General features: G+C 67.3%; 41 protein-coding genes (1 of these 41 cut by a window edge). 23 read left to right on the top strand and 18 right to left on the bottom strand.

All coding sequences use genetic code 11. The features are described 5' to 3' along the window. Positions 1-145 precede the first annotated feature (145 nt). The 7 genes from ACFC0O_RS08450 (at position 146) to ACFC0O_RS08420 (ending at position 7,296) form a co-directional block, all read left to right on the top strand. A complete protein-coding gene (locus ACFC0O_RS08450) occupies positions 146-1,117 on the top strand; it encodes an oxidoreductase (protein WP_375954937.1) in 972 nt (323 codons plus the stop codon). A 167-nt stretch (positions 1,118-1,284) separates the two neighbouring features. Next, entirely contained in the window at positions 1,285-1,851 is a 567-nt protein-coding gene (locus tag ACFC0O_RS08445) for a hypothetical protein (RefSeq protein WP_375954935.1), read from the top strand. A 4-nt stretch (positions 1,852-1,855) separates the two neighbouring features. Further along, a complete protein-coding gene (locus ACFC0O_RS08440) occupies positions 1,856-2,662 on the top strand; it encodes a hypothetical protein (RefSeq protein WP_375954934.1) in 807 nt (268 codons plus the stop codon). A gap of 103 nt (positions 2,663-2,765) precedes the next feature. Next, positions 2,766-3,986, top strand: coding sequence for a cysteine desulfurase family protein (locus tag ACFC0O_RS08435; protein ID WP_375954932.1), 1,221 nt, complete (start codon positions 2,766-2,768; stop codon positions 3,984-3,986). A gap of 2 nt (positions 3,987-3,988) precedes the next feature. Continuing rightward, positions 3,989-5,110, top strand: coding sequence for a tRNA 2-thiouridine(34) synthase MnmA (mnmA, locus tag ACFC0O_RS08430; RefSeq protein ID WP_375954930.1), 1,122 nt, complete (start codon positions 3,989-3,991; stop codon positions 5,108-5,110). Between the two features lie 196 nt (positions 5,111-5,306). Continuing rightward, positions 5,307-6,353 carry a methionine synthase gene (locus ACFC0O_RS08425; RefSeq protein ID WP_375954929.1) on the top strand — a complete coding sequence of 349 codons (1,047 nt, stop codon included), beginning with the start codon at positions 5,307-5,309 and terminating at the stop codon, positions 6,351-6,353. A 103-nt stretch (positions 6,354-6,456) separates the two neighbouring features. Next, a complete protein-coding gene (locus ACFC0O_RS08420; protein ID WP_375954927.1) occupies positions 6,457-7,296 on the top strand; it encodes an SAM-dependent methyltransferase in 840 nt (279 codons plus the stop codon). A 4-nt stretch (positions 7,297-7,300) separates the two neighbouring features. Here ACFC0O_RS08420 and ACFC0O_RS08415 read toward each other — a convergent pair whose 3' ends face one another. Both ACFC0O_RS08415 and ACFC0O_RS08410 read right to left on the bottom strand, forming a co-directional pair. Further along, complete coding sequence (locus tag ACFC0O_RS08415) at positions 7,301-7,672, bottom strand: hypothetical protein (RefSeq protein ID WP_375954925.1); 372 nt, start codon at positions 7,670-7,672, stop codon at positions 7,301-7,303. 79 nt (positions 7,673-7,751) lie between these two features. Further along, entirely contained in the window at positions 7,752-9,005 is a 1,254-nt protein-coding gene (locus ACFC0O_RS08410) for an ATP/GTP-binding protein (protein WP_375954924.1), read from the bottom strand. A 149-nt stretch (positions 9,006-9,154) separates the two neighbouring features. Between ACFC0O_RS08410 and ACFC0O_RS08405 the strand changes: the two genes are divergently transcribed. Next, entirely contained in the window at positions 9,155-9,949 is a 795-nt protein-coding gene (locus ACFC0O_RS08405; RefSeq protein WP_375954922.1) for an ArsR/SmtB family transcription factor, read from the top strand. Between the two features lie 13 nt (positions 9,950-9,962). On the opposite strand, the gene ACFC0O_RS08400 is transcribed toward ACFC0O_RS08405, so the two are convergent. After that, on the bottom strand, positions 9,963-10,811 hold the full coding sequence (locus ACFC0O_RS08400) for a LysR family transcriptional regulator (RefSeq protein ID WP_375954921.1): 849 nt from the start codon (positions 10,809-10,811) through the stop codon (positions 9,963-9,965). Positions 10,812-10,911: 100 nt separating this feature from the next. Between ACFC0O_RS08400 and ACFC0O_RS08395 the strand changes: the two genes are divergently transcribed. Then, on the top strand, positions 10,912-11,628 hold the full coding sequence (locus ACFC0O_RS08395) for an SDR family oxidoreductase (protein ID WP_375954919.1): 717 nt from the start codon (positions 10,912-10,914) through the stop codon (positions 11,626-11,628). 56 nt (positions 11,629-11,684) lie between these two features. Here the strand turns inward: ACFC0O_RS08395 and ACFC0O_RS08390 are convergent, their stop codons facing one another. Next, the gene (locus tag ACFC0O_RS08390) at positions 11,685-12,104 is read right to left on the bottom strand and encodes a PPOX class F420-dependent oxidoreductase (protein ID WP_375954917.1); all 420 of its coding nucleotides are present in this window, start codon (positions 12,102-12,104) and stop codon (positions 11,685-11,687) included. 121 nt (positions 12,105-12,225) lie between these two features. Here ACFC0O_RS08390 and ligA point away from each other — a divergent pair, with 121 nt between their 5' ends. Then, positions 12,226-14,304, top strand: coding sequence for an NAD-dependent DNA ligase LigA (gene ligA / locus ACFC0O_RS08385; RefSeq protein WP_375954915.1), 2,079 nt, complete (start codon positions 12,226-12,228; stop codon positions 14,302-14,304). A 48-nt stretch (positions 14,305-14,352) separates the two neighbouring features. Continuing rightward, positions 14,353-14,853, top strand: coding sequence for a GNAT family N-acetyltransferase (locus ACFC0O_RS08380; RefSeq protein ID WP_375954913.1), 501 nt, complete (start codon positions 14,353-14,355; stop codon positions 14,851-14,853). A 172-nt stretch (positions 14,854-15,025) separates the two neighbouring features. Here ACFC0O_RS08380 and ACFC0O_RS08375 read toward each other — a convergent pair whose 3' ends face one another. The 3 genes from ACFC0O_RS08375 to ACFC0O_RS08365 all read right to left on the bottom strand — a co-directional run bounded on the left by ACFC0O_RS08375 (position 15,026) and on the right by ACFC0O_RS08365 (position 16,779). Then, positions 15,026-15,547 (bottom strand): hypothetical protein, encoded by a 522-nt coding sequence (locus ACFC0O_RS08375; RefSeq protein ID WP_375954911.1) that lies wholly within the window; start codon positions 15,545-15,547, stop codon positions 15,026-15,028. Position 15,548: 1 nt separating this feature from the next. Further along, positions 15,549-15,962 (bottom strand): hypothetical protein, encoded by a 414-nt coding sequence (locus tag ACFC0O_RS08370; protein ID WP_364630200.1) that lies wholly within the window; start codon positions 15,960-15,962, stop codon positions 15,549-15,551. A gap of 166 nt (positions 15,963-16,128) precedes the next feature. Further along, complete coding sequence (locus ACFC0O_RS08365) at positions 16,129-16,779, bottom strand: amino acid-binding protein (RefSeq protein WP_364630203.1); 651 nt, start codon at positions 16,777-16,779, stop codon at positions 16,129-16,131. Positions 16,780-17,055: 276 nt separating this feature from the next. Here ACFC0O_RS08365 and gatC point away from each other — a divergent pair, with 276 nt between their 5' ends. Together gatC and gatA are read left to right on the top strand one after the other, a co-directional pair. Next, positions 17,056-17,355, top strand: a complete 300-nt coding sequence (gatC, locus tag ACFC0O_RS08360) for an Asp-tRNA(Asn)/Glu-tRNA(Gln) amidotransferase subunit GatC (RefSeq protein ID WP_364632740.1) — start codon at positions 17,056-17,058, stop codon at positions 17,353-17,355. Then, on the top strand, positions 17,352-18,821 hold the full coding sequence (gene gatA / locus ACFC0O_RS08355; RefSeq protein WP_375954909.1) for an Asp-tRNA(Asn)/Glu-tRNA(Gln) amidotransferase subunit GatA: 1,470 nt from the start codon (positions 17,352-17,354) through the stop codon (positions 18,819-18,821). Before gatC ends, gatA begins: the two co-directional genes overlap by 4 nt. A 106-nt stretch (positions 18,822-18,927) precedes the next feature. Here the strand turns inward: gatA and ACFC0O_RS08350 are convergent, their stop codons facing one another. The 3 genes from ACFC0O_RS08350 to ACFC0O_RS08340 all read right to left on the bottom strand — a co-directional run bounded on the left by ACFC0O_RS08350 (position 18,928) and on the right by ACFC0O_RS08340 (position 22,554). Then, a complete protein-coding gene (locus ACFC0O_RS08350) occupies positions 18,928-19,791 on the bottom strand; it encodes an SDR family NAD(P)-dependent oxidoreductase (RefSeq protein WP_375954907.1) in 864 nt (287 codons plus the stop codon). An 85-nt stretch (positions 19,792-19,876) separates the two neighbouring features. Then, positions 19,877-21,331, bottom strand: a complete 1,455-nt coding sequence (locus tag ACFC0O_RS08345; RefSeq protein ID WP_375954905.1) for an alpha/beta-hydrolase family protein — start codon at positions 21,329-21,331, stop codon at positions 19,877-19,879. Between the two features lie 260 nt (positions 21,332-21,591). Then, positions 21,592-22,554, bottom strand: coding sequence for a hypothetical protein (locus tag ACFC0O_RS08340; protein ID WP_375954903.1), 963 nt, complete (start codon positions 22,552-22,554; stop codon positions 21,592-21,594). Positions 22,555-22,720: 166 nt separating this feature from the next. On the opposite strand from ACFC0O_RS08340, the gene ACFC0O_RS08335 reads away from it, so the two are divergent. The 5 genes from ACFC0O_RS08335 to ACFC0O_RS08315 all read left to right on the top strand — a co-directional run bounded on the left by ACFC0O_RS08335 (position 22,721) and on the right by ACFC0O_RS08315 (position 28,415). After that, positions 22,721-23,938, top strand: a complete 1,218-nt coding sequence (locus ACFC0O_RS08335; RefSeq protein ID WP_375954901.1) for a sensor histidine kinase — start codon at positions 22,721-22,723, stop codon at positions 23,936-23,938. Positions 23,939-24,123: 185 nt separating this feature from the next. Beyond that, positions 24,124-24,783, top strand: a complete 660-nt coding sequence (locus tag ACFC0O_RS08330) for a response regulator transcription factor (RefSeq protein WP_364630215.1) — start codon at positions 24,124-24,126, stop codon at positions 24,781-24,783. 73 nt (positions 24,784-24,856) lie between these two features. After that, positions 24,857-27,061, top strand: coding sequence for a protein kinase (locus tag ACFC0O_RS08325; protein WP_375954899.1), 2,205 nt, complete (start codon positions 24,857-24,859; stop codon positions 27,059-27,061). Between the two features lie 275 nt (positions 27,062-27,336). Continuing rightward, positions 27,337-28,218 carry a helix-turn-helix domain-containing protein gene (locus tag ACFC0O_RS08320; RefSeq protein ID WP_375954897.1) on the top strand — a complete coding sequence of 294 codons (882 nt, stop codon included), beginning with the start codon at positions 27,337-27,339 and terminating at the stop codon, positions 28,216-28,218. Beyond that, positions 28,215-28,415: a DUF397 domain-containing protein gene (locus tag ACFC0O_RS08315; RefSeq protein WP_364630224.1), complete on the top strand. Its 201-nt coding sequence runs from the start codon at positions 28,215-28,217 to the stop codon at positions 28,413-28,415. Before ACFC0O_RS08320 ends, ACFC0O_RS08315 begins: the two co-directional genes overlap by 4 nt. Positions 28,416-28,420: 5 nt before the next feature. On the opposite strand, the gene ACFC0O_RS08310 is transcribed toward ACFC0O_RS08315, so the two are convergent. From ACFC0O_RS08310 to ACFC0O_RS08285, 6 genes are all read right to left on the bottom strand, one after another. Beyond that, positions 28,421-29,452, bottom strand: a complete 1,032-nt coding sequence (locus ACFC0O_RS08310; protein ID WP_364630227.1) for an ATP-dependent 6-phosphofructokinase — start codon at positions 29,450-29,452, stop codon at positions 28,421-28,423. Positions 29,453-29,539: 87 nt separating this feature from the next. Further along, a complete protein-coding gene (locus ACFC0O_RS08305; RefSeq protein ID WP_375954895.1) occupies positions 29,540-30,439 on the bottom strand; it encodes a hypothetical protein in 900 nt (299 codons plus the stop codon). 100 nt (positions 30,440-30,539) lie between these two features. Continuing rightward, the gene (locus ACFC0O_RS08300) at positions 30,540-31,349 is read right to left on the bottom strand and encodes a hypothetical protein (RefSeq protein WP_375954893.1); all 810 of its coding nucleotides are present in this window, start codon (positions 31,347-31,349) and stop codon (positions 30,540-30,542) included. Positions 31,350-31,482: 133 nt separating this feature from the next. Beyond that, positions 31,483-33,372 carry a protein kinase gene (locus tag ACFC0O_RS08295; RefSeq protein WP_375954891.1) on the bottom strand — a complete coding sequence of 630 codons (1,890 nt, stop codon included), beginning with the start codon at positions 33,370-33,372 and terminating at the stop codon, positions 31,483-31,485. 51 nt (positions 33,373-33,423) lie between these two features. Beyond that, positions 33,424-34,083 (bottom strand): response regulator, encoded by a 660-nt coding sequence (locus tag ACFC0O_RS08290; protein ID WP_375956044.1) that lies wholly within the window; start codon positions 34,081-34,083, stop codon positions 33,424-33,426. A 13-nt stretch (positions 34,084-34,096) separates the two neighbouring features. Beyond that, the gene (locus ACFC0O_RS08285) at positions 34,097-35,482 is read right to left on the bottom strand and encodes a sensor histidine kinase (RefSeq protein WP_375954889.1); all 1,386 of its coding nucleotides are present in this window, start codon (positions 35,480-35,482) and stop codon (positions 34,097-34,099) included. A 199-nt stretch (positions 35,483-35,681) separates the two neighbouring features. On the opposite strand from ACFC0O_RS08285, the gene ACFC0O_RS08280 reads away from it, so the two are divergent. Genes ACFC0O_RS08280 through gatB form a run of 4 tightly spaced genes read left to right on the top strand, consistent with a single transcriptional unit; the run spans position 35,682 to position 40,847 of the window. After that, complete coding sequence (locus ACFC0O_RS08280; protein ID WP_375954887.1) at positions 35,682-36,011, top strand: hypothetical protein; 330 nt, start codon at positions 35,682-35,684, stop codon at positions 36,009-36,011. A 53-nt stretch (positions 36,012-36,064) separates the two neighbouring features. After that, entirely contained in the window at positions 36,065-36,826 is a 762-nt protein-coding gene (locus ACFC0O_RS08275; RefSeq protein ID WP_364630245.1) for an ABC transporter ATP-binding protein, read from the top strand. Next, positions 36,823-39,318 carry an ABC transporter permease gene (locus tag ACFC0O_RS08270; RefSeq protein WP_375954885.1) on the top strand — a complete coding sequence of 832 codons (2,496 nt, stop codon included), beginning with the start codon at positions 36,823-36,825 and terminating at the stop codon, positions 39,316-39,318. The genes ACFC0O_RS08275 and ACFC0O_RS08270 overlap by 4 nt, the downstream gene beginning before the upstream one ends. Positions 39,319-39,332: 14 nt before the next feature. Beyond that, the gene (gene gatB, locus ACFC0O_RS08265) at positions 39,333-40,847 is read left to right on the top strand and encodes an Asp-tRNA(Asn)/Glu-tRNA(Gln) amidotransferase subunit GatB (protein WP_364630251.1); all 1,515 of its coding nucleotides are present in this window, start codon (positions 39,333-39,335) and stop codon (positions 40,845-40,847) included. Positions 40,848-40,968: 121 nt separating this feature from the next. Here the strand turns inward: gatB and ACFC0O_RS08260 are convergent, their stop codons facing one another. Further along, positions 40,969-42,117, bottom strand: coding sequence for a PQQ-dependent sugar dehydrogenase (locus tag ACFC0O_RS08260; protein ID WP_364630253.1), 1,149 nt, complete (start codon positions 42,115-42,117; stop codon positions 40,969-40,971). Between the two features lie 135 nt (positions 42,118-42,252). Between ACFC0O_RS08260 and ACFC0O_RS08255 the strand changes: the two genes are divergently transcribed. After that, positions 42,253-43,194 carry a DoxX family protein gene (locus tag ACFC0O_RS08255; RefSeq protein ID WP_375954883.1) on the top strand — a complete coding sequence of 314 codons (942 nt, stop codon included), beginning with the start codon at positions 42,253-42,255 and terminating at the stop codon, positions 43,192-43,194. A 75-nt stretch (positions 43,195-43,269) separates the two neighbouring features. Here ACFC0O_RS08255 and ACFC0O_RS08250 read toward each other — a convergent pair whose 3' ends face one another. Then, positions 43,270-43,319, bottom strand: the 3' end of a protein-coding gene (locus tag ACFC0O_RS08250) for a hypothetical protein (RefSeq protein WP_375954881.1). 250 nt of this gene lie beyond the right edge of the window; 50 of the gene's 300 nt are visible here — the last part of the coding sequence; its start codon lies off the right edge, out of view; it ends in the stop codon at positions 43,270-43,272.

Genomic DNA, 43,319 nt, shown 5'->3' with positions numbered 1-43,319 from the left:
CGTCATCGCCCTCCCCGCCACCCACGCGGGGCCAAATATAGGCGGCCGCGCCCCCGCCACGGTGAAACCCGCCTATCTGGGGGCGTGCGGGTAAGCGCGCCGCACGCCCGACGCCGGGCGTGCGGCGCGACTAACCTCGACAGGTGTGTCGAACCGAAGTCCACGCGAGCCCGGTGCGGCAGGGCCGTGGACGGCGGTCGATATCCCCGATCTGACCGGTAGGACGGCGGTGGTCACCGGAGCGAGCGCTGGGCTCGGAGCCGAAACCGCGCGCCAACTCGCCGCTCGTGGCGCGCGGGTGGTGCTGGCCTGCCGCAGCGTGGATAAAGGGGAGTACGTCGCGGCATCGATCCGGCAGCGGAGTCCGGACGCCGAATTATCGGTGGTACAGGTGGATTTGGCGTCGCTGGCATCCGTGCGCGGCGCGGCGGCTCGGCTGCGCGAGCGATTCGATCGGGTCGATCTGCTGGTGAACAACGCGGGCACGCTGTTCCGCGATGGGCCGCACAAGACCGTGGACGGTTTCGAGCCGACGTTCGCGACCAATCATCTGGGCCATTTCGCTTTCACCGGACTGCTTTTGGATCTGCTGACCGCCGCACCGGCGGGCAGAGTGGTGGCGGTCAGCAGTCGCGCGGCCGGTTATCGGCGTACCGTCCTGGATCTCGGTGACCTCACCTATGAGCGGCGCGCGTACAAACCGATGTTCGTCTACGGGCAGTCCAAACTCGCGAATCTGCTGTTCGCCTTCGAATTACAGCGCCGGCTCACGGATGCGGGCGCATCGCTCATCGCGCTCGCCGCCTACCCCGGGGTCGCGGATTCCGATTTCAACAAGAACCTCGGCGGAACGGCACGGTTTCTCGCCAGACCCGAAATGCGCTGGTTCTCCCAACTTCTCACCCAGACCACCGCGATGGGCGCATTGCCGACATTGCGAGCGTGCACGGATCCGTCGATGAATGGCGGCGACTACATCGGGCCCAACGGCCGGTCCAAGGGCCATCCGGTCCGGCGCGAGCCCGCTCCGCGGGCGCTGGATCGGCAGCTGGCAACCGATCTCTGGGCGGAATCCGAACGGCTGACCGGTGTGGTCTATCCCTTCCCACTCCCTTGAAGGCATATCCGCGCACAGTCTGTTAACGTCCCGTCTCAGTTCTAATGGCGTGAATTCGATTGGGGCAAGGCATGATTAACGGTGGTCCGACTGTCAGGTCGACTGGCGCGCGAGATAGCGGAGAGCCGAGCGCCGCACCGGCACCTGCCCCGCGCAACCCCAGGACGATGTGGCTGGTCGGCGGGGCGGTCGCCGCCGTACTGCTGATCGGTGGCGTTATCGCCGTCGTCGTCACCAATTCCGATTCCTCCTCCGATAAGCCCGCGGCCAAGACGATCACCGAACTGCCCGATCAATGCAGCCTCATCTCCCCGGAAACCCTCTCCGCCATCGCCCCCGGTGCGGGCTGCCGCACACAGGCGTTCACCGGTAGATCGATTTCGGTATCCCCGACCTGGACGGTGGAATCGGGCCGGAACGATCCCACCGCGATCAACGTGACGCTCACTCGCACAACCGAACCCAAGCGCATGTACGACGACGCCAAGGGCGCGGTCGACCTGTTCAATTCCGCACACGACATCCAGATCTCGAACCCGCTCCAGATCGGCAACGCGGCACAGGTCAGCGGCGGCAGATCCCGCATCAACCCCGCACTCTTCGAAGCCCGCGCCATCGGCCGCCTCGACAACGGCGCCGTCGCAACCGTCACCTTCACCTCCGGCATCGACGCGTCCACCGCAGTGGAAGGCGCCTCCCGAGCCCTATCCGACGCACTCGGAAAGCTCCACTGACAAGATGGCGAACGCGGGTGGCAGGCGCGAAAAGAAGCCACCGTTCGACAAACTGGTGCAGCCCAGGGATCACTTCCTGCGCCTGATGCAGGAACTCGACACCACCGCGCGTGTGGTCGGGAAAAGCCGCAGGGAAATCGCGGCGGCGGTCCATACGAGCCCCGCGACGCTGGCCAAATACTTTCGCGGCGATCGTGAGATGCCCAACTCGGTGCTGGTCGATATCTGCAATGAGCTGGGTATGCCCAAAGCGTTGGCAAGGAAGATCGCCGCGGCCGTACTGCCCGGGCTGGTGCCGGACGAGACCGGCAGCTGGCCCCCGCGGTTCGCGCCGGGCGATATCGCGCTGCTGGAATCGATTTCGGGTCCCGCCTACTTCGCCAAGAACCCCGAGGGCCGGATTATGGCCACCAATAAGTCGTTCAAGGAGTACTTCCCCTGGATGCCGGTGCCGTCGGAGGGAAATCCCGTCGATATGCCCGTGCAGTTGTTCACCAACCCCGGCGCACGTGAGTCGTTCGGTGACTCCTGGGAGTTGATCGCCGGACGGTCCGCGATGTGGTTGATGATCTTCTGCCCCGCGGTGGTTCCGGCGGAGCGAATGGCGGAGATCTTCGACCTGTGCCGCCGGAATCCCGAATTCGAGAAGATGATGTCGGTCATGCCGACCGAGGCGGAGTTCTCGGACATCGTGCTGTCGGTGAAATGTCCCGACGGGGTGCGCCGCGAGCACGCGGTCAAATCCCTGGGGCAGGACTGGCCCGATCCCGCGGCGTGGAGCCTGCACACCATGACCTGTCTGGAACCATGACCGAATGCCGCCCGGGGAATACCCGGCGGTGGTCGGTGGGTTGGACCGCTGAGGGGATCCCCTGAGATTTCGCAGGTCAACGATGGGTTAGGCTTTGTCGGTTATGAAGTCGGCTTTCCCGGGTCCGGTCGGTGCCCAGACGGTCTACCTCGATCACGCGGCCACCACACCTATGTTTCCGGTCGCTGTCGAGGCGATGACGGCTGTCCTGGGGGCCGGTGGCAATGCGTCGTCGCTGCATGGGTCGGGGCGGGCGGCGCGGCGGTTGCTGGAGGAATCGCGGGAATCGATCGCGGCGGGGCTGGGGGCGCGGCCCTCGGAGGTGATCTTCACCTCGGGCGGGACCGAGAGCGACAATCTGGCGGTCAAGGGGATCTACTGGGCGCGGCGCGATGCCGAGCCGGTGCGCACCCGGATTCTGGTCAGCTCGGTGGAGCATCACGCGGTGCTCGATACCGTGGAGTGGCTGGAACAGCATGAGGGCGCGCAGGTGACGTGGCTGGAGGCCGACGCCGAGGGCGTCATCTCGCCGCGGGTGCTGCGCGAGGCGCTGGCCGCGCATGCCGAGGACACCGCGCTGGTGAGCGTCATGTGGGCCAACAACGAGGTCGGAACCGTGCAGCCGATCGCCGAATTGGCGGCGGTGGCACAGGAATTCGATGTGCCCATGCACAGTGACGCGGTGCAGGCGGGTGCGCAGCTGCCCATCGATTTCGGCCGGAGTGGTTTGGCCGCAGCGAGTTTCGCCGGGCACAAGGTCGGCGGACCGCACGGTGTCGGCGTGCTGCTGCTGGGCCGTCAGGTGTCCGCGGTGCCGCTGTTCCACGGCGGCGGACATGAGCGTGATCTGCGCTCGGGCACCTCCGATGTGGCGGGCGCGGTCGGTTTGGCCGCCGCCATTCGCGAGACGGTCGACGGAATGTCCGCGCGCACAATGGAACTCACCCGGCTTCGGGATCGGCTCATCCACGGTGTGCTCGCACAGGTGCCCGAGGCCATTCTGAACGGGCCCGGCGGCGACCGGCGACTGCCGGGTAACGCCCACTTCACGTTCCCCGGCTGCGAGGGCGATTCACTGCTCATGCTGCTCGATGCCGCCGGGATCGAATGCTCGACCGGATCGGCCTGCAATGCCGGTGTCGCCGGACCCTCCCATGTGCTGCTGGCCATGGGCGTGGAACCGCGACTGGCGCGCGGGTCACTGCGATTCACCCTGGGACACAATTCGACCGACGCCGATATCGACGCCCTGCTGGCCGCGCTGCCGCAGGTCGTGGATCGGGCGAAGGCGGCCGGAATGGCCGGCGCGAAAGGAGGCTTCTAGAGATGCGAGTGCTTGCCGCGATGAGTGGTGGCGTCGATTCCGCGGTGGCTGCCGCGCGCGCCGTCGAGGCCGGACACGAGGTGGTCGGCGTACATCTGGCACTGTCCGCGAACCCGGGCACGCTGCGCACCGGATCGCGCGGCTGCTGCTCCAAGGAGGATGCCGGTGACGCCCGCCGCGCCGCCGATGTGCTCGGAATCCCGTTCTACGTCTGGGATTTCGCGGACCGCTTCAAGGAAGACGTGATCGACGATTTCGTCGCCGCGTACGCCGCCGGTGAGACCCCGAACCCGTGCCTGCGCTGCAACGAGAAGATCAAGTTCTCCGCGCTCGCGGATCGCGCGGTGGCGCTGGGCTTCGACGCGGTTGTCACCGGGCATTACGCCCGCCTCGAGGACGGCGTGCTGCGCCGCGCGGTGGACGAGGACAAGGATCAGTCCTATGTGCTCGCGGTGCTGACCGCCGAGCAGCTGTCCCGCGCCATGTTCCCGGTCGGCGACACCCCCAAGCCGCGTATTCGCGAGGAAGCCGCCGAACGCGGTCTCGCCGTGGCCAATAAGCCCGACAGCCATGACATCTGCTTCATCCCGTCCGGTGACACCCAGGCGTTCCTGGGTGCGAAGATCGGCATTCGCCCCGGCGCGGTGCTCGATGCCGACGGCACCAAGCTCGGCGATCACAAGGGCGTGCACGAGTTCACCATCGGCCAGCGCAAGGGCCTGGGCCTGCCCGGTCCGGCCGCCGACGGCAAGCCGCGCTACGTCACCGATATCGACTCCGAAACCGGTACTGTGCGTGTCGGTTCCGCCGCGGACCTGCAGGTCTGGACGGTGCTGTCCGATCGCGCCATCTGGACCTCGGGTGAAACCCCTGCCGGCGAGATCGAATGCGTCGCCCAGGTGCGCGCGCACGGCGGCACCGCCCCCGCGGTCGCCGAGGCCGTCGACGGCGGTCTCATCGTCCGGCTGCGCGAACCCCTCACCGGTGTGGCGCGCGGTCAGGCCGTGGTGCTCTACCTGCCCGACGCGACCGGTGATCAGGTCATAGGCAGCGGCACCATCACCGGGACCGAGCGCGAACCGCATTCGTACGCAACCGAACTGGTGTCGGATAACGTTCAGTGAGATCGGCCCCGCGGTAGCCGGGGCCGACGTACTGCTTTCCATGTCCCACCCGGTATCGCGGCGTGCATTCGGCTGGAACCCGCGATGTTCCCGGGTATTGCCCGGTGGTAACGTGCGCCGATCCAGGGCCTCGGCCTGTGCCGGTGCGACGTGCCGGAAATCGAATCTGTAGGGCCGAGTGATACGGGGTACGTGGATGAGCGAGATCGAGAGCGGTTCCGGCGTATTACAGGGCGGCATCGCGACCGGCGTCGGTTCGTGGCCGGGCGCGGACCCGCGCGAAGCCGCGGCCACCGTGGTGGGGGAGCTGGCGGCGCTGCCGCATCTGGTGGAGCTGCCGGGGCGAGGCGTGGGCGCGGACATGATCGGCCGCGTCTCGGCACTGCTGGTCGATATGCGCTTCGACAGCACCACGCGCGGCTATCGGCTCGCGGTGCGGCCCGGTGCGGTGTCCCGGCGCGCGAACGATCTGCTGCGCGCGGATATGGACGCGCTCGAAGAGGCTTGGGAGACGGCGGGTCTCGCGGGTAGCGGGCGTCCGATCAAGGTGCAGGTCACCGGACCGCTGACGCTGGCCGCCCAGGTGGAGTTGCCGCTCGGGCATCGCGTGCTCACCGATTCCGGTGCGGTGCGCGATCTTTCGGAATCCCTCGCCGAGGGCGTGGCCGCGCATGCGGCGGAGCTCGGCAGGCGGCTGGGCGCGGATGTGCTGGTGCAGTTCGACGAACCGCTGCTCACCGATATTCTGGACGGCACGCTGCGCGGGGTGAGCGTGCTCAATACCGTGCGCGCCCTGCCGGAGCCGGAGGCGCTGCACATTCTCGACACCGTGATCGACGTGCAGCCGGGTCCGGTGCTGGTGCACACCTGCGCCGCCAAGCCCGCGCTGGGTTTCCTGCGCCGAAGCGGCGCCGCCGCAATCGGATTCGATATGGCGACCATCGGCGTCAAGGATCTGGATCGGGTGGGTGAACTGCTGGACGATGGCAGGCATCTGGTGCTCGGGCTCGTGCCAACGAGCGCCCCGGACAAGCCGGTGACCTGGCGCGAGATCGCCGAACCCGGTGTGCGCCTGATCGATCGGCTGGGTTTCTCCCGCCGCCTGCTGGCCGAGCAGATTCTGGTCTCACCCGCGTGCGGTCTGGCGGGCGCACCACTGTCCTGGGCGCGCCAGGCGCTGACCCTGGCCGTCGAAACCGCCGCCGTCTTCGCCGACGAACCGGAGTCGATCAACTTCGAGTGAGCGGCAACGACTTTCACCCCGGCCCCGGGCCGTCTAGCGTCGACGGTGGCCCGTCTGCCTATCGCGGGCCATGGGTCGCGAAGTTGGGGAGTGGGAATCAGTCATGACCGAAGCAGCAGCGCCGGTGCCGGTTGCCGGGGTAGCCATGACCGCGATCGGGATCGCGGTGGTCCGGGCGCGCGAGACCGAGCGCGCGGACCGGCTGTACAGCGATCCGTTCGCGCAATGGTTCGTCGACGCCGCCAAGCCGAGCTTCGCCGAACGGTGGGATCAGCTCACACCGGTACTGGACCTGTTCTACCCGGCGCGCACCGTGGCCGTGCGGCTGGTCGATGACCGGGTGGAAGTGGCTGTGCGCGAGGGGATTCGGCAGATCGTGGTATTCGGCGCGGGCCTCGATACCCGGGCGTTCCGAATGGATCTGCCCGCGGAGACGCGTTTGTTCGAAGTGGATCTGCCGGAGACGTTCGCCTTCAAGGAGCCGGTGCTGACGCGCGGCGGGGCCACGCCGCGCTGTGAAAGGCATGTGCTGCCGGTCGATTTGCGCGACGACTGGGCGCAAGCGCTACCGGCGCAGGGATTCCGGCCCGAGGAGCCGACGCTCTGGGTGGATGAGGGCGTGCTCGGCTATCTGCATCGGCCCGATGCCCGGCGGGTACTCACGACCCTCGACGAATTATCCGCCCCGGGTAGCCGTTTCGATCTGAGCAGTTTCGCGGTGGACCCGAATAGCGGTGCGTTCCTGGCGCTGCGGCGACTGGTCTCCGGGGCCGATGCGGGTGAGCCCGAGGCGGCCGGTCTGGGCGCGGACATCGAGGAGTGGCTGCACGAGCACGGCTGGGACACCTCGTACCAGACCTGGGCCGAACAGGCCGCATCCGTCGGCCGCCCGGACACCGATGGCGGTCCGGAGACCCGCACCATCGCCGCGATCCGCCGCTGAGGGGTCAGTTGCCGGGATTGCGCTGCTGACGGGACCCGAAGTACGGCCGCACGCCCGGATGCGCGAGCTGCCAATGATCGGGCTTACCCGCCGGATAGGTCACCGGGATCTGATCGCCGACGGCAGGCCACTGGTTGACGTCCCAGGCGAACCGCCCGTACACCTCGTGCGCCACCACCATGGGCCCGGAAATACTGCCGCTGATCGTCACGTACTGCTCACCGGAGGCGTTCGGGAGCGGGCTCACCCCGGTCACGTACAGGAAGCCGGATTCCGGTTCGGCTATCGGCCCGCTGCCCCGGCCGCGCCGGAACATTGTGATGGTCGCGATCAGCGCACCACCGATCACCAGAACGAATAACAGCTGCATGAGCATGGCACCCACTCTAGGCGCGTCCGGCGGCCCGCGCCGCCGGACGGTTGCTGAAGAGTTGCTTTGAATCGGTCCCGATCGCTCAGTGCGGTTGCAGTTCGGAGGTCCCGATCGCGGTGCGGCGCACGCCCCACACCGTGGTGCGCTTGGTCTGCGACCGCCCGTTGCCGCGATCGATCAGCATGCGATTGGCGGTGGTGAACACCAATTGCGCGCCCTGGGTATTGGTTTCGGGATTCTGGAACAGCTGGATGAGGCTGTCCGCGGTCTCGGGCGTGAGATGTGAGTCGATATCGTCGGCGATGAGCACGCCGCCGGTGTCCAGGGCGTCCAGCATGGGCGGCAGCAGGCGCAGCATGGCCAGGGTGGAGCTGGATTCGTCGGTGATGTCGAATGCGGTGTCGATACCCTCGTGCACCAGTCCCAGCCCGACGCCCCGCCGGTTGACCATGCGCGAGTACAGCGCATCGCGCGCGGCGAACAGGTTGGAGAGCTCACGCTGCAACAGCACCACGGTGATGCCGTGCTCGAGGAACAGCTCCTCGGCGTAGCTCGCCGATACCGTGCAGGATTCGATTTCCTTTGTGGTGGTGGCGATATCGTTGTCGAGGTCGCGTAGGTAGTCGCCGTACATGGGATCGTCGCCGGGTAGCAGCAGATCGGTGATGCCCAGATCCGCCGAGCGCAGCAGTGTCAGCAGCCGCACCGCGTGATCGGTGGAGCGCGAGATGTGACTGCCCACCCGGTGCGCGATATCGGCCGGATCGGGCTGCCCGCACTGCACCTCCAGCAGCGATTGGAACCAGCGGTAGGCGGGTACCAGGGGTTCGGCGTACAACTGCCCGGACAGGCTCAGCAGCAAGGCATTCGGGCGTACCAGCGGCACCACCGCGCCCAGTCCGTAGCGCGCGGCCTCGAACATGGGACCGATGCGGATATCCTCGCCCGCGCGCTCGAACACGATGCGCTTGCGATTGTGCGGATGCGAATGCAGCCATTCGGCGCTCACATCGGCGTTGTCGAGCCGGAATCCGTAGGTGTACGGGCAGCCCTCGGCGACGAACTGGGCGATGAATTCCGAAGGGCGGTCCGCGAATCCGAGATGCGGGGTGCGGACCGGACCGGAGAACGGGTCCCAGCCGGTGACGGAGTTGAGCACCGCGTCCCGCATCCGGTCGAGGGCGTCGACGAGGCTGGTCTTGCCGGTTGCGGCAGCGCCGTAGACGGCGGTGACGGGCGCGGCGACCGGGCCGTTGCCGCGGGTGAGCCGCAACTCCTGCGGTTCGGCGAGGGATCGGTGGTTCGCCACCTGAAAACTGCGCAACACCCTGGTCATCCTGCCGGTACGCGGGCGTTAAAGCGACTCGCCCGTATCGGACATGTTTCGCAAGAATGGCTTCCATTGACATGCATCCGAATGGTTGCCTATTATCGAACAGGCAACCCGATGGTTGCATGAAGTGCTCGAGTTCGAATGAGGTGCAGGTGGACGAGGTTTTCAAGGCGCTGTCGGACCCCAGCCGCCGCCGGCTGCTGGACAGTTTGAACGACCGCACCGGCCAGACCCTGCGCGAACTCTGTGCGGAACTGGAGATGACCCGTCAGGCCGTCAGCAAGCATCTGGCGGTGCTGGAGGCCGCGAACCTGGTCACCATTCGGTGGCGCGGCCGCGAAAAACTGCACTACCTCAATGCCGAACCGGTGAACGCCATCGCCGAGCGCTGGATCAACCGCTATGACCGCGGCCGGGTGCACGCCCTGGCCGACCTCAAAACCGCATTGGAGAGCGCCACCATGAGTGAGGAATTCGTCTACACCACGTACATCCGGACCACCCCCGAGCGCCTCTGGCAGGCCCTCACCGATCCGGCCTTCACCCGCCGCTACTGGGGCGCCACCTTCGAAACCGATTGGCAGCCGGGCTCATCCATGACCTGGGAGCAGCAGGGCTGGGTGAGCAAGGATCCCGAACAGGTGATCGTCACCGCCGACCCCTACACCACCCTGTCCTACACTTGGCATACCGTCGACAGGGCGTTCGCCGACCAATTCGGTTTCAGCGCCGAGGATTTCGAGCGGCTTTCCACCGAGCCCCGTTCCACCGTCACCTTCGAACTCACACCCGTGGGCGAGACGGTGAAACTCACGGTGCTGCACAACGGCTTCGGCCCCGAAAGCCTCATGCTCGCGGGTATCCGCGAGGGCTGGCCCGGCATCCTGTCCAACCTCAAGACCCTGCTGGAAACCGGGGAGACACTGCCCGAACCCGCCGAGGACTGAGTCGCCCGGGGCGCTATTCGGCTGCGAGAGCGGCGAATTCGTCGATGAGCGGACCCTGCCGGTCGGCCGCCCACGCCAGGCTCACCTGCCCGTCCGCGATATCGGAGACGGGAATGTAGGTGATATCGGGCCGGGTGTAGAAGGTCGCGACCGACAGCGGCAGAAACGCGATCCCGCGCCCCGCCGCCACGTGTTCGAGCTTCTCCTCGACGCTGCGGTACACCGGCACCGGGGGCCGCTCCGATTCGCCTGCGACAGCACGCCATTCGGGGACTATGTCGAGGTTCTGCAACAGCACGTCCCCGGCCAGATCCGCGATCTCCACCGATTGCTTACCGGCCAGGCGATGTCCGATGGACACCACCACGACCCGAGGTTCGGTGTACAACTCGCGCACGCGAAGTCCGGTGGTGTCGATGGGCGGGCGCACGAAGCCGATATCGACCCGCCCGTCGTGCAGCACCGTGATCTGGTCGTCCCAGGTGGTGCGCACCAGTTCGATATCGAGGCCGGGATGGCGCGCGGCGAGTGCGCGCACCGGCCCGGTGACGATCAGCCCGGGCGTGAATCCCACGGTGAGAGAATCGGTTCCGCGTGCCGCGCGCACGGCCCGGCGCTGTACCGCCTGGGCATCGAGGAGCAGTCGCCGAGCATCGGTGAGTAGTTGTTCACCCGCCGCGGTCAGCACGGTGCCGCGCCGATCCCGCTCGAACAACGGCACCTCGAGTTCCTGTTCCAGGGCGCGAATCTGCCTGGACAGCACCGGCTGAGCGATATAGAGCCGCTCGGCGGCACGGCCGAAATGCAGGTGCTCGGCCACGGCGACGAAATAGCGCAGCTTGCGGAGATCGAGATCGCCCATGATGCCCTCAGGGTATTACAGCGGTGGATATAGGTCTTGGACGGACGACACCGCCCGAGCCGAGAGTGAGAGGACAGTTTCCGATCGAAAGGCACACCCCATGTCCCTCACGGACCAGCACGTAGTCGTCCTCGGCGGTACCTCCGGCATCGGTTTCGCGGTCGCGGCCGAGGCCGCCGAACAGGGTGCGCGGGTCACCGTCGTCTCCAGCCGCGATGAATCGGTGAAACGCGCCCTGGCCGAATTGCCCTCGGGTGCAACCGGTCTCGTCGCCGATCTCGGCGATACGGCTCGGATCGGCGAACTGTTCGAGGAGATCGGCCCGTTCGATCACCTGGTCTACACCGCCGGTGAGGCGCTGCTGCTCTCGCCGCTCGCGGATCTGGATATCGCCGCGGCCCGAAAGTTCTTCGAGCTCAGGTACTTCGGCGTGGTCGCCGCCGTCCAGGCCGCCGCGTCGCGGGTGCGGCCCGGCGGTTCCATCACCCTCACCACCGGTACCGCGAGCCCGCGCCCCGTACCCGGTTCCACGGTGCCGTCCAGCCTCTGCGGTGCGATCGAGGCCCTGACCCGTGCTCTCGCAGTCGAATTGGCCCCGATCCGGGTGAACGCGGTCATGCCCGGCGTCGTTCGCTCCCCGCTCTGGGCGCTCCCGGAGGAGGTGCTCGCGGACTTCTACCGGGACACCGCCGCGAACACGCCGTTGGGCCGCGTGGGGGAGGTGCGAGACATCGCCCGGGCGTTCCTGTTCCTGCTGGAGCAGCCGCACGCGACCGGCAGCATCGTCACCCTCGACGGCGGCGCGGTGCTGGCCTGAGCCGAGGTGGGCGCGAGATCGGATCGCCGATCGCACGCGGTACCGGGCCAAGCCGATCAGCGCGTCAGGCCGTAGGCGTGGTTCGGCCTGATCCGGACCACCGCGCGCCGATCGGCCACCATCGCCCGGCGGTAATCGTCCCAATCGGGATGTTCACCGCTGACCGCCCGGTAGTAGGCGATCAATTCCTCGACCGTGGCGTCATCGGGCTCGGCCGCCACGGGGGACACCTCGGCCTCACCCTCGAGGACCACGTACGACCAGAAGTCGGGACTGCTCACGTGCAGCGCGGCCCAGGGCTCCCGGACGAGATTGAAGTACTTGGCCCGATCGGCGGTGATCGAGATGCGGATCAGCCCGTCGTCCCCGACCCAGTGCGTCACATTCGACTGCTGCGGCCGCCCGTTCTTGCGAATGGTGGTCAGGATCGAGTTGTGCTGCGGGCGCGCGAATTCGATCGCGGTGGCGATGTCCATACCGCGGACAACCCGCCCGCCCGGACCGGTGTTCCCGGTCCCGGATAAATGTCCGCGCGACCCGCGCGACGTGCGGGAATGCTGCGCGAAGGTGTCGGTGGGCTGGGCTAATGTGCAGGTTGTGAGCGAATCGGGCATCGACATCACCCCGGCGAGTGGGGACGAGCGCGTGGCGTGGCAGCAGCTGGCGGAGCAGGTGCGCGATCACCAATTCCGGTACTACGTGCGAGACGCGCCGATCATCACCGATGGCGAATTCGATGAGCTGTTCCAGGCGCTGGTGGCCCTGGAGGAGGCGCATCCGGATCTGCGCACACCCGATTCGCCGACCCAGGTGGTCGGCGGCGGATTCACCACCGAATTCGCGCCGGTGGATCATCTGGAGCGGATGTACTCGCTCGACAATGTGTTCAACGCCGACGAGATGCGCGCCTGGATCACCCGTGTCGAGGTGGAGACCGGAGCCGATACGCATTTCGTCTGCGAGGTGAAGATCGACGGCGTCGCGCTGAACCTCGTCTACGAGGACGGCAAACTGGTGCGCGGCGCGACCCGCGGCGACGGGCGCACGGGTGAGGATGTCACGCTCAATGCCCGCACCATCGACGATATCCCGCACGAGTTGATCGGCACCGACGAGTTCCCGGTGCCCAAACTGCTCGAGGTGCGCGGTGAGGCGTATATGACGCTCGCCGATTTCGAGAATCTGAACGCCTCGATCGTCGCCGAAGGTAAACCGCCGTACGCGAATCCGCGCAATACCGCCGCCGGATCGCTGCGCCAGAAGGATCCCGCCGTCACCGCGCGCCGCCGCTTGCGCATGATCTGCCACGGTTTCGGCCGCACCGAAGGCTTCAGTGCCGCATCGCAATACGAGGCGTACCGGGCGCTGGCGGCCTGGGGGTTGCCGGTATCCGCGCACACGATTCGGGTCCAGGGCATCGAACCGGTGCTGGAGCGCATCGCCTACTGGGGTGAGCACCGGCACGATATCGAGCACGAGATCGACGGCCAGGTCATCAAGGTCGACGATTTCGCACTGCAACGCCGCCTCGGCGCGACCTCGCGGGCCCCGCGCTGGGCCATCGCGTACAAGTACCCGCCCGAGGAAGCCACCACCAAACTCCTGGACATCCAGGTGAATGTCGGTCGCACCGGCCGGGTTACGCCGTTCGCGGTCATGCAGCCGGTGACGGTCGCGGGTTCCACCGTGGCCATGGCGACGCTGCACAATGCCTCCGAGGTGGTGCGCAAGGGCGTGCTCATCGGCGATACCGTCACCATTCGCAAGGCCGGTGACGTTATCCCTGAGGTGCTGGGTCCGGTGGTGGATGCGCGCACCGGTTCCGAGCGCGAGTTCATCATGCCCACGCACTGCCCCGAATGCGGTACCGAACTCGCCCCCGCCAAGGAGGGTGACGCCGATATCCGCTGCCCGAATCAGCAGTACTGCCCGGCGCAGTTGCGGGAGCGGGTATTCCACGTCGCGGGTCGCGGCGCGTTCGATATCGAGGCGCTCGGTTATGAGGCCGCCATCGATCTGCTGAAGTCCGGCGCGATCGAGGATGAAGGCGATCTGTTCGCCCTCGATGAGGAAAAGCTGCTCGGCACAACGCTTTTCACCAATAAGAGCGGCACGCTGTCGCAGAACGGCAAGCGGCTGCTGCAGAATCTGGAATCGGCCAAGGATCGCCCGTTGTGGCGGGTGCTGGTGGCACTGTCCATCCGCCACGTCGGCCCCACGGCCGCACGGGCTTTGGCCTCCGCGCTGGGCAGTATGGACAGCATTCAGGAAGCCACCGATGAGGAGTTGGCCGCCGTCGACGGCGTCGGCCCCACCATCGCGACCGCGCTGAAGGAATGGTTCACCGTCCAGTGGCATATCGACATCGTGGACAAATGGCGGGCCGCGGGCGTCCGCATGGCCGATGAGCGTGATGAATCCATCGAGCGCACTCTCGAGGGCCTGTCCATCGTGGTCACCGGTTCCCTCCAGGACTTCACCCGCGACGGCGCGAAGGAGGCCATCCTGATCCGCGGCGGTAAGGCGGCGGCCTCGGTCTCCAAGAAGACCGCCTACGTCGTCATCGGCGAGGCCCCCGGCTCCAAGGCCGCCAAGGCCGAGGAACTGGGCGTCCCCATCCTCGACGAAGCGGGCTTCAAACGCCTCCTCGAGGATGGCCCCGAAGCGGTCTCGTGATCGAGTGTCCAATGATGTCGGGGTGTGGGGTTCGAGGATGGAGTGGTGATGAGTGACGCGGGTGTGACGATCCGGGATGTCGAGCCGCGGGAGTACGCGGCCGTCGGGGCGCTGACCGTGGATGTGTATGTCGGTGAGGGGCATGTGAACCCCGAGAGCCCCTATGTCGCGGAGCTCGGCGATACCGCGACACGGGCCGCGAGCGCCGAGATCCTGGTGGCGGTCGCGGATGGCGACGTGGTCGGTTCGGTGACGGTGGCGCGCGCGGGCACCGAGTTCGCCGATATCGCTCGCGAGGGTGAGCTGGAATTCCGAATGCTGGTGGTGGGCAAGCAGGGTCGCGGGCTCGGCGTCGGTACCGCGCTGGTGCGCAAGGTGATCGATATCGCGCGCACGGAGGGCTGGCGGGCGGTGGTGCTGACCACCATGCCGACCATGCTCGATGCCCGCCGCCTCTACGACCGGCTGGGTTTCGAGCATGTGCCGGAACGGGATTGGAAGGCCATGAGCGGGCTGCCGCTGACGGTCATGCGACTACCGGTGAATTGATCCGGGAACGCGTGTGCCCGAGTCCATCGGAGCGAATCACGATGGACCCGGGCGGGGATCCCGGTCATGGCAGGCAGCCCTGACAGGGGTGGTGCGGATCCCGGCCACAACTACGCCGGGATGGCTGGGTCGGTCGGGCATGCCCCGGGTGGGCATGCCCGGGTGGTGCGGACTAGGTGAGCACCCCGTCGATGCACAGGCTGGCGGTGCGCCAGGTCGGTGCGGGCTTGGGGGAGTCGAACTTCCAGTCCGAGATGGGCGTCGCGGCCTTCCACATCAGCCCGCCGCCCGGTATGCGCACCACCTGATAGACGTCATCGGTGCCCTCGATGAGCTGGTTGCCGGTGCAGTAGTCGTTGTAGGCGGTGCCGGGTTGTCTTGCGCCCGGGCTGAATTGGCCGAGCGGGTTGGCGATCGCGCCGGGGGTGGCTGCGGTGCTCGCCTTGGCGGTCTTGCCCTCACCGAACCAGTAGGGCTCGTTCGCCTGGTTGCCACAGCGGTAGGTGGATCCGCCCGCGACGACGGTCTTGCCGACGGCATAGGGCTGCCCGGCCCACAGGCAGCTGGCCCCCGGGCGTGCGCCGCGGGTTTCGGCTTCGGCGGTGCCCGCGACGAAAGGTAGTGCGGCCGTGGTCAATACGGCGACGGCCAGCGGTGCGAGGGTGCGGCGGCGGGGCGCGATGGTGATGGTCATATCAGCACCAGCTCGCCTGGGCGCGGCAGACGGTCCAGCTGCCATCGGGATTCGCATTGGTATTCCAGGTGGTCTGATCGCCGCCATTGGGGCGATTGCGCGTGGGTTCGGGTGGGGTGGCGCGCATTTCGCGCAGGTACTGCTGATGTTGGTTGCGCAGTACGGGATTGGAGTCGGTGTGGTGGAAGCCCATCGGATCGATGGCGTGCATACCGGTGCCGCCCATATTCGGCGGAGCGTTGCGGCTCGGCGCGGAGCGGGTGCTGTCCCGCGCGCCGTCGTCACGAGAGAGCGATTCCGCGGTGGCGGCGCCCGCGGTGATGGTGGCGGCGGCGGTGGCGCCGATGACCTGTGCCAGGGTCAGGGTTACGCGGCGGAGGTTCGAGGTCGAGCGATTGTGCTGCATGGGCGTCATTGCCTCTCTGCTATCTACGTACCTACACCGTAGATGACCTACGTAGCTGAATAGTAGGTAAAAGCTGAGAAGATGGTCCCGAAACGATGACGGACGCGAAAACGCCTGCCGCACAAACGAATCGCGCCGGTGCGAGTTGACTCACACCGGCGCGATTTGAGAAGTACTAGCCCAATACGGTGGCGATTATCCCCGCGAGGTAGCCCAGCCGTGCCACTTCGGACGGCCGGAAATCGGGTCCGCCCGGGCGGCCGAGCAGCAGCACCTTGCCGGTATTGCCCAGCGGCGCGGCGGCCAGTTTGGTGTCCATATCGCGCCACAGCTCCGGCACCCACTCGCCCTCACCGTCGAGTACGGCGGGCTTCTCCAGGGGCATCCACGGGGCCTCGGCGGCCTGCGTGGACGGCGCGCTCTGGCTGCCGACCACCCGGTACGCGCCGGACGGGCCCATATCGATGACCGTGCTCCAGCCCACCCGCAAGACGCGGGGTACGCCGTCGACCAGCACCTGCAACCGGTCGTCGCGCGCATTGGCGACCTGGTCGATGAGTTCGAGCTCGCGATGCGTGTCCAGCATGCCCGAGTACGGGCGGAGCGAATCCACCTGTACGTCGTGCAGCGACTCCGCCGCCGTGATGAGTGTGTCCGGAAGAGCGCCCGACGGTACCTCGACCACTATGTCGTCGATCGCGAAACCGTCACCGCGTTCGACGACATCCAGTGAAAGGATGTCGGCGCCCACGGAACCCAGCGCGAGTGCGAGCGAACCGAGACTGCCTGGACGATCCGGAAGTTGCACGCGAAGCAGGTATGACACGTGCCTTCCTTTCATTCCTCTGCGACCGAAACTTTCGGACGGGTACCCGAGTCCCGCAATATTTACACCCTCGGGTCATGGTTATCGAATCGAAGGGAACCGTGTGACCCGGGCCACTTACCGATCGGTCACCTATCAATTCGGGGCGTCTCCGATAACGGTATCGCGGGCCGTGATTCGGCGCCGGGCGACACCTGTCACCGCCGGTCCGACACGCCCCGCTAGGCTGTCACGAGTCGAATCACCATGCTCGAACCAGTCGAAAGGGGTCCCGCGGTGCCCGCCATCTCCAGGGACGAGGTCGCTCATCTCGCCCGGTTGTCCCGGCTCGCTTTGACCGATGACGAACTCGATCTGTACGCCGGTCAGCTGGATTCCATCCTGACCCACGTCGCACAGATTTCCGAGGTCGCCGCGGCCGATGTCCCCGCCACCGCCTCCCCGAATCCGGCCACCAATGTGACCCGCCCGGATGTGGTGCAGCCGTGCCTGACTCCCGAGCAGGCGCTGTCCGGCGCGCCCGCGGTCGAGGAGCAGCGGTTCCTGGTTCCGCAGATTCTGGGAGAAGGCGAATGACCGACCTGACCAAGCTGAGCGCGTCCGCGCTCGCGGAGAAGATCCATGCCCGCGAGGTGTCCTCGGTCGAGGTGACCGAGGCGCATATCGCGCGCATCGCCGAGGTCGACGGCGAGATCAACGCCTTCCTGCACGTCGCCGGTGAGGCCGCGCTGCTGACCGCCGCCGAGGTGGATCGCGAAATCGCCGGCGGCAAGACCGCTTCCGCGCTCGCGGGCGTACCGCTCGCGCTCAAGGACGTCTTCACCACCACCGATATGCCGACCACCTGCGGGTCGAAGATTCTCGAGGGCTGGACCGCGCCGTACGACGCGACCGTCACCGCGCGACTGCGCGCGGCGGGCATCCCGATCCTCGGTAAGACCAATATGGACGAGTTCGCCATGGGCTCCTCCACCGAGAACTCCGCGTACGGGCCGACCCGAAACCCGTGGGACACCACCAGGATTCCGGGTGGTTCCGGCGGCGGTTCGGCGGCGGCGCTGGCCTCGTACCAGGCTCCGCTGGCGATCGGCACCGATACCGGCGGTTCCATCCGCCAGCCCGCCGCGGTCACCGCGACCGTCGGCACCAAGCCCACCTACGGCACCGTTTCCCGGTACGGTCTGGTCGCGTGCGCGTCCTCGCTGGATCAGGGCGGGCCGTGCGGGCGCACCGTGCTCGATACCGCGCTACTGCACGAGGTCATCGCCGGGTACGACCCGCGCGACTCCACCTCGCGCAATGTGCCGGTGGCCCCGGTGGTCGCGGCCGCGCGCGAAGGCGCGAAGGGTGATCTGTCGGGTGTGAAGGTCGGTGTGGTCAAGGAACTGCACTCGGACTCCTACCAGCCCGGCGTGATCGCCTCCTTCGATGCCGCCGTCGCACAGCTCAAGGATCTGGGCGCCGAGGTCATCGAGGTGTCCTGCCCGAACTTCGAGCACGCCCTCGCGGCCTACTACCTGGTCATGCCGTCCGAGGTGTCGTCCAACCTGGCGCGCTTCGACGCCATGCGGTACGGCCTGCGGGTCGGCGATGACGGTACGCACAGCGCCGATCAGGTCATGCAGCTCAGCCGTGCGGCCGGATTCGGCCCGGAGGTCAAGCGCCGCATCATGATCGGCACCTACGCGCTGTCCGCCGGTTACTACGACGCCTACTACGGTCAGGCGCTCAAGGTCCGCACCCTCATCGCGCGCGACTTCGACCGCGCCTACGAGTCGGTGGACGTCCTGGTCTCCCCGACCAGCCCGTTCACCCCGTGGAAGCTCGGCGAGAAGGTCAACGACCCACTGGCCATGTACCTCTCGGACCTGTGCACCCTGCCCACCAACCTGGCCGGGCACTGCGGCATGTCGGTCCCGTCGGGTCTCAGCGCGGACGACGGCCTCCCCGTCGGCCTCCAGATCATGGCCCCGGCGCTGGCGGACGACCGCCTGTACCGGGTCGGCGCGGCCTACGAGGCGGCCCGCGGCGAGATCGCCTGACCCCTCCGATCGCGTAGTGCGATAAGCGAATTCGACTCCCGGCTGACATTGTCAGCCGGGAGCCGTTCTCCCGCATGGACCCGATGGTTCGGCGGACGCCGAGAGTTCAGGCGGGCCAGGTGAATTCCGGATCGCGCTGGTAGTCCTGGCGACGCTGGTCGAGGGCCATGGCGACCATGAGGTGTGCGCTCGGCCCGATGATCCTGCGTAGCGGGGGATTCGGATCGTTCACCAGCTCCAGCAGTGCCGCGGCGGCGACTTCCGGTGCGGCGTCGGCCCATTCGTCCGGCACCGGTTCGGCCTCCGTCGGAGCTGTGGTGGCGGGGGTCGCCGTCGGATCGGGATAGTCCGGCATACCGAGGATGGCCGTGCGTAACTCGGCGTATGCCGGATCGGCCTGCGGGAATCTCATACTCGACTTGGCCCAGTCGGTGTCGAAACCGCCCATCTGGGCGATGGTTACGGTGATGCCGAACGGCTTCAGCTCATCGGCGAGTGAAGCGCTCATACCCTCCAGCGCCCACTTGGAGGCGTTGTACATGCTGAACAGCGGGAGTGAGCCCACCGCGCCGACCGTGGAGATCTGGATGATGTGCCCGGAACCCTGCGCGCGCAGCAGTGGAATCGCGGCCTGGGAAACCCACAGCGCGCCATAGAAATTGGTGTCCATCTGCTCGCGGATCTGCGCCTCGGTCAATTCCTCGACCGCGCCGACCAGGCCGAAACCGGCATTGTTGACGATGACGTCGAGCCTGCCGGTCACCGCGAAAGCCGCGGCCACGGTATCGAATACCCGCTCACGATCGCGAACGTCCATGGGCAGCACGGTGAGCCGCGAATCGGTGAGATCGCTCATCGTCTTCGGGTCGCGGGCGGTGGCCACCACGTCATCCCCGGCCGCCAGGGCCGCCTCGGTGAAAGCGCGGCCCAGGCCGCGGTTCGCGCCGGTGATGAACCAGGTTCGAGTCAACGATCTTCCCTTCGAAACGGACAAATGGGTCAGAAATCAACAATGCCAGAAGTTCGCTGACTATTCAGCCCTCTATTTCGCGGGCTCAGCAGGAGCCCAGGGCGTTGCCCTGATCGGTGCCGTAGCGATGGCCGTGACCGGCGGGAGCGTCCAGTGCGGCCAGCAGATCGGCGCTGGTTTGGAGGAAGCTCAGCATTGGGAGCCATTGCGGGACAGGGGCGTCCGGGCGGGTGCCGGTGAGGTTCGGGGGGCTCCACAGTAGTGACGGGGACCAGTGCACGACCGGGTCGGAGGCGTTCGCGAGGATTGTCGCTCCGCCGCGATGGACATCGTTGGCGGGCGGTCCGGCCCACAGCACCGCGCAGGTGCGACGGTCCTGTTCGGCGTCGGTGGCGAAGATCGAATTGCCGCCGAGCGCGCCCAGGCTCTGGCCGTAGACGTAGAGCTTGGGCGGATGCGGGAGGGTTGAAATCCGTTGTTCCACAGCCGTGAACAGGGCTCGGGCGGATTCCTCGGCGGCCGCGCGGCCGAACATGAAGGTGACCCAGCTGGGGGCGTCCGAGTACTGCACTCCCACCAGCGCTACATCGCCGCCGAACCGCTGATCCAATCCGGTGGCCGCTTCACCGTCGATCCACCCGGACCCGGTCGGCACGGTCACCACCAGGTTCGCCCGCTCCAACCCACCCGAGCGCTCCAACTCCCGAATCGCCAGCGCCACACGCGCGTTCAGATCCGGTGCCGAGTTCAGCCCCACATAGACCCGCACACTCTGTGCGGGCGATCCGGAGACGAACTTGCGTCCCTGCGACCCCAGCGAGGGCCAACTGGCCGCCGACACCGGACTCCCCGACCGATTCGGCGAAACCGGCTGCACCAGCGTCGGATCCACATAGGCGTTGGCCGCCGCATACGAGGCCTTGCGCCAATCCACCACGGTGGGCACCACTACGAACTGCGCCGTCACCGCGAGGGCGACCAACGCCAGCAGACTCCGCAACCGGCCCAATCGCCGTACCGCCCAGCGAATTCCGAGGCAGATCCCGACCACCAGCGCGACGATGGCCGTCGACCACATCGCCCACTGCACCCAGTACAGGGGACCGACCGGCGAGACATCCATCGCATCCCGCAATCGGTTCTGCCAATGCTGTGCCCACGCCATCGCGACCGCCGTCACCGGAACCGCCGCCACCAGCGCGGGCAACCGCAAACGCTCCCGCACCGCGCCCCGCTCGAACCCCATCCGGCGCACAGCGATTCGGCCGAGCCCGACCACGCCCAGACCGATCAGCACCAGCAGTGCCGTCACAATCCCCTGCGCCGAAGGAGTCCGCGGCAACAGCCCCGGAGCCAGCGACGCCAGCACTCCGAAGACGACCCCGAGCGTCGTTCCTGCCCGTGGCCAGCCGAATCGCCAAGGCGCACGTCCGGTTTCGGATATGGATTCGAGCCGCCCGGACTCACGGACCCGCTCGTCCCGGGAGACCGCATCCGGCCTGCTTCCCGCGTCCGCCCGCGCGGTGGCAAGTGCGCTCAACGCTGCCCCGTCAGCGCCTACTCGACCGTTGCGCCGGGTATCGGTCGTCGCGAGAGTGACGTCGCTCCGCTCGGCTCCGCTTCTCCCGGGTCTGTGGCCGCCGCCGTCGCGTTGGGCCGCCGCCGCGGCGGTGGTTGTCGAATCGGCTACGACCCCTGCGCCACCGGATGTATTCGCCCGCGGTGAATCGGGTCGCGCGGCATTCTCGCTCTCGGGCCGGTCACCCGTTCGCGCCGACTCGGACTGTTCGATGTGTGTGCTCACAGCGTCACCGCCTGCGCCAGGGGCATGCGCGAAGTCGATGCCGAATTGATCGCAGTCGGCAGCGAGCGGCGCGACCTGCGAGCGAAGAAGGTTGCGGTGGCGGCGAATACGGCCGCCAGGAGGCCGAAGGCGCTGTAGCGGACGATCGGGGAGGGCGCGTTATCGGTGGAATCGAACATGGCCTCGTGGACGGGGACGCCGTAGTCCTGGCGGGCGGAGTTCAGGTCCACGAAGGTGGCGGCGACTCCGGCCATGAGCTGGCACTGGGCGCGGGACAGGGCGTCGGCGCGGGTCAGGCAGGATTCGTGCATGCGCTGATCCAGTGCGGCGTCGGCGGTTTGGCGCGCCCAGGGGCCCAGGGGCTGGCCGTGTGCATCGGCGTAGCGGAGCATGTCGTAGCCGAGATCGTGTGCCTTGCAGGCGGTGTCGAACTCGCGGGGGAGCGGGATGGGGGAGGAGCAGTCACCGTTGGGGTTGACCAGCATGCCCGCCTCGATGACCGGGCGGTAGCCGAACTCGGTGACGAAGCCGTCCGCAATGGTGCCCGGATCGGGCTGCGCGGCAGTTGATTCCATGATCCCGACCCGTGCGGCCGCGTTTTCGACGATCACCGGCGCGGTCGCGACGGCTCCCGCCGACGGCGCGAAAGCCACTGCGACGGAGAACAATACGGTTGCCGCCCCCGCGAGCATGCCGACCCGGTGCAGTCGGCTCGCGCCCGGAGCATCAGCGCGTCGTGCATGGGTGCCGGAGCCCGGCAGATCCGCTGCCTCATCGTGGCGGCGCTGTGTGTGATCCGTGGTGGTCGCGATCGGCTCAACGGTGTGATCGGTCGCGAAGCGGCCTGCGCGATGGCCGTTGTCAGCGGTGGAAATGCCTGCGACGGTGGTGCGGCTTGTGCCGGCTGCGGGCTGGGTATCCAGGTCCGGAGTGCCCGGGTGGGACGGGAACGCTCTCATGGCCAAGACGCTAGGAATGCGGGTGACCGGGGGGCTTCACGCTGCGGGGGTGTTCGGTGGTGGGTGAGGTGGGGGAGGGCGGGGTGCGAGTGATACCGGGGTAGGGGGTGCAAGATGAGCCGGGGGTATGAGGTGGAAGGGCCGGGAGTTCTCTACCGTCGAGGGCATGGTCGGTAACTTGGGCAAACGGGTGAATTCGGGGCGAGCTCGGCAGTGGGTCGACATCGTCACGGTGTTCGTCGCGCTGGTCTTCATGGCGGTGGCGTGGCCGACACTGCAGCTCACCCATCAGGTGCCGGCGGCGGCGATGCCGTTCATCGCCGGATTCGCGGCTTTCCCGGTGCTGCTGGTGCGGGTGAATCCGGCGCTGGGCTGGGCGGTCTCGGCCGGATCGGCACTGCTCATCTCACTGGCGGTACCGCATCAGCCGGGCAATACGCTGCCGTTCCAGGTGGTGCACATCCTGTCGCTGTTCGTGCTGGTCTTCGCGGTCGCGGTGCGCGCGCCCATGCAGATCGTCGGCGTGGCCTGGATCGCGACGTCCCTGCTGATGGCCACCACCATGGCCCAGACGGGGGACAGTTTCGCCGAGGCCGGATTCGGCTGGCCCATCGCCATCACCGGGCTGGTGATCTTCGGCCTGCTGGTGCGCTGGGTGGTGGTGTCCCGGCAGCAGCTGCTCAAACAGTCCGAGGAGACCGAGCTCGAGCGCGCCCGCCGCGCGATCCTGGAGGAGAAGGCGCGCATCGCCCGCGATCTGCACGATGTGGTCGCGCACCATATGTCCATGGTGGTGGTGCAGGCGCAGACCGCGCCCTATCGCATCGAAGGGCTCTCCCCGGCCGCCTGCGAGGAATTCGAATCCATCGGTTCGGGAGCGCGCGCCGCGCTCAACGAGATTCGCGGACTGCTGGGCGTGCTGCGCAGTGACGGGCAATTGCCCGAGCACGCACCGCAACCCACCGCCACCGATGTGCTCGCCCTGCTCGAGGGTGCGCGCCGGGCCGGGGTGCCGCTCACCTGGACCATCGACGGGAATCTGGACGCGATCCCGGACACCACCGGTCTCGCGCTGTACCGCATCGCGCAGGAATCGCTGGCCAATGCCTCCCGGCACGCGCCCGGCGCCCCGGTCTGGGTGCGCATCACCACCGCGGCCGCGTTGAATCTGTCCATCGCCAATGATCGCCCGCACAGCGCACCGCATACCGATCACGTCGGCGGCAGCGGTATCGCGGGTATGCAGGCCCGGGCCGTCGCGGTCGGCGGCAATCTCACCGCCGCACCGCGTTCCGACGGTGGCTTCGAGGTGCGGGCGGAGTTGCCGCTGACGCCCGGCGTCGCCACCGTGACCGGAGTGGCGGACCTGCACCCCGCGATCTGATTCGTGCGATTCGCGTCCCTCGCATCACTCGTGCGGGGGACGCGTTCGCGTGTGGAGGGCATCGCCGGGCCTCGCTCGGCGATCCGATTCGCCGGATATCGCGGCGCGTCGGGTGCGAAGTCGATGTGGCTGAGGCTCTCCGGCGCGTGGCGTGGCAAACTCGGTTGGGTGCGTGAGGTGGGACTGTGGCGATAACGGTGTTGATCGCCGATGATCAGGCGATGGTGCGTGCGGGTTTCGGCGCGCTGCTGGCGGCGCAACCCGATATCAGCGTGATCGGGGACGCCCCCGATGGGAAAGCCGCTGTGGCGGAAGCGAAACGGCTGCGCCCGGATGTGGTGCTGATGGATGTGCGCATGCCGGAGATGAATGGGCTCGATGCCGCGCGGGCGATTCTGTCCGCCAATTTCGATCCGCCGGTGCGGGTGCTCATGCTCACCACCTTCGATATCGACGATTACGTGTACGAGGCGCTGGGCATCGGCGCGAGCGGATTCCTGCTCAAGGACGCGCCCGCCGAGGAACTGGTGCGCGCGGTGCGGGTGGTCGCCGCCGGTGACGCGCTATTGGCTCCGACGGTCACCCGCCGGCTCATCGCCGATGTCACCAAGCGCCGCAATCGCCGTGCGCCCGCGCCCGCGCTCGGGGTTTTGACTCCCCGCGAGCGGGAAGTGCTGGAACTGGTCGCGCGCGGGCTGTCCAACGCGGAGATCGCCGAGAATCTGTTCGTGGCCGAGCAGACCGTGAAGACCCATGTCTCCAAGGTTTTCGCCAAACTGAATCTGCGCGATCGCGCGCAGGCGGTGGTACTGGCGTACGAATCCGGCCTGGTCACACCGGGCTGAAATCGGGCCGGTCGGACGGTATTTTGCGCGGTAGGCTCACGGACTCGAACGTCACCGGAAGGGGGTCGTCACAGTGTTGAACAACGGTGACGTATTCGCCGGTTTCACCATCGAGAGGATGCTCGGTCAGGGCGGTATGGGGTCGGTGTTCCTGGCCAGGCATCCGCGGCTGGGGCGGCTCACCGCACTCAAACTGCTGAATCGGGAACTCTTCGCGGACAGGGAGATTCGCGCGCGCTTCGAGCGCGAGGCGGATCTGGTTGCGCAGCTGGATCACCCCAATATCGTCGAGGTGTACGACCGCGGCACCGAGGACGAGCAGCTGTGGATCTCCATGCAGTTCATCGACGGCGTGGACGCGGCCGGGGTGAATGTCACGCAGTTGCCGCCCGAGCGCGCGGTACAGATCATCGAGGGTGTCGCGGACGCACTGGATTACGCGCATGCACGCGGTGTGCTGCATCGGGATGTCAAGCCCGCCAACATCATTCTGGCCCGGGCGGTCGCGGGCCACGGTGAGCGCGTCTTCCTCACCGATTTCGGCATCGCCCGCCTGCGCGAGGATTCCACCCATCTCACCCAGCGCGGCATGTTCACCGCCACCCTGGCCTACGCCTCCCCGGAACAGATGACCGGCGGCCACCTCGATCACACCACCGACCAGTACTCCCTGGCCTGCGCCCTCTACTGGCTCCTCATCGGCGCGGGCCCCTACGACTCCCCGCATCCGGGCGAACTCATCCGCGGCCACCTCCAACTCCTCCCGCCCCCGGTCTCCCTGCGCCGCCCCGGCCTCACCCAGGCCATGGACGCCGTCCTCACCAAGGCCATGGCCAAACGCCCCGCCGACCGCTTCCCCTCCTGCTCCGATTTCGCCAAGGCCGCCCGCCACGCCCTCACCAACACCACCCCCATCCACCCGGGCACTCCGTACACCGTCGCACCCCCGATCTACGGCGCACCCCCCGTCGGCGCTTACCCCGCCCCGCCGGGCTACGCCCCCGCCCCGAACTACCCACCCCAACAGCCCCCGGGCTACCCGCCCGCCCCCCAGCAGGGCCAATCGCCCGGCGCGGCACCCATTGCGCCCCAGCCCTATTCACCGGCCGCGCAGCCGCCGAGCCCGGTACCCGCCGCACCCCAGCCGTATCCCGCACCCCAGCAACCCGGGGCGCAACCGGGACAGGCATACTCTCCCGCTCCGCAGCCGGGTGCGGCACCCGCACAGGCGTATCCGCCCGCCCAGCAGCCGCCCGGCGTGCCGAACTATCAGGTCCCGCAACAGCCCCCGGCCCAGCCCGGCGCGGATCAGGCAGTGCCGCTCGATGATTCGGCGTTCCGCCCCACCGATTCCTTCCCGACGCATCGCCCACCCACGGATTCGCCGTCGCCGGACTCGTCGGCCGAGGATGCGCACGTTGCGGATGCGCTTTCCACCCGTCCGACGGATTCCTACCCGACCCGCCGCGACCCCTCGTCCTCATCCGGTGCGGCTCCCGCGACCTCGGCACCGGCGCAGCACGATTCATCCGAACCATGGACGGTCGAACGGCACCCCGCGGCCGCTGCCCAGCCGGGCGCGCAAGCATCTGATCCGAAGGGCGCGTCCGGCGGTGAGACCGCCCTTGCTCCCGATTCGTCCGGTTCGACGGATGAATCGTCCACCGTCGTGGATTCGACATCCGGTGCTACCTCGCCCGGGGTGGGTTCTGGTGGCGCGGTGCCGAGTAGCGAAGTGGAAGCACCTGATTCGTCACCGGAATCGGTACGCGAGGGCGCGTCGGATTCGGAATCGGAAGCCGACTCGACTACCCCGGGCGCAACCGATGCCGGAACCGCGAAGCCGTCCGGTTCGTCGGGCTATCCCGATGCGGCGCAGCGGAATCCGGAGTCCGGGGCATTCGTGCCCTCGACAGGAGGCGGTGCGACCCCACCGAGCCAGCCCGTGGCGGTATCCGATCCGCCGGATCCCGATCGGGTGTGGGCGCGCCCCGGCACGGCAGCGCCGCCGAGCGAGCCCGCTCAGACCTCGGATCCCGGTGTGGTGTCTCCGGTCGAGCCCGCCCGGAGTCCGGAGCCCACTCGGAGTCCGGAGTCCGGGCCGGTGCCGCCCGCACCGGCCTTCGCTCCGCCCGGATACCCGATGAATTCCGCTCCACCGCAGCAGGTTCCGGATCGGGTCGGCAGATCGCAACTCACCGCCCTGGTGGTGCTGGGGCTGGCGGCGCTGGCACTGCTGCTGATGCTGGCGTTCGTGGTGATTCAGGTGGCCGGGTAGCAGCGCTGCCGTCGTGCCGGGCCGGTTCCACTTGCTACGGGCGGGAATCGGCGCGCGGCGGGGGAGTTGTGGTGCGCCCGGCTCGGGGACGAGTGGGTCCGAAATCAGGGCTCCGGCTCTCGCCGGGCGCTGTTCCAGTCCAGCATTGGGGGGTGCGGGCGGGCAATGGAATTCGCGTGTCGGCGGAAAGTTTGTGAAACCTCCAGGTCGGCATTCATATTGCGTGGGAGCATCGTTCACAGTGACCGAAAACCGCCTTCGCGGGGGAGGACTCGATGTCCGATCATGGTTCTACGCTGCCGCGCCGTCAGTTGGGGCGATACCTGCGCGAGGGGCGGATGCAATGCAATATGACCATTGCCGAAGCCGCTTCGATGATGGAGTGGAGCGAGTCGAAACTACAGCGCCTGGAGACCGGAAACGCGGAAAAGATTCGCGTACTGGACATTCGGGAGTTATGCCGCATATATGACTTCGACGATGAGTTCAGTTCCGCCGTCATGGGTCTGGCCCAGCAGGCCAGTGTCAAGTCCTGGTGGCACGAATACGACGACCTCATTCCCGAGGGCTTCAATGTCTATGTGGGCCTGGAGGCCTCGGCGCGCAGCCTGGTCTCCTATCAACCCGATCTCATCCCCGGACTGCTGCAGACCACCGATTACGCACGCGTCCTGATCAGTGATTACTGGCCGGATGCTGAGGGCGGTGACATCGACCGCAGAGTGCAGTTGAAGATGCGCCGGCAGTCCCTTTTGACCAGAAAACGCAATGCCGCCAGCTTCACCGTAATCGTCCATGAAACGGCATTACGCCGGGTCGTGGGTAGTCCGAGGATCATGTCCGCACAGCTGCGACGCGTCGCGGACATGTCGACACTCCCGACGATCGCTGTGCGTGTACTACCCTTCTCCGCGGGCGTCCCGATCGGCCATACCGTGGGGCCGTTCGTGATTCTGGATTTCGGCCGGGACACAGTAAACCGACCGGTCGAACCCACCGTGGTGTACCTGGAGAACTTTCTCGGCGACCTCTATCTGGAAAAGCAGGCCGCGGTCGAAAAGTATCGCCAGGCATACCAGGCTCTCCAGTACTCGGCGCTGGATGAGGCCAGTAGTAGGGATCTGTTGCGCAAGGCAGCGAAGGAGTACGGAACGTGAGTGACGAACCGTCCGGCAACAGGTGGTTCAAGAGCGCCCGCAGCACCGGGGCGAAGGAGTGCGTGGAGATCGCATTCCTGGAAACAGGTGTGGGAGTTAGGGATAGCAAGAATCCGGCCGGGCCCGAATTGCTATTCGGGCCCGCCGAATGGGACAGATTCACCGCCGCACTGCGGCAGGGGCGTTTCGAGGTGTAACGGGATCAGCCGAAGAAAGCGGCGGCTTCCCGATAGCGTTCCTGCGGAACGAGTTTGAGCTGTTTGGTCGCCTCGGACAGTGGCACCAGTTCGATTTCGGTGCCGTGCGCCGCGACCATCTGCCCGAATTGACCGGCGTGCACGGCTTCTGCCGCATGCACGCCGAAGCGAGTGGCCAGCACCCGGTCGTACGGGGTGGGCGTACCACCGCGCTGCACATGCCCCAGCACGGTCACCCGCACCTCTTTGCCGATGCGCCGTTCGATCTCCGGTGCGAGCTGCTGCGCCACACCGGTGAAGCGCACATGCCCGAATTCGTCGATGCCGCCGTCGCGCAGCGCCATGGATTTCGGATCCGGATGCGCCCCTTCGGCGACCACGCAGATGAAGTGCGAATCCCCGCGCTGGAAGCGCCGTTTCACCATGGCGCAGACCTCGTCCACATCGAACGGCACCTCGGGCACCAGGGTCAGATGCGCCCCGGAGGCGATACCGGAGTTGATGGCGATCCAGCCCGCGTGCCGTCCCATCACCTCGACGAGCATGACGCGCTGATGCGATTCGGCGGTGGTGTGCAGCCGGTCGATGGCCTCGGTGGCGATGGCGATGGCGGTGTCGTGCCCGAATGTGGTGTCGGTGCAGTCGATATCGTTGTCGATGGTCTTGGGGACGCCGACCACCGGGACGCCTTCGTCGGCGAGCCAGCTGGCAGCGGTCAGGGTGCCCTCGCCGCCGATCGGGATGAGGGCGTCGATTCCGTTGTCGTCCAGGGTCTGTTTGATGCGTGGCAGTCCGGCGCGCAGTACGTCCGGATTGGTGCGGGCGGTGCCGAGGATGGTGCCGCCCTTGGTGAGCAGCCGGTCGGTGCGGTCATTGTTCAGAATCTGGATCTTGCGATCCTCGAGTAGCCCGCGCCACCCGTCCTGGAACCCGACGATCGCGTCGCCCCAGCGGCCGTTCGCGGTGCGAACGACAGCTCGGATCACCGCGTTCAGTCCAGGGCAGTCTCCGCCTCCGGTCAAGACTCCGATGCGCATGGCGTCTATCTTGCCCCGAGTCGGGGTCGCGGTGGGGCGCGCCCCCGTGAACCGCTGGTTAAGAGGCCCTCAGCGCCCGCGCAGAGTTCAGCACTTACCGCCGCGTAACTCGCTCAGATGCGAATCGATCAGCCCGGCGATCTTGGTGAGCATGGCGGTGCCGTCATCGAAGGACCCCGAAGCAGGCTGCGCGGCAATCGCGATGGCCACCTGCCCGCCGCTGACCGGAATCAGCCCGAACTGCCGGACCAGATAGTCACCGCTGGTATCGGGCCCCCAGCCGCCCTTGAACTGCGCTCCGCTGAGCGTGCCGAGCCCCCAGCGCTGCCCGGAGCTGATCTTGCCCATCAACGAGGTGACCGAATCCGATTGCGGCAGACAGGGCAGATGCGCGGCGAAGGTGAGCTGATCGGCGATGGCCCATTCGGCCTGCCCGAAAGCCGAGTAATCCGAACGGGAACGGTTCGCGGGCACCTTGGTGGTGTTGTCGCCGCCCTCGCGCAGCACATCCTGCACCGCCTGCGCGGCGACCTCCGGTGTGCCCAGCGACTGCCACAGCATATCCGCGGCGGCATTGTCGGAGTTGGTGATCGCATTGCTGGCGGCCCCGGTATAGCCCGGATTCGCGCGCAGCGCGGCGAGGGTGAGCGGCACCTTGATCGAGGACCAGGCGGGCCCGACGGTCCAATCACCGAGTGTCATGGCCCGATCGCTGTTCACCGGCAGAATCGCCAGCGCCACTTTGCCATTGAGGCTCTGGCGTAGCTCATTCTCGAAATCCCAGGCCAGCGTGCCCGGCATGGCCGCCACCAGCGTGGACGGGAGTGAGCCGGGCGCCTTGGTCGCGGCGGTGGTCGCGGTGGGGACGATCGCGGGCTTGCTGGAGCATCCGGCGGTCACCAGCAGGACTGCCGCGCAACAGCTCACGATCGCGGCCAAGCGTCCGCGCGGCGAATATGGTGCGTCCACCCGGGTTACCTCCATCATCTCCGGCGAGTCCCTGTTTCCTAGCGGACTCACCGGTATGCGTCAATCTCGAGGATGCTCTCTCAACCTCGAGAATTGCGGTGCCGCCCGGGGCTTTCCGTCAATGTGAGCAGAGCCCGCCGTGTAGGTCGGGCAGGTGATCGCCGAGCAGCAGCGCCATCTTGTCCATCATGTCGGTGGCATCCTCGAAGCTGCCGGACGTGGGTTCGGCGGCGAGCGCGACGGCGATCGGACCGGCCAGCGTCGGGATCAAACCGAACTGGCGCACCGTGTAATTGCCGGTGTCGTCATCGGGGCCCCAGCCGCCCTTGAACTCCGCGCCGATCAAGCGGCCCAGACCCCAGCTCTGGCTCGGGGTGATCTCACTCATCAGTGAGACAACCGAATTCGCGCGCGGCAGGCACGGCAGCTTGGAGGCGAACTTCACCTGATCGGTGAGCGACCAGTCCGTCGCGCCGAAGGCGAGCAGATCATCCGAGCCCAGGGTGGCCAGGCGGGTATGGCGCGCGGCCACATCGGTGGTGGCGTCGCCCGCCTCGCGCAGGATCGACTCGACCGCGGCCGCTGCCTGCGAGCCGGTGCCCAGCGAGGTCCAAAGCGTTTGCGCCGCATCGTTATCGGAGAAGGTGATGGCCGCTTCGGCCAGCTCCCGCAATCCGGTCGGATCCTGGCGCATGGCGGCCAGCGCCAGCGGCACCTTGATGGTGGACCAGGCGATGCCGGTGGTCCAGTTGCCCAGCACCGTCATATCGCCGCCGCCGACCGGCATCACCGCGAGTCCGACGCGACCGTCCAGCGCGGACTGCAGATCCGCGAAATCCGCTGCGAACGTAATCGATTTCGGCAGCCCGAACATATCCGGGAAGTTCGGCGCGATCATCGACAAGCCGGGCGTCTCGGTCGTCTCCAAAGCGGGCGGGACCTCCGCGGAGCCCGTGGCCGGCGCATCCGCCGAACTCACGTGCATCGCGCACGCCGATACCGCCAGCAGTGTCGCAAAAGAGAAACATCGAGCAATGGCCTTGCGACAGGCCGGTACCGGATCAGTAGACATACACCACCGCGTTCTCACCACCGATGCAGGTGACCAATTTCCCTGTCGCCGTGCAGTTCATCGTGTACGCCCGATTTGTTACCGGGCTGACAACCACCACACTACTTGTTGTACCCGGTCGTCCTGTAGTCGCGTCGGCATACGCCCGGCGTACTTCCTCCGCGAAAGGGCAACTGGTAACGGTGGATCCGGTCGCGGACCCGGTGTAGCCATTGAGTACCGGGTACGACAGCTGGCACGGCGACGCGCCCGCGGGCAGCTGCACCGGGGCCGTCGAGGTGGTGCTCGGCGCGGTCGAAGTGCGGGGCTGCGACGTCGGCGCGGTATAGCTCGGATTGCCCTGTGCCACGGTCACACTCGGTGCTTCGTTGCCGGAGCGATCCAGGACTTGCCAGCCCACCGCACCGGCGATCGCGGCGATCGCGACCACCAGTACGCCGATCGAGATCGGCACCGCCATCGATTTGCGACCCGAGCGCTTGTACGGGCGCGGCGGCGGTGGCGTATCCACGCGCGGATGGTCCGAGGTCGGGTAGAGCGACGGATCGGGCGTTGGCGCATATGGGAAGTCCTGCTCCCGCTGCGCATGCCCCCACGCCTGCTGACGGCTGTGTTCGGCCGCGCCCTGCGGTAGCGGGCTGTAGTGGAAATCGCTGACCCGCACCACGGTCGGATCGGTCGGCACGATCACCGGCAGGTCCGAGGTGCCCGGGCCCTCGGCCGGATCGGGCGCGGGGAAGGCTCCGGTGACGTAGGCGAACGCACCCGTATTCGGTTGCACCACAGTCGGATCCGAATTGCGGATGGGCAGCACGGTGGTGGGCTGGCTGGGCTGTTGACCGCGCTGGGCCGGTGCCGGGAACGGCGGCACCCCGGTCGCCGGCGCGCCGTGCGGCAGACCACCGGTCGCGGGCGCGCCGGGCGTACCCGGCGTCAGCGCACCGGGCATGGCTCCGGGAGGTCCGCTCGGCAGGGTGCCGGGGGCCGCGGGCGGCACCGTGCGACCCGGCTGCAGATACTCGGTCGGCGCGGCGTCGACCGCACCGCCCGCGAGGGCAGTCCGTGCGGCCCTGGCGAATTCGCCCGCGGTCAGGAAACGGCTATTGGGATCCTTGGCCAGCGCCCGCGCCACCACCGCGTCCAGGGCGGCCGGAATTCCGGCGCGCTGCAGACTCGGCCGCGGCGCGGGATCGGACAGGTGCGCCCGAATCAGGACGCTCATATTCTGCGCGGCGAACGGTTTATTGCCCGTGAGGCATTCGTGCAGTACACATCCCAGCGAGTAGAGATCCGCGCGCCCGGTGACCGGACCGGAATCGTCGAAGCGCTCGGGAGCCATGTACGCGTACGACCCGACGGCGGTGCCCGCCACGGTGATGGTGGTATCGCCCTCGGCGCGCGCGATGCCGAAATCCGCGAGATATGCGAAATCCGCATCAGTCACAAGGATATTGGCGGGTTTCACGTCCCGGTGAACGAGACCCGAGTAGTGCGCGGCGTCCAGCGCCGCGGCGATCTGCTCGATGATGCCGACCGCGCGCATCGGCGACATCGGTCCCTGGGACTCCAGCAGACTGCGCAGATCCTGCCCGCGCACCAGCCGCATATCGATGTACAGCTGCCCGTCGATCTCACCCCAGTCGTGGATCGGGATGATGTGCGGTTCGGCCAGGCGCGCCGCCGCCTGCGATTCGCGGCGGAAACGTTCCTGGTAGGCCGGGTCTTTCGCGAGTTCCTCGGGTAGCAGTTTGAGCGCTACCACCCGATCCTTGGAGGTGTCGTAGGCCTCGTAGACCTCACCCATACCGCCCCTGCCCAGCAGCGAGCGCAACTCGTACGGCCCGAACCTGCCGCCGGCCCGCGATGGCGGTGCATCCACCCCGTCAAACCTCCAACCTCATCAGGCACGATGCGAGAAGTCGCTCGCACCTCACCCCTCGAGGTTGGATTCTCCCGGTGCGACTACGCCATGGTCAAACGCGAACACGATAGCCGCGGCGCGATCACGTAACCCGAGCTTCCCGAAAATGTGTCCCACGTGGCTTTTCACCGTAACTTCGGAGATGCCGAGCGCGCTTGCGATCTCGGAGTTCAGGCGGCCTTTCGCGATGAGTTCGAGCACTTCGAGTTCGCGCACGGTGAGTTCGGACAGGCGGCTGCCCGCCGGCGCGGGTGTTGGACGTGCCGACCGGTATGCGGTGAGCACCCGCGGGGTCACCGATGGATCGAGCCACGAACCGCCCGCGGCGACCGTGCGCACGGCGCGGATCAAATCCTCGGCGGGGGAGTCCTTGAGCAGGAATCCGGCCGCGCCCGCGCGTAATGCCCCCGATAGCAATTGATCATCATCGAAGGTGGTCAGCACCAGTACCGGCGGCGCGTCCGCGCGCGTGCGCAGGGTGCGGGTGGCCTCGATGCCGCCGATGCGCTTCATCCGCAGATCCATCAGCACCACATCCGGATTGTGCTGCGCGACCGCGGCGGGCACCTCGTCACCGTCGGCGCATTCGCTCACCGCGAAACCGTCACGGCGGCGCAGGATTCGGCGCAGGCCGCCGCGCACCAGCTCCTGATCGTCGACCACGAGCACCCCGACGAGGTGTTCATCCGGCTGCGATGTCACGCGCACTCTCCTGAATTTCCTTGGCCACCATGGGATTCGGTCGGTCGTGCAGTTTGCGCGCCATTGATTGCAGGGCTCCGCGCAGGGAATCCTCGGCGCTGACCGCCATGCACGCCAATTGGCTCGACATCGGTATCTGGGCGTACACCCGCCAGCCGTCGCCCACCGGCCCGGCGGTGAGGGTGCCGCCGAGCAGTGAAATGCGCTGGCGCATACCGGATATGCCCATACCCCGGCCGGGGCGCACGGCCGCGCCGGTGGGCAGGGTATTGACCACTTCCACCTTGATATCCCTGCTGCACAGCATGATTCGCAGCCGTGCCGCCGCGCCGGGGGCGTGCTTGGCGATATTCGCCAGCGATTCCTGACTGATCCGGTACAGCGCCAGGCCGACACCGGCCGAGATATTCGACGGATCGCCGTCCAGGGAGTACTCCACCGGCATACCCGCCCGCACGAAATCCGCCACCAGATCCGGGACGTCTTCCAGGCCCGGCTCCGGGGTCTGCGAGGCGGGGCGCTGATCCAGCAGTCCCACCGTGCGGCGAATATCGGCCATGGCCTGACGGCCCAGCCGCTCGGCGTCGGTGAGCGCCTCCACCGCGTCGTCCACATCGCGATCGGTTTGCAGTGCGTGCCGTGCGGCGGTGACGTGCAGCAGTGTGATGCTCAGTGAATGCGCGATCACATCGTGCACCTCGCGGGCGATGCGGCGGCGCTCCTCATCGGCGGCCTGGGTCGCCCGGATCTCCTGGTAGTCGCGTTCCTGATAGAGGTAGCGGCGCTGATAGTTGAGCATCTGGCCGGTCATCCAGCCGCAGGTCACCGCGAAGAACCAGATCGGCATGCCGATATCGAGGTGCCCGATGGAGGAGAAGAACATCAGCTCCGCGACCATGGCCAGCGCCAGCGGGATGCTCGCGATCATCGGGGCCAGCGCCGCGATCTCCCCGGCGGCCGCTATCAGAACGAAAGGTGCGGAATCGGTCGGCACCGGCTGGGACAGGAACACCGCCTCGGAGGACATGGTCAGGCCCGCGATCAACAGCGGTTTCGGCACCAGCCCGAAGAACGCGTACAGCGGACCGGTGCTGTAACTCAGCAACAGGGCCACGATCGGCAGCAGACTCGGCCAATAGCCCTGGTGATAGCGCTGGAAGACGGCCAGGCCCGCGACCGCGAACAGCACGATATCGATGAGCGCGACGATATTGGCCGGATAGCCGAACTGCTCGGCATTGCGCTGGAACTCGGTCACCGGATGTCGCGCGAACTCCCGAATCCGGTGCCCGCTGTCCCGCACCCAGGCCTGAAAATCCCGCAGCGCACGCCCGATCGCGTTGGGGGTGGCGTCGGTCACGTTCATTCTGCAAGGCTAATGGCCGAATCTGACGGCGTACATCGTTCGCGGGCAGGGGCCGTGCTCCTACCGGGGTAGGAGGTCAAGTCGCTGCCGCGGCACGAAGACAGCTCGGGTTCGCCTCCGTAGCGTTCTCGGTCATACCGGTCCGCCGCCGATCCGGCCGGGCCGTGACGGGAGCACCTTCGAAGAAAGGTTGGGGGCCATGACCTGGGCAGATCAACACGCTCGCACCGACATCCTGCACACCATCCTGGACCGCGCCGCGCGAAATCCCGCAGATGCCAGGCTATTCGACGATATTCCCGAACTCGACCGGTTGTTCGGCGGTCGCGAGGGAGTATTGCTCGCACTGCGGCATCGCTGGGAGAACCATCTCTCGGTGAAACTGGATCACGCACTGGCGGAAGGCAAGTCGGCGGTCGAGATCTTCCTCGAGCTCTCCGCCGAACAACCCGCCCTGCGCGCCGTCCTGGACGCCTACGACACCGACCAGCTCTACCAGCGCCCGCGGACGCGGGCGATGGCACGCTGAGCCCCCCACGGGCTCGACGCACTACCGCACGCTGATCTACGAGGGGACGCACCATGCTGGAATTGACCGACGTGACAAAGGAATACCGGGTGGGCGGGCAAACCGTGCGCGCGCTGGACGGCATCAGCCTGCGCATCGAACCGGGGGAGTTCACCGCCATCATCGGTCCGTCCGGATCGGGCAAATCCACGCTGCTGCATCTGCTCGGTGCGCTCGACTCACCCGATACCGGATCGATTCGATTCCGGGACAAGGAGATCGGCGATCTGGACGACGATCGGCAATCGGAATTCCGGCGACATCAGGTCGGCTTCATCTTCCAGTTCTTCAACCTGCTGCCCACGCTCTCGGCCTGGGAGAACGTCGCCATCCCGAAACTGCTGGACGGCACCGGATTACGCAAGGCCAAGCCGCGCGCGCTGGAACTGCTCGATATGGTCGGGCTCGGCGAACGCGCCGAGCACCGGCCCGCCGAACTCTCCGGCGGTCAGATGCAGCGCGTCGCGGTGGCCCGCGCCCTGATCATGGATCCGCCGCTGATCCTGGCCGATGAGCCCACCGGCAACCTGGACTCCAAGACCGGCGCGGCGATCCTGCAGCTGCTCGGTGACATCACCCGCGAGGGCAACTCGGTGGTGATGGTGACCCACGATATGGGCGCGGTGCGGTACTGCGACCGGGTCATCACCCTGCGCGACGGGCTGATCGGCTCCACCGAACTGGTGGAACGCACCGATGACGGTGAGGTGCGCACCGTCCCGGTCACCACCGCACCGGCCGCCGACGCCGATGACGCCGGGGTGGTGCGCGCATGATCCAGGCGATCTGGGATCGGCTGCGGCTGTTCAATATCGGCGAACTCCTCGCCCACCGCGGCCGCACCACCATGTCCATGGTGGTGATGGGAGTCTCTGCCGGACTGCTGGTTTCGGTCTTCAGCATCTCCGGATCCATCACCGGATCGGTGGACAAACTCACCCACAGCCTGGGCGGCAATGCCGCGCTCGAGATCAGCGGCGTCACCGACGCCGGATTCGATCAGGCGCTGCTGCAACAGATTCGGGGCACCGCCGGGGTGGGGACGGCGGTGCCCATGCTGCGCGAATCCGTCGGCGCGGGCGCGAGCCGGGCGCTGCTGATCGGCGCGGATGCCAGCGTGTCCGAACTCGGCAGTGATCTGGGCGGGCCGCTGAAAGACCAGGCGAGCAAGCTGCTGACCGTCTCCAACGGCGTGCTCATCGGCTCCGCCATGGGGCATAAGGAAGGCGATCGCATCCAGCTCGGCGCGCTCACCGCCACCGTGGCCGGGGTGCTGGACGAGTCGACGTCCAAGAAAATCAATGACGGGCATATCGTCATCGCGCTGCTGCCGGTCGCGCAGAAGATCACCGATCGCGCCGGGCGACTGGATTCGGTGCAGATCATTCCCGCGGCGAATACCGATGTGGATCAACTGCGTTCGGCGCTCACCCAGGTCGTCGCCGGTCGCGCCGTGGTTGCGGATCCGGATCTGCGCACCGCCCAGGCGGGCGGATCGGTACAGCTGGTGCGGTATTCGACGCTGGCCTCCTCGGCATCGGCGCTCATCGTGTCCGCGTTCCTGATCTACAACGCCATGAGTATGGCTGTGGCGCAACGGCGTCCGACGCTGTCGCTGCTGCGGGCCATCGGCGGCAAGCGCGGGCCCATGGTGCTCGGGCTGCTGGTCGAGGCCGCCATTCTCGGACTGTTCGGCGGGATCACCGGTTCGATCATCGGCATCTTCATGGGTCGCGCGGCCATCGACAAACTGCCCGCGGCCATCGTGCAATCGGTCGAGGCGCGTACCGAATACGTGGTGCCCGGCTATGCCATTCCGGTCGCCATAGCCGCCTGTGTGCTCGCTAGTGTGGCGGCCGCCGCCATCGCGGCGCGGCAGGTCTACAAGGTCGCGCCCATCGAGGCGCTCGCACCGGTCGGCACCTCCACGGCGGACACCGTGAATCCGATCATGAAATACGGTGCGCTGGTATTGGGCGCGATCATGGTGGGCGGCGCGGTCGTCATCGCGAACGCCGATATCGGGCGCTACTCGCTGGCCGCGATCTCACTGGCGATCACCGGCGCGGTGGTGCTCTGCTTCGCCGCGACCGGGCCGATCGTGCGCGTGATCGCCTCGGTGGCAAGGCTGTTCGGTGCGCCCGGGGCATTGGGGGCGACCACCCTGGAACGATCGCCGCGCCGGGTGTGGGCCACCGCCATGACCGTCATGATCGGTGTCTGCGCCACCGTCGCCATGGGCAATGCCTCGCGCAATATGGTCGACGCGGCCGCCGCCACCTTCGAAAGTCTCGGGCGCACCGATATTTTCGTCAGCGCCACCGCCATGGAGCAGTTTCCCACCGGGCCGATTCTGCCCGCGGATCTCAAGGACAAGATTCGCGCCATTCCGGGGGTCGGCGAGAGTGGTTCCGCGCAAATGGCTTTCGCCACGCTCGGGCGCGGGCGCGTGATGCTCCAGGGTTATGAGGGCGGGGTGGCGCGCAGTTCCGCGCTGGACGGGACCTCCGAACGCGATCTGGCTCGCATGGCGGCGGGTGAGGGCGTGGTCATCTCCCGTGATGTGGCGCGCTCGCTGGACGTGCACGAGGGGTCCGGGCTCGATCTGCCGACACCCACCGGTATCCACCACGTCACGGTGTTGCGGATCGTGCCGTACTTCTCGGCGATCGCCGGAATCGTGGTGCTGGACTTGAACATTCTGCGGCAGTGGTATCAGCGGCCGGGGGAGACGATCATCGGGGTCGACTTCGCTCCCGGTGCGGACCATGCCGCGGTGTTGAATGCCATCCGGGCCGTCGTCCCCGCCGATTTCCACGTGGCCACCGGTAGCTCGGCGGTGGACGCCATCGCCAGCAGTGTGCGCCAGGGCTCGTCCATCAGTGCCGCGATTCTTTGGATAGTCGTGCTGGTGGCCACGGTCGCGCTGCTCAACACCCTGATGCTCTCGGTGCTGGAGCGGCGGCGCGAATTGGGTGTGCTGCGCGCCATGGGGACCAGTCGCAGATTCCTGCTGCGCACGGTTCTCACCGAAGCGGTCGGCATCGGTGTGACCGGTGCCGCACTGGGTCTGGCGGTCGGGTCGGCCGTGCATTACCTGGCGACGGTGGCGCTGAGCCGGGCCATCTCCATCGACATCCACTACCAGCCCAGCATTCTGCTCGTGATCTACGCGGTCATCGCCCTGATCCTGGCGCTGCTCGGGTCCATCCCACCCGCGTTGCGCGCGGCCCGCCTGCCCATCGTCGAGGCGCTCGCCGTCGACTGAATAGGATGGACGCCATGAGCGCAGCCACGGTCGACTTGATGGACTACACCGACGTCATCAGCCGGTACGAGCCGGTGCTGGGTATGGAGGTGCATGTCGAGCTGGGGACCGCGACGAAGATGTTCTGCGGCTGCCCCACCGAATTCGGCGCGGAACCCAATACCCAGGTGTGCCCGGTGTGTTTGGGCCTGCCGGGCTCCCTGCCGGTGGTGAACGAGAAGGCCGTCGAGTCGGCCATTCGGATCGGGCTGGCGTTGAACTGCTCGATCACCCCGTGGGGTCGGTTCGCGCGCAAGAACTACTTCTACCCGGATCAGCCGAAGAACTACCAGATCAGCCAGTACGACGAGCCCATCGCGACCAATGGCTACCTCGATGTGATCCTCGATGACGGCGAAGTGTTCCGGGTCGAGATCGAGCGCGCGCATATGGAAGAGGACACCGGTAAGTCCACTCACATGGGTGGCGCGACCGGTCGCATCCACGGGGCCTCGCATTCGCTGCTGGACTACAACCGCGCGGGCGTACCGCTCATCGAGATCGTCACCAAGACCATCGAGGGTGCGGGCGAGCGCGCCCCCGAGGTGGCCCGCGCCTACGTGACCGCGCTGCGCGAGGTGCTCAAATCCCTCGACGTCTCCGATGTGAAGATGGAGCAGGGCTCGCTGCGCTGCGACGCCAACGTCTCCCTGATGCCCAAGGGCGCCAAGGAATTCGGCACCCGCACCGAAACCAAGAACGTGAACTCGCTCAAGAGCGTCGAGGTCGCGGTCCGCTTCGAAATGCGCCGCCAGGCAGCGGTATTGGCCTCCGGCGGCTCGATCACCATGGAAACCAGGCACTTCCACGAAGCCGACGGCACCACCTCCTCGGGACGCCCCAAGGAATCCGCCGAGGACTACCGCTACTTCCCCGAGCCGGACCTCGAGCCCGTCGCACCGGACGCCGCCTGGGTCGAGCAGCTGCGCGGCACCATCCCCGAGTACCCGTGGCTGCGCCGCGCCCGCATCCAGTCCGACTGGGCCCTGTCCGACGAGGTCTTCCGCGACCTGGTCAACGCCGGCGCCCTGGACCTCATCATCGCCACCGTCGACGCCGGCGCCTCGGTGGACGCCGCCCGCTCCTGGTGGGTCGCCTACCTCACCGAAAAGGCCAAGGAGCGCGAGGTAGCCCTCGAAGACCTCCCCATCACCCCCAAGCAGGTCGCCGAGGTCGCGGGCCTGGTCGAAGCCAAAACCATCAACAACAAGGTAGCCAAGCAGGTAGTCGACTTCGTCCTCGCCGGCGAAGGCGAACCCGCCGCCCTCGTCGAATCCAAGGGCCTCGGCATGGTCAGCGACGACTCCGCCCTCCAAGCCGAAGTAGACAAGGCCCTCGAAGCCAACCCCGCCATCGCCGACAAGATCCGCTCCGGCAAAATCCAAGCGGCGGGCAAGGTAGTAGGCGACGTCATGAAAGCCACCCGAGGCCAAGCCGACGCCGCCCGAGTCCGCGAACTCGTCCTCGCCGCCTGCGGCGTCACGGAATAAACACCGCAACACAAATGGCGCACGGCAATCCTGCCGTGCGCCATTGTTTTTCGCGGGTCGCGGTGCTGTTCGCTCGAACAGGCGAGTGTGCGCACCCGGAGATGCGCACACCGTCGAGGGTCTAGTCCGGTCCGGAGCCCTGGCCGTTGGAGGGGGGTGGGATTCGGACTACGCGGTCGTCGTATTGGTTGGGTTGGCCGTCGGTTTTGTTGACGGTTGAGGACCAGATGTTGCCGTCGCCGCCTATGGCTGCGCCGTCGAGGCGGCCGTATTTGTCTTGGGCGAAGAGGGAGGGGGCGGCGGTTACGGCGTGGGTGTCTTTGTCGGCCTTGGCTATTGCCATGGCTTTTTGGTTGGTCAGGGCTATGGCTACGCCGTCGGTGGCGGCGGCGCAGTTGGCTACGCCGGGGTGGTCGGGCCAGCTCCAGGCTTTGACCGCGGTGCCGTCGGGGCCGATGCGCTGGAGGCGGTCTTCGGTGGCGGTGCGGTCGGTGACCCAGATGGAGTCCTGGTGGTCCGAGCAGACGCCGCCGGCTACGCCGATGCCGGACAGGACCACATCGGCGGTTGCGCCGGGGGCGGGGGAGTTGACGCTCAGCAGCTTTCCGGCCATGGAGCCGTTGTCGTTGGCGGCGTTCGGGTTTCCGGTGTCGCCGGTGAGGACCAGCATGCGGTCGGAGGTGTGGAATTCGAGGGAGCCGCGATTGCCGGTGGGGCCCTTCGGGATTCCGGTGAGGATGGGCTTGGGGACGCCGCCGTCGGTGGAGATGCGGACCACGCGGTTATCGGCGCCGGTGGTGATGTAGGCGTAGATGAGGCCGTCTTCGGAATAGCTGGGGGACAGGGCGAGTGCGGTCAGGCCGCCGTCGCCGGAGGAGTCCACATCGAGCTTCGCCACCTCGATCGGCGCGGGCGGCATGCCCTCATCGGTGGCGACCACCTTCAGGATGCGGCCCGTGGTGCGCTCACCCACCAGCGCACTCGCACCGTCCGGCAGCGTCACCAGACCGCCCGTGGTGTCCAGGCACGACACCACCACCAGCGGATCGGGATCCACGCACGGCGCGGCCGGCCGCTTGGCCGTACTGCTCGGCGGATTCGGCTTGCTGGTGCCCTGCTCCGCATCCTGCCAGTTCGGCTCGGTGGTGAACGGGGTGGAGGCGCGATCATCGAACCGGGCGCACCCGGAGAACACCAGGGTGCCCGCCAGTACGCCCACCACGATTCTCCGTGCGCCCACCCCGAACCGGCCCGCGGCAACCAAACTCATGGTTGAGACGTTACGGAAAACCCGGCGCGAATGCGCGAACGGGGTGGCCTCGGTTATGGCCGACATCGGAACTGGACAGTGGACACGCCCACCGACAGCCGTGTGCGGAGCCCGGTTGCCTAATAGTCTGGCCGCGTGACCGAGAAGCCGACCGAGCCCGCTGCCGACGCGCTGGGCAGTGCCGCGCCCGAAACACCGAGGCCGGTGGGTGAACCGGTCCGCAGCCCCTTCGATTCGCCCACCGAGCAGTTCTCCACCGCCACGGTGAAATCCGACCTCGACACGGTCGCGACGGCGAAGACGGATCCGAGCATCGCCCCGACCGTCAAAGCGGACCTGCGCAAGGAACCGCCGCGCACCGATGAGGAATTGGGCCTGGACCCAGAAGTCCCGCTGTACGCGGAGATGAAGGAGGCGATCACCGGCGCGAACACCGCCGTGCCCGCCGCCGACTCCGCACCCACCTACGCCTTCGCGAGCATCCCGCCCGCCCCGAACGGCGGCACCGAACCCACCACCCGCATCCGCCGTCGCGGTGACGAACGCCGCGGCACCCTGGACCTCGGTCTGCTACTGCTGCGCCTGGTGGTCGGCGGCACCTTCGTCTACCACGGCCTGCAGAAGGCGGCGGGCTGGTTCAACGGACCCGGCTACGACGGCATCCGCACCGCCATGGAGAACGGCGGCTGGAAGCACGTCGATATCGCCGCCCCCATGCTCATCGCGGGCGAACTCGGCGGCGGCATCCTGGTGGCGCTGGGCCTGGCGACCCCGCTGGCCGCGGGCGCGGTGCTCGCGGTGATTATCGACGCCTGGCTGTGGAAGCAGGGCATGGCCCCGGGCTTCCAGTACAAGGCCGAAAAGGTCTCGGTGGAAATCGAATCCATCCTCGCCGGAGCCGCGGCGGCCATCATCCTCACCGGTCCGGGCCGGCTCTCGCTCGATCGCGGTCGCGGCTGGGCCACCCGCCCGTTCCTCGGCTCGCTGGCCGCGCTCATCGCCGCCATCGCCGCCGCGATCCTCACCTATATCTATCTGCACGGCGGCAACCCGCTCGAGGGCGTCGGCCCCTTCTGATCTCGAAACACCGAAACAGCAAGCGGCCCGGGCAATCCCATCGGATTGCCCGGGCCGTTCGCTATGCGCGGACCACTACCACTGCGTGGCGTTGAAGCGTTCCCATTCTTCGAAAGTCTCCTGGT

The sequence above is a fragment of the Nocardia sp. NPDC056100 genome (assembly GCF_042266325.1).
Lineage (GTDB): Bacteria > Actinomycetota > Actinomycetes > Mycobacteriales > Mycobacteriaceae > Nocardia.
This window is presented reverse-complemented; position numbering and strand designations above follow the sequence as displayed.

Bases quoted from the DNA above. Each gene is read 5' to 3' on its own strand.
- ACFC0O_RS08445 (WP_375954935.1), top strand. From the start codon at position 1,285: ATGTGGCTGGTCGGCGGGGCGGTCGCCGCCGTACTGCTGATCGGTGGC.
- ACFC0O_RS08440 (WP_375954934.1), top strand. From the start codon at position 1,856: ATGGCGAACGCGGGTGGCAGGCGCGAAAAGAAGCCACCGTTCGACAAA.
- ACFC0O_RS08435 (WP_375954932.1), top strand. From the start codon at position 2,766: ATGAAGTCGGCTTTCCCGGGTCCGGTCGGTGCCCAGACGGTCTACCTC.
- mnmA (WP_375954930.1), top strand. From the start codon at position 3,989: ATGCGAGTGCTTGCCGCGATGAGTGGTGGCGTCGATTCCGCGGTGGCT.
- ACFC0O_RS08425 (WP_375954929.1), top strand. From the start codon at position 5,307: ATGAGCGAGATCGAGAGCGGTTCCGGCGTATTACAGGGCGGCATCGCG.
- ACFC0O_RS08420 (WP_375954927.1), top strand. From the start codon at position 6,457: ATGACCGAAGCAGCAGCGCCGGTGCCGGTTGCCGGGGTAGCCATGACC.
- ACFC0O_RS08415 (WP_375954925.1), bottom strand. From the start codon at position 7,672: ATGCTCATGCAGCTGTTATTCGTTCTGGTGATCGGTGGTGCGCTGATC.
- ACFC0O_RS08410 (WP_375954924.1), bottom strand. From the start codon at position 9,005: ATGACCAGGGTGTTGCGCAGTTTTCAGGTGGCGAACCACCGATCCCTC.
- ACFC0O_RS08400 (WP_375954921.1), bottom strand. From the start codon at position 10,811: ATGGGCGATCTCGATCTCCGCAAGCTGCGCTATTTCGTCGCCGTGGCC.
- ACFC0O_RS08395 (WP_375954919.1), top strand. From the start codon at position 10,912: ATGTCCCTCACGGACCAGCACGTAGTCGTCCTCGGCGGTACCTCCGGC.
- ACFC0O_RS08390 (WP_375954917.1), bottom strand. From the start codon at position 12,104: ATGGACATCGCCACCGCGATCGAATTCGCGCGCCCGCAGCACAACTCG.
- ACFC0O_RS08380 (WP_375954913.1), top strand. From the start codon at position 14,353: ATGAGTGACGCGGGTGTGACGATCCGGGATGTCGAGCCGCGGGAGTAC.
- ACFC0O_RS08375 (WP_375954911.1), bottom strand. From the start codon at position 15,547: ATGACCATCACCATCGCGCCCCGCCGCCGCACCCTCGCACCGCTGGCC.
- ACFC0O_RS08370 (WP_364630200.1), bottom strand. From the start codon at position 15,962: ATGACGCCCATGCAGCACAATCGCTCGACCTCGAACCTCCGCCGCGTA.
- gatA (WP_375954909.1), top strand. From the start codon at position 17,352: ATGACCGACCTGACCAAGCTGAGCGCGTCCGCGCTCGCGGAGAAGATC.
- ACFC0O_RS08340 (WP_375954903.1), bottom strand. From the start codon at position 22,554: ATGAGAGCGTTCCCGTCCCACCCGGGCACTCCGGACCTGGATACCCAG.
- ACFC0O_RS08335 (WP_375954901.1), top strand. From the start codon at position 22,721: ATGGTCGGTAACTTGGGCAAACGGGTGAATTCGGGGCGAGCTCGGCAG.
- ACFC0O_RS08320 (WP_375954897.1), top strand. From the start codon at position 27,337: ATGTCCGATCATGGTTCTACGCTGCCGCGCCGTCAGTTGGGGCGATAC.
- ACFC0O_RS08310 (WP_364630227.1), bottom strand. From the start codon at position 29,452: ATGCGCATCGGAGTCTTGACCGGAGGCGGAGACTGCCCTGGACTGAAC.
- ACFC0O_RS08305 (WP_375954895.1), bottom strand. From the start codon at position 30,439: ATGATGGAGGTAACCCGGGTGGACGCACCATATTCGCCGCGCGGACGC.
- ACFC0O_RS08285 (WP_375954889.1), bottom strand. From the start codon at position 35,482: ATGAACGTGACCGACGCCACCCCCAACGCGATCGGGCGTGCGCTGCGG.
- ACFC0O_RS08280 (WP_375954887.1), top strand. From the start codon at position 35,682: ATGACCTGGGCAGATCAACACGCTCGCACCGACATCCTGCACACCATC.
- ACFC0O_RS08275 (WP_364630245.1), top strand. From the start codon at position 36,065: ATGCTGGAATTGACCGACGTGACAAAGGAATACCGGGTGGGCGGGCAA.
- ACFC0O_RS08270 (WP_375954885.1), top strand. From the start codon at position 36,823: ATGATCCAGGCGATCTGGGATCGGCTGCGGCTGTTCAATATCGGCGAA.
- gatB (WP_364630251.1), top strand. From the start codon at position 39,333: ATGAGCGCAGCCACGGTCGACTTGATGGACTACACCGACGTCATCAGC.
- ACFC0O_RS08260 (WP_364630253.1), bottom strand. From the start codon at position 42,117: ATGAGTTTGGTTGCCGCGGGCCGGTTCGGGGTGGGCGCACGGAGAATC.